This window comes from Bradyrhizobium sp. LTSP857, assembly GCF_000938285.1.
GTDB lineage: Bacteria > Pseudomonadota > Alphaproteobacteria > Rhizobiales > Xanthobacteraceae > Bradyrhizobium.
In genome coordinates this window covers 169,484-226,324 of record NZ_JYMS01000019.1, presented here as the reverse complement: position 1 = coordinate 226,324, position 56,841 = coordinate 169,484, and the positions used below count along the sequence as shown (strand labels likewise).

Here is a 56,841-nt window from a genome sequence, read left to right as displayed (position 1 = left end):
ATGCGATCGGCATGGGGAATCGCGCGCGCCTCGAACAGGCCTTTCAGCTTGACGCCCTGCCACTGACTTTCGCTGAGCAGCGAAACCACGTTGGACATGGCGTGGATGCGACCGATCAGGAGCTCGCGCGCAACATCGATGTCCGAGCCGTGGCGCAGCGTGCGCGTCACGATCGACTGGATCACGGCGAGGATGTTCTTCACCCGATGATTCAGCTCGTCGATGACTGCCGTCAACCGCCGCTCGAAGCCGATGCGCACCTGGATTTCGCGGCTGAGCCTTAAGTTGTTGTAGGCGACGTAACCGAACAGGCCGCACACCATTGCGGTGATGGCGAAACCGATCGCCGCCACGATGATCGCAGTCTGCTCGGCGCGGCGCGCGGAATTGGTCTTCGCGTAATAGCCGAGCTGCCAGTCGCGCCCACCGAAGCTCACGGTTCGCGTCGCAGAGGGCGCCGGCCCGTCCGTCGCGGTCATGCGGGTCGAGACGACGCCCTGATCGTTGGCAATGAGCTCACTACCCTCCTTACGCGGGTCCTTGAGCGCGACCGAGAACAACGACAGATCGTCATTGGTCAGCATCAGCGAGGCGAGCTCGTAGGAAAAAGTGATGAAGCCGACCGGCTCCGTTGCCCCCTCGGGAATGACAGGGGCAGCGACGATGACGCCAATCGGCCCATTCTCGCGCAGGAGCGGAACCGGGTCGGAGGCGACCGACCGCTTCTCGATCCTGGCACGGGCCAGCATCGCACTTCGCACCTGGTCCTGGTTGTAGCTGCGACCGGGCAGCGACTTGGTCTCGTCGCTGCGCGGCTCGAGGTCCATCAACACGTCGATCGGCTGAGTGAGGCTGGCCGGGTCGATCGGCTTGTCATTGTAGTCGCGGATCTGCGATTTCGGGAAGCCGGCCGCCGCGATCGCGGCCTGCGCTGCAACCAGTTCGTTCGGCTGAAGCCGGGCGACCCAGCCAGCCACCACGAAATCGGTCTTGAAGGCGTAGATCGCCGAGCGCAGCGGCTCCAGCATATTGGGCTTCAGCACCGACGGCGCGCGGAACAGGCCTGAGGCGACACGCGCCAGCAGCTCACGTTCGGTCGACCTGTCCTGGACAAGGCTCGCATGAACGTCGATCGCCCGCGCCAGCGCAATCCGGTCCAGCGCCAGCTCCTGGTCGTGGACGCGATAGGCCGCGAGCCCGGAGAGCAAGGCTCCGAGCAGGGCGATAAAGCCGATGATGAAACCCAGCCGGACCACGCGACTACTCAGGCGGAAGCAGGAGGTCGGCAATAAACACGGAGCATATGAACGCCGCTCGAACGGCCATGTGCCGAAACAGGGTGGACCCCAGTGGCGGAGATAATGAAGGAGGAGGCATCTATACGCAACTTGGGTTGCCCAAAAAGCTTAATTCGTCCGGCCGATTGTCAGGCCAGGACAGATTGCTCCGGGCACCGGAGGTAGTTAATCGCCGTGTCCAAAATTTGTTCCGCAGGGCCGGCCTTGCCCCAGAAGTTAACGGCGGACAACGCCTGCGCTATGTCGCCGCGCCCGTCAGCCCGCGCGTTTCAGCCCGCCTTTGGCCTCGATGAAGCCGACGATGCGATCGAGCCCCTCGCTCTTCTTCAGGTTGGTCATGACGAAGGGACGTTCGCCCCGCATCCGCTTGGCATCCGTTTCCATCTTCTCCAGCGACGCCCCGACATGGGGCGCGAGGTCGATCTTGTTGATGATCAGAAGGTCGGACCGGGTGATGCCGGGGCCGCCCTTGGACGGGATCTTGTCGCCGGCCGCCACGTCGATGACGTAGATGGTGAGGTCCGCAAGCTCGGGGGAAAAAGTGGCAGCGAGATTGTCACCACCGGACTCGATCAGCACGAGGTCGAGCCCCGGAAATTTCGCGCGCATGTCGGCCACCGCGGCGAGGTTCATCGAAGCGTCCTCCCGGATCGCTGTGTGCGGGCAGCCGCCGGTCTCGACGCCGGCGATGCGGTCCGGCGTCAGCGAGCCCGAACGCACCAGGAATTCCGCATCCCATTTGGTGTAGATGTCATTGGTGATCGCCGCGATGTCGTAGCGATCGCGCATGGTCTTGCAGAGCAGGTCCATCAGCGCGGTCTTGCCCGATCCGACCGGACCACCGACGCCGACACGCAAGGGGCCGTGAGATTTCGACATGCTCTCTCCTAATGTCGTCCCGGCGAAGGCCGGGACCCATAGCCACCGAACTCAGTCGATGCGACAGGCTGTGGCTGCGTTCTTCCATAACCACACACATCTGTGGTTATGGGTCCCGGCTTTCGCCGGGACGACGGTAAGTTAGATCCCGTACCGCTCACGACCTGAACAGCCGCGTATATTGCGTCTCGTGCCGCAGGCTGGCGAGGTCGGCGCGGAAGGTTGCGCTGCCGAGATCGTCCTGTGTCGCAACCAGTGCACAATGTGCGGTCGTGGCGACGGCAGCCTCCAGCCTCACCAGAACACGCTGGCTGTCGGTCTGGCCGAGCGGAACGAGCCGGCTCGCCGCCGAGATCCAGTTCGAGACCAACGCGTGCAGGAAGGCATGCAGTGTCGGCACCAGCGGCACGCCATGCATCGCCGCGACCACGCCGACGGCAACAGGATAGACCAATGGCGTGCTGCATGCCGCGACCATGGCATCCAGGCCGTCGGCATCCCATGCGGCGCGAGTGATGTCGATGAAAGCGCGCCCCTGCGAGGTGGTCTCGAGCTGCCGCTCGCGCGACGGCACGAAGGCGGCGGCAAGCTCGGCGATCTCGCGCAGAACAGCGTCCTCCCCCGCCTCGGCGGCACGATAGGCATGGACCAGGAAGGTCGCATCGCAAAACCCGGAACCGTCTCCGAGCATCGCATCGAGCCAATCGGCGAGCGTTGCCGTATCGACAATGTCGCCCGCCTCGACCGCCCATTCGATGCCGCTGGAATAGGAGAAGCCGCCGACGGGGAACGCCGGCGACAACCAGGTCATCAGCCGGTACAGCGCCGCCGCCTCGCGCGCGGCGAGGTCGCCGGCACTGGCCAGCTCATTTGTGGTCATGAGCATGGTTGTGGCCGTGATGATGGTCGGGGTGGTCACAATGCTCGTCGTGGTGATGATGATCGTGGCCATGGTCATGCGCCGCATGATCATGACCGTGATGATCATGGTGGCCATGATCGTGGTGATCATGCCCGTGATCGTGATGCGCATGCTCATCGTGGCCATGCGCGTGGCCCGCGTCGGCATAAGCCCCGCCTTCGGGATCGAACGGCGCCTCTATCTCGATCACGCGCGCGCCGAGCCCCTTCACCATGGCCTCGATGACGTGGTCGCGGCGGATGCGCAGGCTCTTGGCCATGATCTGCGTCGGCAGATGACGATTGCCGAGATGCCAGGCGACGCGGATGAGGTGGTGCGGATCGTGACCGCGGATCTCGAGCAGCGGCTCGGGCGCCGCGACCACTTCGACCAGCCGGCCGTCCTCCAGCACCAGCGCATCGCCGCCGCGCAGTGCGACGGCGTTTTCCAGGTCGAGCAGGAATTCGAGCCCCCGCGTCCCCGTCATCGCCATGCGGCGTCGGTGCCGATCGTCGAAATCGAGCACGATCGTATCCGCCGGCGTTTCCGTGAAGCGGTGCTGCCCCTTGACCTGCGTCGCCCGGATCATGCGCTATATCCTCAGAGCTTCTCGACCTTGCCGTCGCTGATGATCTCGATCACCGTCGGCGCCGTCTTCATCTGCGCGGAATATTCACGCCACACCTTCATGTGCGGCGCTTTGCCGTGGGCGTTGAGATCCTCGCGGGTCTCCCAACGCTCGACCACCACATACTGATTGGGGTTGTTGACACTGACATTGCCGTCATAGGAGAGGCAACCTTTCTCCTTCAGCGTCTCGACGGTGCAGGCCTTGTGCCCCTTGATGAAATCGTCCTTGTTTTCCGGCTTCATGGGCGTGGTGGCGATGACATAGATCATGCGGGTTATTCCCTGTTGTTCTTGTTAGCGAACGTCGACCTTCTCGGGCGTGATCACTTCGATCTTCGGCGGTGCCGTAAAGCACTTCACCGCGACGCGGCCGAACGTCTTCATGTGCTCCTGGCCACGATGCGGCACCAGCGCCTCGGCATTCTCCCACTGCTCGACGAACACCATCTTGGTGGGATCGGTGACGCTCTCATGCAAATCATAGGCGATATTGCCGGGCTCCTTGCGCGTCTCCTTGATGCAGGCGGTGGCTGCTGCAATGAATTCGGCGCGCGTCTCGGGCTTGATAGTCAAGGTGGCAACGACGTAGATCACGAGAAATCCTCCCGGCTTTTCTTCTGGGTCAAGATACCGGGCGGGACCTTAGACCAGCCGGGATCGAACGCAAAACCGGAAAAGCCGCCCCGGACATGCGCCGGGAACATGCGTTGAGGCGCTATTTCAGTACATGAAATATCGCTGCGCCATCGGCAGCACCTCGGCGGGCGCGCAAGTGAGCAATTCACCGTCAGCGCGAACCTCATAGGTCTCGGAATCGACCTCGATATTGGGCGTTGCGTCGTTGTGGATCATGCTCTTCTTCGAGATTTTGCCGCGGGTGTTCTGGACCGCATAGAGCTTCTTGTCGATGCCGAGCTTGCGCGCCAGGCCGCCGGTGATCGCGGCCTTCGAGGTGAAGACCACGGAAGATGCCGTGCGCGCCTTGCCGAAGGCGCCGAACATCGGCTGATAGTGCACCGGCTGCGGCGTCGGGATCGAGGCGTTGGGATCGCCCATGGGAGCGGCGACGATCATCCCGCCCTTGACGATGCAGTCCGGCTTGACGCCGAAAAAGGCCGGCGACCACAGCACGAGATCGGCCATCTTGCCCTTCTCGACCGAGCCGATCAGCTTTGACACACCGTGCGCGATCGCAGGATTGATCGTGTATTTGGCGATGTAGCGCTTGACGCGGAAATTATCGTTGTCCTTGCCCTTGTCCTGCGGCAACGACCCGCGCTGCTTCTTCATCTTGTCGGCGGTCTGCCATGTCCGGATGATGACCTCGCCGAGGCGGCCCATCGCCTGGGAGTCCGAGGACATCATCGAGAGCGCGCCGAGATCGTGCAGGATGTCTTCGGCCGCGATGGTCTCCTTGCGGATACGGCTTTCGGCAAACGCCAAATCTTCCGCGATCGAAGGATCGAGGTGGTGACACACCATCAGCATGTCGAGATGCTCGTCGATGGTGTTGCGCGTGAACGGCCGTGTCGGATTGGTCGAGGACGGCAGCACGTTCTTCAGACCGGCAACCTTGATGATATCAGGGGCGTGGCCGCCGCCGGCACCTTCGGTGTGGAAGGCGTGGATGGTGCGGCCCTTGAAGGCCTTGATCGTGTCCTCGACGAAGCCGGATTCGTTCAGCGTGTCGGTGTGGATCATCACCTGGATGTCGTAATCGTCGGCGACCGACAAGCAGTTGTCGATTGCCGCCGGCGTCGTGCCCCAATCCTCATGCAGCTTCAGCGCGCAGGCGCCGCCCTTGATCATCTCGACCAGCGCGGCGGGGCGCGAGGCGTTGCCCTTACCGGAAATGCCGAGATTGACCGGGAAGGCGTCGAACGACTGGATCATCCGCCCCATGTGCCAGGGTCCCGGCGTACAGGTGGTGGCGAAAGTGCCGTGCGACGGACCGGTGCCGCCGCCAAGCATCGAGGTGACGCCAGACATCAGCGCGTGCTCGATCTGCTGCGGACAGATGAAATGGATGTGGCTGTCGAAGCCGCCAGCGGTGAGGATCTTGCCCTCACCCGCGATCACGTCGGTGCCGGGGCCGATGATGATGGTGACGCCCGGCTGGATGTCGGGATTGCCAGCCTTGCCGATCGCCGAAATCATGCCCTCCTTGATCGCGACGTCGGCCTTGACGATGCCCCAGTGATCGACGATCAGCGCATTGGTGATGACGGTGTCCGCCGCGCCCTGCTTGTTGGTCACCTGCGACTGGCCCATGCCGTCGCGGATCACCTTGCCGCCGCCGAACTTCACCTCCTCGCCGTAGATCGTGAAATCCTTCTCGACCTCGATGATGAGATCGGTGTCGGCGAGCCGCACCTTGTCGCCGGTGGTCGGGCCGAACATGTCGGCATAGACGGAACGTTTGATTTTGACGGACATCACTAGCCCCGTTTGCGTTTGAAAGTTTGCATGCTTATGCCTCCCCGACGCCGTCGGACGCACCGCTCTCGCCGTTAGTTAGGGACGCATTGCCGGAAGGGTTCCCTCCCCCCTTGCGGGGGAGGGTTAGGGAGAGGGGTGCCGCTTGCTCCGCAGCCTCGACAATAGAAAGAACAACGCCCTCGAGATTTTTCATCACGTCGTCGTTGGTAAATCGCAGCACGCGATATCCGCGAGATGCGAACCATTGGTCGCGCTGTTCATCGTGGCGGATACGTTCTTCGAAATCGTGGCTCTCGCCATCGAGTTCAACGATAAGCTTGCAGGAATGTGCGACGAAATCCGCAATGTAGTGCCCCATGGGAGTCTGGCGACGAAACGCCAAGCCCGCGAGACGGTCGGCCTTCAGGTAGCGCCATAGCAATGTCTCCGCACGAGTCATCTCGCGCCTCAATCGTTTGGCGCGATGGCGCTGAATCTCGCTGACCTCGTCGTGCGGCATACCCCTCTCCCCAACCCTCCCCCGCAAGGGGGGAGGGAGCCCGACCATTGTGCTCACCTCACTGTGGATCACGCCGCGCGCCTCAACCTGCCCTACAACTTCCCCATCACATCGCCACGAAAACCGTAAATGGTCTTCTTGCCGGCGAGCGCGACTAGCTGGACGTCGCGGGTCTGGCCGGGCTCGAAACGCACGGCAGTGCCGGCGGCGATGTCGAGACGCATGCCGCGGGCTTTCTTGCGGTCGAACTTCAGCGCCGGGTTGGTCTCGAAGAAATGGTAGTGCGAGCCGACCTGGACCGGGCGGTCGCCGGTGTTGGCGACCGTGAGCGTCACGGTCTTGCGGCCCGCGTTGAGCTCGATCTCGCCGTCCTGGATGAAGAGTTCGCCGGGGATCATGTTGGGCTCCTATCGGATCGGCTCGTGCACCGTGACGAGCTTGGTGCCGTCCGGAAAGGTCGCTTCGACCTGGATGTCGTGGATCATCTCGGGGATGCCGGGCATCACCTGATCGCGGGTCAGCACCTGCGCGCCGGACTGCATCAGCTCGGCAACGGTGCGGCCGTCGCGCGCGCCTTCGAGGATAAAATCGGAGATGATTGCGATCGCCTCGGGATGGTTGAGCTTGACGCCGCGATCCAGCCTACGGCGCGCCACGATCGCCGCCATCGAGATCAGAAGCTTGTCCTTTTCGCGGGGAGACAGGTTCATGCGAAATCTCTTCAGTTCACATCATCAATTCAGCCGGTCGTCAATTCAGCCACAATCGCGGCAGCGCCACGCCGGTGCGCGCGAGCACAGCCATCATGTCGGCACGCAAGCGCGCCGCATCTTGGGCACAGAACCGCGCCATTGCAAAGCCATTCCAGGCGGATATCCCGACCTCGCCGGAGAACGAGTCCGCCGCCTCGCGGAGGCGCTCGATCAGCGCCTCATCGCCGGGCACAATCAGGGCGGTGCCGATCGCCGCGCCGCCCTTGGCGACCGCAGATCGCGCGAGCTTTGCACCGATATTCCCATCGAGCCGGACGGTTTCCGCGAAGACCAGCTTGCCGCCACGCCGCAGCCGCCAGCGGTCGACGAACTCGCCCTGCTCCATCCGCTCGCCCATGGCGGCGCGGCCGAACACGACGATTTCACAGAGCAAAAGCGAAGCCGCCTCGTCTAGATCGATGTCGAAGCGGCGCTGCACGCGCGCGCGGTCGAACAGGATCGTCTCCTGCGGCAGCCAGCCGAGATGCGAGCCTGCGGCGACCTTGAGAGCGATGTTGAGCTGAGCCGCCGGACCCGGCGCACGATAGATCTTCTCCGCGGCTGCCGTAGTCAGCGTCAGCCACGCGGCGTCAGTGGCCGCGATCTCGATGTCGAAGCGATCGCCGCCGGCGACACCGCCGGCCGTGTTGACGAACACGCCGGATAGGCCGTGGTCTTCCGGTGACGGAAAGCGCACGCGCAGGGAGCCGGATTCATGCAGGACGCCGCGTCGCGTCACGCCATCACGGGCATGCACGTCGAACCGCACCGCGCCGCGGGCGCGGTTGGCCTCGAACACAGGCGAATCCAGGTCAGACGAATTGGCTGATAGTTCGCTGCGCATCCGTCTCCCCAGCCGGCCGCGGCAGGATTTCCTTTACAGCGCCATCTGGCGGCTGATCTCGCTCGCGTCGAGATTGGTGCGGTCGCAGGTGAATTTGACTGCGCCGCGATCCATCACGGCAAAACTGTCGCCGAGTTCGCAGGCAAAGTCGAGATATTGTTCGACCAGCACGATGGCGATGTTGCCGAGATTGCGCAAGTAAGAGATCGCCCGACCGATGTCCTTGATGATCGACGGCTGGATGCCCTCGGTCGGCTCATCAAGCAGCAGCAGCTTTGGCCGCATCACCAGCGCACGCCCGATCGCGAGCTGCTGCTGCTGGCCGCCGGAGAGATCCCCGCCGCGCCGGCCGAGCATGGATTGCAGCACCGGGAACAGCGAGAACACATCGTCCGGAATGTGCCTGTCCTCACGCTTGAGCGGGCCGAAGCCGGTCTTCAGGTTCTCCTCCACCGTCAGCAGCGGAAAGATCTCACGTCCCTGCGGCACGAAGCCAACGCCCTTGCGGGCCCGCTCATAGGGCTTGAGGCCGGTGATGTCGCTGCCGTCGAACACGATCGCGCCCGACGAGATCGGATATTGCCCGACCATGGCGCGCAACAGTGACGTTTTGCCGACGCCGTTGCGTCCGAGCACGCACGTCACCTTGCCCGGCTCGGCCGAGATCGAGACGCCACGCAGCGCCTGCGCCGCGCCGTAGAACAGGTTGATGTCCTTGACCTCGAGCATGGTTCAGCGCCCCAAATACACTTCGATAACCCGGTCGTTCGACGACACCTGATCGATGGTGCCTTCGGCGAGCACGGTGCCTTCGTGAAGGCAGGTGACCTTGACGCCGAGCTCGCGCACGAACGTCATGTCGTGCTCGACCACCATCACGGTGTGGGTCTTGTTGATTTCCTTGAGCAGCTCCGCCGTGAGATGCGTCTCGACGTCGGTCATGCCGGCAACGGGCTCGTCGACCAGCAGCAGCTTCGGATCCTGCGCCAGCAGCATGCCGATCTCGAGCCATTGCTTCTGGCCGTGGCTGAGGCTGCCGGCAAGACGATTACGGGCGTCGGTGAGACGGATCGTCTCCAGCACCTTGTCGATGCGCTCCGATTCCGGCTTGCTGCCGCGCCAGAACAGCGTGCCCTTGACGCTGTGGTCGACATTGAGCGCAAGCAGCAGGTTGTCCTGCACGGTCTGGCTCTCGAACACGGTCGGCTTCTGGAATTTACGGCCGATGCCGAGCTCGGCGATGCGCGTCTCGTCGAGCCGAGTCAGGTCGGTGACGCCGTCGAACAGCACCGTGCCTTCGTCGGGCTTGGTCTTGCCGGTGATGATGTCCATCATCGTGGTCTTGCCGGCGCCGTTGGGGCCGATGATGGCGCGCATCTCGCCGGGCGCGAGCGTGAGCGACAGATTGTTGATGGCGTGGAAACCGTCGAACGAGACGTGCACGCCGTCGAGATAGAGCAACGCGGAGGTCGCGCGGGTGTCCATGACGTTCATCGCGCTTACTCCGCCATCTTCGGTTCGGTGACGCCGTCTTCCGCCGCAGCGCTCGCGGTGGTCTCTGCAATGCGTCTTTCCTTCGACGATTCCCACCAGGCGTTGAAGGTGCCGATGATGCCCTTCGGCAGCAGCAGTGTCACCAGGATGAACATCGCGCCCAGCATGAACAGCCAGTACGGCGCCAGCATGCCCGAGGTGAAGAACGTCTTGGCGTAGTTGACGACGACGGCCCCTAGCGCCGCGCCGACCAGCGTGCCGCGGCCGCCGACCGCGACCCAGATCACCGCCTCGATCGAATTGCCGGGTGCGAATTCGCTCGGATTGATGATGCCGACCTGCGGCACGTAGAGCGCGCCGGCCACGCCCGCCATGCAGGCCGAGAGCGTGAACACGAACAGCTTGTAGGATTCGACGCGGTACCCGAGGAAGCGGCTTCGCGATTCCGCGTCGCGGATCGCAATCAGGACCTTGCCGAGCTTGGAGGAGACGACGGCCCGACAGATCAGGAAGCTGACGATCAGCCCAAGGCAGCTCAGCGCAAACAGGGCCGCACGTGTCCCCTCGGCCTGCACGTTGAAACCCAGAATATCCTTGAAGTCGGTCAGGCCGTTGTTGCCGCCGAAACCGAAATCGTTGCGGAAGAAGGCGAGCAGCAGCGCATAGGTCATCGCCTGCGTGATGATCGACAAATAGACGCCGGTGACGCGGGAGCGGAAAGCGAGCCAGCCGAAGCAGAATGCCAGAAGCCCGGGCACGACCAGCACCATCAGCGCCGCGAACCAGAACATGTCGAAGCCATACCAGTACCACGGCAGTTTCGGATAGTTCAGGAACACCATGAAGTCCGGCAGGATCGGATTGCCGTAGACGCCGCGGGTGCCGATCTGGCGCATCAGGTACATGCCCATGGCGTAGCCGCCGAGCGCGAAGAACGCGCCGTGGCCGAGCGAGAGGATGCCGCAATAGCCCCAGATCAGGTCGATCGCGAGCGCCAGGATCGCGTAGCAGACATATTTGCCCCAGAGCGCGACAAGGTAGGTCGGCACTTGCAGGAACGAGCCCGCCGGCAGCAGCAGGTTGGAGAGCGGGATCAAAATCCCGCAGGCTGCGACGATGACGAGGAAGATCGTCGCGCCGCGGTCCAGCGATCGCGTCAGCATGTGAGGGGTCATGCTTCCACCGCACGGCCCTTGAGCGCAAACAGTCCGCGCGGCCGCTTTTGAATGAACAGGATGATCAGAACCAGAATGGCGATCTTGCCGAGCACTGCGCCGGCGACCGGTTCCAGGAACTTGTTGGCGATGCCGAGCGTGAAGGCGCCAACCAGTGTGCCCCAGAGATTGCCGACCCCACCGAACACCACGACCATGAAGCTGTCGATGATGTAGCTCTGACCGAGATTGGGGCTGACATTATCGATCTGCGACAACGCCACGCCCGCGATGCCGGCGATGCCCGAACCGAGCCCGAAGGTCAGCGCGTCGACGCGCGAGGTGGCGATGCCCATCGAGGCCGCCATGCGGCGGTTCTGCGTCACCGCGCGCATCTCGAGCCCAAGCGCCGTGTAGCGCAGCATCGCGAGCAGGATCCCAAATACCGCGAGCGTGAAGACAAGGATCCAGAGCCGGTTATAGGTGATAGTGATCTGGCCGACCTCGAACGCGCCGCTCATCCAGGAGGGGTTGCCGACCTCACGGTTGGTCGGGCCGAACATGGTGCGCACGACCTGCTGGAGCACCAGCGACAGGCCCCAGGTCGCGAGCAGCGTTTCCAACGGGCGACCATAGAGGAAGCGGATGATGCTGCGCTCGATCACCACGCCAATGGCGCCGGCGACGAGGAATGCAAGCGGAACGGCGATCAGCAGCGAATAGTCGAACAGGGCAGGATAGCGCGTGCGGATCACCTCCTGCACCACGAAGGTGGTGTAGGCCCCGATCATCACCATCTCGCCATGCGCCATGTTGATGACGCCCATCACGCCAAAGGTGATTGCGAGGCCGATCGCAGCGAGCAACAGCACCGAGCCAAGCGAAAGGCCGTACCAGGCATTCTGCACCGTGGACCAGATCGCCAGCGAGCTCTGGATCGAAGCGATCGCACTGGTCGCGGCCTTCGTCACCGAGGCTGGCTGATCGGCGCCGATGCCGGTCAGCATCGCCAGTGCTTCCTGGTCGCCGCGCGCCTTGATGGTGGCGACGGCCTCGAGCTTCTCAACCTCGGTGGCATCGGACTTGAACAGCAGGATCGCTGCACGTGCGTCGCCGAGAGCGGCCTTGGCCGACTTGTTGGTTTCCTTTGCCAGCGCCGTATTGACGGCCTCAAGCGCCGATTCCTCATGCGACTTGAAGACGGACTGCGCGGCCTGGATGCGGGCCGTGACATCCGGCGACATCAGCGTCAGGCCGCCGACCGCGGCATCAACACTGCGGCGCAAGCGATTGTTGAGACGGACCGCGCTGGCACTGTCGGGAACGCTGGCGACGGGCTGGCCGGTCGCGGCATCGATCGACTTGCCGTCGGCGCCGGTGACGTAAACTTTCTTGCTGTCCGGATCGGCCATCAGACGGCCGTCCTGGAGCGCGCTGATGATGGGATAGGCCAGCGGATTGCCGCTGCTGGCGACCACGCCGATCGCCTCTTCCGTATCGGAATAATCGTCGTTGGCGAATTTGGCGACCGCATCCTCGAACGGACCGGCGAAGGCCGGCAGCGCGAACGCGATCAGAAACAGCGAGAGCAAGAGCGAACAGAGGCGGGCGGATAACTTGGCTGGCACTGTGATTGACCCCGGCAGAAATGGGTGGAGAAGGCGGCGGGATCGCCGCCTTCTCCGATCGCAATTGGCCGTTAGGCCTTGGTCGGGTGCTTTTGGATCAGGAGCCCGAACCGAGGCACTTGTTGGTCTTGACGTTGAAGTTGCCGCACTTCTTGCCGACCCAGTCACCGATCAGATCCTTGGAGCCGTCGAGCTCCTTCGACCAGGCGTCGCCCGCGACAAGACCCGGGGTCTTCCAGACCACGTCGAACTGGCCGTTGCCCTTGATCTCGCCGATGAACACCGGCTTGGTGATGTGGTGGTTCGGCAGCATCTTCGACACGCCGCCGGTCAGGTTCGGCGCCTCGATGCCGGGAAGCGCATCGATCACCTTGTCCGGATCAGTCGACTTCACTTTCTCGACCGCCTTCACCCACATGTTGAAGCCGATCACGTGCGCTTCCATCGGGTCGTTGGTCGTGCGCTTCGGGTTCTTGGTGTAGGCCTGCCAGTCCTTGATGAACTTCTCGTTCGCCGGGGTCTTGATCGACTCGAAGTAGTTCCAGGCGGCGAGATGGCCGAGCAGCGGCTTGGTGTCGATGCCGGCGAGCTCTTCCTCACCCACCGAGAACGCGACCACCGGGATGTCCTTTGCCTTGATACCCTGGTTGCCGAGCTCCTTGTAGAAGGGAACGTTGGCGTCGCCGTTGATGGTCGAGACCACCGCGGTCTTCTTGCCGGCCGAGCCGAACTTCTTGATGTCGGCCACGATCGTCTGCCAGTCGGAGTGACCGAACGGCGTGTAGTTGATCATGATGTCTTCCTGGGCGACACCCTTCGACTTCAGATAGGCTTCCAGGATCTTGTTGGTGGTGCGCGGATAGACGTAGTCGGTGCCCGCGAGCACCCAGCGCTTCACCTTCTCTTCCTTCATCAAATAGTCGACGGCTGGGATCGCCTGCTGGTTCGGCGCCGCACCCGTGTAGAACACGTTACGCTCGCTCTCCTCACCCTCGTACTGCACGGGGTAGAACAGGATGTTGTTCAGCTCCTTGAACACCGGCAGCACCGACTTGCGCGACACCGAGGTCCAGCAGCCGAACACGACCGAGACCTTGTCCTTGGTGATCAACTCACGCGCCTTCTCGGCGAACAGCGGCCAGTTCGAAGCGGGATCGACGACGACAGCCTCGAGCTTCTTGCCGAGCACGCCGCCCTTCTTGTTCTGCTCATCGATCAGGAAGAGGATCGTGTCCTTCAGCGTGGTTTCGCTGATGGCCATGGTGCCGGAGAGAGAATGAAGGACGCCGACCTTGATGGTGTCGTCCGCGGCCTTCGCGCCGGAAATGGAAGCCAGACCGAGCATCAGTCCGGCGGTCGCGGCGAGCACGCCGCGGCGGCTAAATGACGCCGCTATATCGTGAGTGGATTTGTTAAGCATGAGTGTATCATCTCCCTGACGCAGACGTGAAAAAGACGCTGCGAAACGGCCCCACGGCCGCCTGCGATTAACGGAATCGCAAGAACCATGCCATGGCCCGAGTACACACTAAGCCATTGGCTTAATTTGAGAATTTGACCGATATCAAAGTTTCGCCGCAGTTTGATTGCTCAAAAAATGAGCGAATAAAATGTATGCCAATGCGGCATCCGGTTTATTTTCTGAGCAGAAACCCACTTCTGGCTAAAAATCCGGCATAACTATTTTTGCACCGCAATCGACGCCAGGCGCACGCCCGCCTTGAAAGCGCCGCGCCGATGTTCCATATAGCGCTTGAGATCGCTCGCGAATCGGGTGGTCGTTGCGAGCCGCGTGTTCTTAAGCCCTTACGGGCCTCTGGCTTGCCCCATCCCATCAAGCCATCCGACACCCCAAACACGCAGGTGTCTTCTCGACACCCTCTCGCGCGTGCCCCGCCGACTGCGCCGGGCGCTCGTATTTGACATGGAAAGAACCCATCTTTTGACTTCGTTTCAGGATTTCGGCCTCGCCGAACCGATCGCGCGCGCTCTCACCGAAGAGAAGTACGTCACACCCACCCCCATCCAGGCCCAGACCATCCCGCTGGCATTGACCGGCCGCGATGTCGTCGGCATCGCCCAGACCGGAACCGGCAAGACCGCGGCCTTCGCGCTGCCGATCCTGCACCGCCTGCTCGAGAACCGCATCAAGCCGCAGCCGAAGACCTGCCGGGTGCTGGTGCTCTCGCCGACCCGCGAATTGTCCGGCCAGATCCTCGACAGCTTTAACGCCTACGGCCGCCACGTTCGCCTCGCCTCGACACTCGCCATCGGCGGCGTGCCGATGGGGCGCCAGGTCCGCGCGCTCATGCCGGGCGTCGACGTGCTGGTCGCGACCCCCGGCCGCCTGCTCGATCTCGTCCAGAGCAATGGGCTCAAGCTTGGAAGCGTCGAGTTCCTGGTGCTCGACGAAGCCGACCGCATGCTCGACATGGGCTTCATCAACGATATCCGGAAGATCGTCTCTAAGCTGCCGATCAAGCGGCAGACGCTGTTCTTCTCCGCCACGATGCCCAAGGACATCGCCGAGCTCGCGGACGCCATGCTGCGTGATCCCGCCCGCGTTGCCGTCACCCCGGTGTCTTCGACGGCCGAGCGGATCAACCAGCGCATCATTCAGGTCGACTTCTCGGCCAAACCCGCCGTCCTGACCAAGCTCCTGAAAAACGAGCCGATCAACCGCGCGCTGGTTTTCACCCGTACCAAGCACGGCGCCGACAAGGTGGTGAAGACGCTCGAGAGGGCCGGCATCGCCGCCAGCGCCATCCATGGCAACAAGTCGCAGAACCATCGCGAGCGGACGTTGGCGCTGTTCCGCTCCGGTGAAATCCGCACGCTGGTCGCCACCGACATCGCCGCTCGCGGCATCGATGTCGACGGCATCACCCACGTCATCAATTTCGACATACCGAATGTGCCCGAGACCTATGTTCACCGCATCGGCCGCACCGCGCGCGCCGGCGCCGAGGGCACCGCGATCTCGCTGGTCGCAGGCGGCGAGGAGCTCGGCTATCTCCGCGACATCGAGCGGCTGATCAAGGTGGCGCTGCCGCGGGAAGACAACCGCACGGACGCCGGCCGCAACGATGCAGGCCCGCCCCCGTCACAGCAACGGCAGGGCCGGCCGGGCCGCCCGGGCCAGCGCCCGCAAGGCGCAAGGCAAGGTGACGGACGCCGTGCTGACGAAAGGCGTACCGAAGGACGGCATAACGCCGGCAAGCAGGGCGACGGAAGGCCCGGCGAAGGTCGCCACGGTGACGGAAGGCATGTTGACGGACGGCCTGGTGGTGGCCAGAAGGTCTCGAAGGGTGCTCGCCGTCGTCCGTCCGGTGGCAAGCCGCATTCTTCGTCAAACGACCGACCGGAGCAGCGTTCTGCGCATAGCGCCGGCAAGCCTGATGGGATACAAGGCGTGGCCTTTTTACGCCGCGAGAGTCGGCCGATGGGCCAACCGACTCGCAAACCCTATTCGCACTAGCCGTCCACGACCTGGAGAAATTCATGGCTAAGGAAGAGCTGATCCAGTTCGAAGGACTGGTCACCGAAATCCTCCCCGATGCGCGCTACCGCGTGCAGCTCGACGCCGGACACGAGATCGTTGCCTACACCGCCGGCAAGATGAAGAAGAACCGCATCAAGACGCTGGCGGGAGACCGCGTGACGGTGGAGATGTCGCCCTATGACCTCGAAAAGGGCCGGCTGATTTTCCGCCACAAGGACGAACGTCCCAGTGGGGTGGGTGGACCTCCGCGTCCGGGGCAGCGCGGCGGCCAGTTCCGTCGTCGCTAACCGGCCCGTCCGCGCGCAAGTGCGGAACTAAAATGCTGTGCTGCATACTGATCCGCCGCTCAAATCGCGGCGGATCAAAAAAACGTGCGCGTCAGGATTGTTTTGGTGCCTTATTTCCAATAAAATCCGCTAATCGATTTTCGGCCGGACGACATTGGCATCCACCGGTACAGCCGGTTCAGACACGCTGACGACCCTTCCAGAAATTCGATCTAACCTGCCTGCGCGAGCGGGCTCTTACATTGTGTTATCTGAGAAGGAACTACCCCCGTGAGCATGGGAACCGTGAAGTGGTTTAACGCGACCAAGGGCTTTGGCTTCATTCAGCCCGACGAAGGCGGACAGGACGTGTTCGTTCACATCAGCGCCGTCGAGCGCGCCGGCCTTGGCACGCTGCGCGAAGGCCAGAAGATCTCCTACGAGATCGTCGCCGATCGCCGGTCCGGCAAGTCGGCTGCCGACAACCTCCGCGACGCAGGCTGAGCCGGCCGGGCCTCTGGCCCGGAGCAGCGCGAACAGACCAGGGAAAAGGCCGTGCGAGATGCACGGCCTTTTTTCATGCCCAAAAAGCGATGCGCTCAGTAGGTCGTACAGGCCGTATCCGGGCTGTAATAAACGCAGGTCGACTGGCGCGGGCGGGTGTAGGAGACGTCACTCAGCGTAATCGCGTTCTTGAGCACGTAGCCGACCGACGGCGTGTAGGTGTAGCTGACCTCGCTAAAGATCAGATAGGTGCCGGCGATCGCAAGCGTCGTAGGAATCGAGACCGAGGACTTCTGGGTCCGCGGCACCGAGCCTTTGCTCCACTGCACATGCGCCGTCTGCGTCGAATCCACATAGAGCTCGCTGATCGTCGCCGTCACCGGCGTGGCCGAATAGGGCGTCATGATTGCGGTCGATGCCGCGAAGAAATTGGTCATGTCGGTATCGGCGACCGATGTCGACTGTGAGGTGAGATCCGACAGCGTCCGCGCCATCAGCGTCACCTTGCGATCGATCGCCACGCCCGACGAGAACTCGACCGTGCCGAAGAACATCACCAGCATCAGCGGCACGATCACCGCGAACTCGGTCGCCGCAAGACCACTGCCATCGGCCAGGAAATCATGGGCGGAGAGACGCGTCGCCCGCAAGAATTTCGCAATCGCCTGCATTGTTCCGATCCATTGGTCCTAATAGGGCTCGTTCTTGAACGCGGCCGTGGCCACGAGCAGCCGCTTGCTGCACGCAGGGTTGACGATGCTGTAGCCGAGCCCGGTGACGAATTGCGGCCACTGGTAGAACAGCCGGACCACCACGATGTCACCGGCATTGCCCGGGCTGTAGCCCATGCTGCTGTCGAAATTGCAGGCCGCATCGATGTGGTTCGACAGCACGACGGACGAAAAGGACGAGTAGCTCGAGACGTCGACCTGGAGACTGTTGCAGTCGAACAGCGCGGGAATCTGGGCGCAGACGTAAGACTTGAACGTCGCCTGCGTGCAAGGCGTGCTGACGCCGGACACCGCGCAGGCCGTCACCGAACCTGATTGCGCCTGGCCGGTCAGCACCACGCGCGCGGAATTCTGCGTGATGGTCTCGAGCACCTGGCCCGCGAAGAACATGATCGCCGTCTCGATGATGGCGAACAGCAGCCCGAAGAAGATCGGTGCGACCAGTGCGAACTCGACCGCTGCGGAGCCGCGGCGATTGCCGCGAAACCGGCGCAGCGCAGTCCGGAACGTGAACCTCGAAGGTGCAGGCGACGGCATCGCGTGAAACTCCCCTGCGGCAGCAATCATCTGCGCCGATCAGTAGCGGAAACTGATTGTTTAAGTGTTTCAGACAATCCGCGCCGGCCGGACCGCACCGTTAAGCGCGGATTAACCACGCCGGCCCGCGGACGCAGGATATGAATTCTGCGCGCGACAGCTCCTGAGCGGACGGCATGCTCCCACCCGGCAATGCTGCTATTTGGCCTTGCAAGTTGGCCTATTAGTTGGTCTTGGCGGCCCCGCCGCCGCTACTGCTCGCATTGCTGCTCAGCGAACCGGCCTGACCCATCGTGGCATTGAAGTAGCCGTCACTGTCGCCGAGCGTCACGCGGCGCTGGCAGACCGGCATGCAACTATAGGACTCGCGCTCGACCCCGCGATAGACGGTGACGAGCCGGTCGCTCGGACCTTCGACCTGGATCTGACGATCGACCAGGATCTCGCCGCCACGGTCGAGCGCGATGAAGTTGGTGGCGCCGTAGCCTTTCCCGGTCACGACGATCATGCCGCCGGGCTGGAGCGTGACGTCGGCGATCAGGGGATTTCCGACCACGATCGTCGCCACCTTGCCGGGCAGCCGCACGAGCTTGGCCTGGTCGACATTGACGGCGATGGCATCGGCAGTGGGCTCGGCAAGGACCGCTGCCGGCGAAGCCAGAACGGCGGCCGCAGCCAGAAGACAGACACGCGCATGACGGCGCAGGAACTCTTTACGCATACTCTTACCCCGGGACGTACAAGCCGGCAGAAGCGATTCGAAAAGCGGAGCCGGCGCCCGACCCGGCTAACCTGCCCGCAATTCGTGAACGTTCCGCAAATTCGCCGGCTATTGTTTGAACGGATTGGCGTATTGCGGCCCCGGATGCTGTCCTAGTGGCGGAACGGATAGGCGAGCTGGCCCGCGATCTCCTTGGGCATGGTCGCTTCGTCCTTGCCGTAATCCTGCGGCAGCTCACCCTTCGGCATGCGGAAGGTGCCGAACAGCACATCCCAGATCGGGAAGGTGCCGGCAAAATTGGTGTCGCCGCCCTCTTCGAGCGAGGTGTGGTGCCAGCGGTGGAACACCGGCGTCGCCAGCACATATCTGAGCGGCCCGAAGGTCCAGTTCAGGTTGGCGTGCACGAAGGCCGAATGGAAGGTGGTGAACGGGCCGACCCAGATCATGACGTTCGGCGAAATGCCGGCCATCAGCAGCACGACGTCGACGCCGATCGTGCCGAGCATCAGATTCACCGGATGGAAGCGGGCTGCCGAAATCCAGCTGATCTCCTCGGAGGAGTGATGGATCGCGTGATACTTCCAGAACCCGCCGCCGTGAAACAGCCGGTGCAGCCAGTACAGCATGAAATCGGACGCGACCAGGAACAGCAGGCCCTGCATCCAGAGCGGCAATTGCGACAGCGGGCCGTGGCCATTGTCGTAGAAGGCGATCAGTTCGTCGGCATCGTGAATGTTGAAGACGACGCCGGCGGTAACGATCAGAAGGCCGATCCGCATGGTGCGGGCGAACACCGGAACGAAGAACCAGTAGCAGATGTCGGTCACGATCTCCCGCTTGCGCCACCACGACGGGCCGGCATTGCAGGCCCAGAAATGTTCGAGCACCGTGAAGACCACCGCCAGCATGAAGGTGACGGGGATCACCTTCGCGATGGTCTCGCCGAGCATCAGGGCGACTTGCATGGGTAGGCTCGACATCGTCGCCTCTCTTCCAGACTGCTGATCCTGTCTACGCCTACTCCGCGAAATTTAAAGGAGGATGAAGTTGATGGCCCGTTTGGGACTGGAGCGAATTGGGCGAGCCGTCTTAAGGCGAAATTCACTCTGGACAAAAGCATCGCGCCCCGGCCGCGTTTGCGGGGTCGAATTAACTCTACCGAAAGAGCTCGGCTCACATGGTCGTCGTGTCAAGACAGCGCCGAACGAGGCGACCCCACCCCAGATGGAGTTTAGTTCATGAAGAACCTGATTGCGCGTTTCGTGAAGGATGAATCCGGCGCCACCGCCATCGAATACGGTCTGATCGCCGCCGGCATCGCGCTGGCCATCATCACCGTCGTCAACAACCTCGGCACCACGCTGAACGCCAAGTTTGGCTCGATCAGCTCTTCGCTGAAGTAAGCGACCGACAACCGATTGCAAAAGCCCCGGACCTCCGGGGCCTTTGTTTTTCTGGACACGGCGAGTTCCAGTGGCGTTGCCTAAGCACAGAACCAATGCCGCGGTTGCGGCGAGCGAGGCGGAAACGGCGCGAGCCGACGCCTCGGTCTATTGGGTCTGCCTTGCGCTGCTGCTCGCCATGGTCACGCTCGCAACCCGCATCGTCAGCATCTGGTGAGGGCACCGGGTCGCCGGTTCCGAGGCCGCTGCCGCCATTGTCGGTTTGTTTAGCTCTGCCGGCTAGCATGCGCCGACGCCCCGATCCGGTGACAGACCCAGGCCTCAAGACGCAGCCCATGATCCTCGACCTCGCGCGCCTCCTGCTCTTCCCGGCTCTGATCGCGTTCGCCGCGGCCAGCGATCTCTTCACGATGACCATCTCGAACCGCGTTTCGCTGGCGCTGGTTGCAGGCTTCTTCGCGCTTGCCATTGCCGGTGGCATGGCACCTTACGACATGCTGGGCCATGTCGGCGCCGGCGCACTTGTTCTCGCCGTAGCGTTCACCTGCTTTGCGATGGGCTGGGTCGGCGGCGGCGACGCGAAGGTCGCGGCTTCGGTGGCGCTCTGGTTCGGTTTCGCACAGTTGATGAACTTCCTGCTCTACGCCTCGCTGTTCGGCGGGGCGCTGACACTGCTCCTGCTCCAGTTCCGGCAATGGCCGCTGCCCTTCGGGCTCGCCGGCCAAGCCTGGCTCGCGCGACTGCACGCCAAGGAGAGCGGCATTCCCTACGGCATCGCGCTCGGACTGAGCGCACTGATGGTCTACCCGGAGACCGAATGGGTGAAAGCGATCGACCTCGCTCACCTGGCGATGCGCTAAAAGCCCCGCATAAACCCGGCGTTAAGCCGATTTAGATACGCCTCATTAACCATGCTTTGACGAATAGCTGGTCAACTGCCGATTACGGCGGCGGCAACGTCGCGGCGTTTGTTGGGAAAGTGAAGCGTATGAATAGGGCACGCATTGTCGTCCTGACGGTCGCCATCTGCGCCGGCGGCATCGCCGCGTATCTGGCGAGCAGTTCGGACAATTCTGCGCCGCCTCCGGCTCCGGTCGCGCAGCTTCCCACCACCGACGTCCTGGTTGCCAAGAACGACATCGGCCTCGGGCAGACCGTGAAGCCGGAAGACGTGCAGTGGCAGACCTGGCCAACCGCGACCGCCAGCTCCACCTTCATCCGCCGCAGCGAGCGTCCCGAGGGCGCGACCCAGGTCGTCGGCTCGATTGCGCGCGCGCCCTTCATCCAGGGTGAGCCGATCCGCGACCAGAAACTGGTCAAGGCCGATGGCTCCGGCTTCATGGCCGCGATCCTGCCGACCGGCATGCGCGCCATTTCCACCGAAATTTCGCCGGAGACCGGCGCCGGCGGTTTCATCCTGCCGAACGACCGCGTCGACGTGCTGCTCACGCGCCGCCTCAAGAATCCGGACCAGAGCGCGGGCGCCCCGGATGTCGTCACGTCCGAGATCATCCTGGTCAATGTCCGCGTACTGGCCATCGACCAGGCGCCGAAGGAGAAGGACGGCCAGAACACGGTGGTGGGCAAGACCGTCACCCTCGAGCTCAATCCCGCTCAGACCCAGGTGCTGTCCTCGTCCCGCCAGGCCGGAACGCTGTCGCTGGCGCTGCGCAGCATTGCCGACGTCAAGATGAGCGAGATCACGCTCGATGAATCCGCGCAGAAGCGCGACGGCGTTTCGATCATTCGCTACGGCATTCCAAGCCAGGCGGCGAAGGTACGATGAGGACAGTCGATATGAAATGCAGGGCAAATCTCGCGACGATGCGGACCTCAATGGTCCGCGCCCTGTCGTTCTCGACCGCGCTCGCGCTGACGCTCAATCCGGTGCTCACCCCCGTGGTCGCCGCTGACTATCGTCCCGTGGCGCCAGTTGCGGCCGACGGCCAGATGAACGCGCGCTTCCTCTCGCTCGGGATCGGCAAGTCGATCGTGATCGACCTGCCGCGCGACATCAAGGACGTGCTGGTGGCCGATCCCAAGATCGCCAACGCGGTGGTGCGCTCGTCCCAGCGCGCCTACATCATCGGCGCTTCGGTCGGCCAGACCAACATCGTGTTCTTCGATTCCGCCGGCCAACAGATCGCGGCTTATGACATCGCAGTCAAGCGCGACCTCAACGGCGTGCGTGCCGCGCTGAAGCAGATCCTGCCCAATTCCGATATCCAGATCGACGGCCTCGGCGACGGCGTCGTCCTGAGCGGCTCGGCTGCGAACCCGGGCGAAGCACAGCAAGCCAACGATCTGGCCGCGCGCCTCGCCGGCGGCCCTGAAAAGGTGGTGAACTCGATCGTGGTCCGCGGCCGCGACCAGGTCATGCTGAAGGTTACGGTCGCCGAAGTCGCGCGCAACATCGTCAAACAGCTCGGCATCGATCTCACCGCCAACCTCAATTACGGCACGTCGGTGGTGAGCTTCACCAACTCCAACCCGTTCACGGCGCTCGGCCACAATCTCGTGGACGGCAACGCTCTGACCACCAAGTTCGGCGGGACCCCGTCGGTGCAGGCCACCCTGCGCGCGATGGAAACCGCAGGCGTGATCCGGACGCTGGCCGAGCCGAACCTGACCGCGATCTCGGGTGAATCGGCGACGTTCATCGCCGGTGGCGAATTCCCGGTGCCGGCAGGCTATTCTTGCGACCCCACCACGCATGTCTGTACCACCCAGATCAGCTTCAAGAAGTTCGGCATCTCGCTCAATTTCACTCCGGTGGTGCTGAGCGAGGGCAAGATCAGCCTGCGCGTGATGACCGAAGTGTCGGAACTCTCCAACGATAACGCGATCACGCTGTCGCAGGCGGTGACCTCGACCTCGGTGAACTCGCTGACGGTGCCCTCGATCAGGACGCGCCGAGCTGAGACCTCGCTCGAAATTCCCTCCGGCGGCGCAATGGCGATGGCCGGCCTGATCCAGCAGCAGACCAAGCAGGCGGTCAGCGGATTGCCGGGCCTGATGCAGCTCCCGATCCTCGGCTCGCTGTTCCGCAGCCGTGACTTCGTCAACAGCGCGACCGAGCTGGTCGTCATCGTGACGCCCTACATCGTGCGCGCGGTGTCGCAGAAGGACCTGTCGCGCCCGGATGACGGCTTCTCGACGCCCGCGGACCCGCAGGCCGAACTTCTCGGCAACATCAACCGCATCTACGGCGTGCCGGGTAAAACCGAACCGGCAAAGAACTACCGCGGCACCTACGGCTTCATCACCGACTGAAGCGGAACGGGGACTTAGTTATGATTACAAGACCACCCCAGACTCGCAAACGCGCCATCGGCATCGGTGGCGCGCTGGTTGGTATCGCGCTTGCGCTCGGCGGCTGCCAGCATGACGAAGTGGCCACCGCGTCCATTCCCGATGACTACAAGCAGCGTCATCCGATCGCGATCGAGGAGCAAAACCGCTCGATCGTCGTCTTCGTCGGTCATGCCCGCGGCGGCCTGACTGCAGCGCAGCGCGCCGACGTGATGGGCCTCGCGTCGACCTGGCTGCACGAGGGCACCGGCGCCATTCATATCGACGTGCCGTCCGGAACGCCCAATGCGCGTCCGGTGGCGGAATCGATGCGTGAGATCCAGGCGATGCTGGCGGCAGCGGGCGTTCCCCCGCGCGGCGTCATCGCCCGTCCCTACCAGCCGGAAGACAAGCGCTTCCTGCCGCCGATCCGGATGACCTATTCCAAGATCGCCGCGGTCGCTGGCCCCTGCGGCCTGTGGCCTGAGGACATCGGTCCTTCGATGAAGAACAAGAGCTGGTTCGAGAACAAGGACTATTACAATTTCGGCTGCGCCTATCAGCGCAACCTCGCGGCGATGGTCGACAATCCGTCGGACCTCGAGCAGCCGCGGCCCGAAACACCGACCTACACGGCGCGGCGCACCGCCGCCTTCGAGAAGTATCGCAAGGGAACTCCCACGGCGGTCACCTATCCCGAGGCCGAACGGGCCAAACTCAGCGATACCGGCAAATGATCAGCTACGCTCGCCAGACTCAAGAAGAGCCGTCGGAGACCTCTCCGCCGGTCGAGGAGCATATTGCGCCCGCGCCGCGCGTCTCGGTCCAGGCCTTCTGCGAGACCGTGGAGACCGCCGCCGCCGTGCAATCGGCCGGCGAGGATCGCCGTCTCGGCAAGGCCCATCTGAAGATCCAGATGGGCGGCATGGCGGCTGCGATCGAAGCCTACCGCTCGGCGCCGACGCCGAACGTGATCGTGCTCGAGAGTGACACGCGCAACGATCTGTTGGCCGGGCTCGACCAGCTCGCCACCGTCTGTGACGCCGGCACCCGCGTGGTCGTGATCGGCCGCATCAACGACGTCATGCTCTACCGCGAGCTGGTGCGCCGCGGCGTCAGCGACTACGTGCTCGCGCCGGTTGGCGCGATCGACGTCGTGCGCTCGATCTGCAACCTGTTCTCGGCGCCGGAAGCCAAGGCGGTCGGCCGCATCATCGCCGTGGTCGGCGCCAAGGGCGGCGTCGGCGCCTCCACCATTTCCCACAACGTCGCCTGGGCGATCGCGCGGGACCTCGCGATGGACGCGGTGGTTGCCGATCTCGACCTCGCCTTCGGCACCGCCGGCCTCGACTACAACCAGGACCCGCCGCAGGGCATTGCGGACGCCGTGTTCTCGCCCGATCGCGTCGATACCGCCTTCATCGACCGCCTGCTGTCGAAATGCACGGACCACCTCAGCCTGCTGGCGGCACCGGCGACGCTCGACCGGGTCTATGATTTCGGCAGCGATGCCTTCGATTCGGTGTTCGACACGCTGCGCGCGACCATGCCCTGCATCGTGCTCGACATCCCCCATCAATGGTCGGGCTGGACCAAGCGTGCCCTGATCGGTGCCGACGACATCCTGATCGTGGCGGCGCCGGATCTCGCCAATTTGCGCAACGCCAAGAACCTGTTCGATCTGCTGAAGGCCGCCCGTCCCAACGACCGGCCGCCGCTCTACTGCCTGAACCAGGTCGGCGTCCCCAAACGGCCGGAGATCGCCGCAGCCGAATTCGCCAAGGCGATCGAGAGCCAGCCGGTCGTCTCGATCCCGTTCGAGCCGCAGATCTTCGGTTCGGCGGCCAACAACGGCCAGATGATCGCGGAGATCTCCGCGAACCACAAATCGATCGACATGTTCCTCCAGATCGCCCAGCGCCTGACCGGCCGCAGCGAGACCAAGAAACAAAAGTCGTCCCTGCTTTCACCCCTGATTGAGAAATTGCGCGGAAAATAAACCGCCGCATGGAGTCGTTAAGTGTTCGGTAAGCGTAGCGGAACAGACACCGACCCTCGGGCTCCCAAGCCCGGCGCCGTGCCGCCAGAGCCTGCCCCGGCTCCGGCGCCGACGGTGTCGCGCGCGCCGCTCCCGCCGGCCGTCGCATCGCCGCCGCTCGCCCCTGCCCGGCCTGCGCCGGCCATGGAGTCCCGCCGCTCGGACAATTACTACGAGGTCAAGGCGACCATCTTCGGCGCGCTGATCGAGGCCATCGACCTCGCCCAGCTCGCCAAGCTGGATTCCGAATCCGCGCGCGAGGAAATCCGCGACATAGTCAATGAGATCATCGCGATCAAGAACATCGTGATGTCGATCGCAGAGCAGGAAGAGCTGCTCGACGATATCTGCAACGACGTGCTCGGCTATGGTCCACTCGAGCCGCTGCTGGCGCGCGACGACATCGCCGATATCATGGTGAACGGGGCTGGCACCGTCTTCATCGAAGTCAACGGCAAGATCCAGAAAACCGGGATCCGCTTCCGCGATAACCAGCAGCTCCTCAACATCTGCCAGCGCATTGTCAGCCAGGTCGGTCGGCGCGTCGACGAATCCTCGCCGATCTGCGACGCGCGCCTCGCCGACGGCTCCCGCGTCAACGCCATCGTGCCGCCGCTCGCGATCGATGGTCCTGCGCTCACCATCCGCAAATTCAAAAAGGACAAGCTGACGCTGGATCAGCTGGTCAAGTTCGGCGCAATCTCGCCGGAGGGCGCGGAGATCCTCCAGATCATCGGCCGCGTCCGATGCAACGTGCTGATCTCCGGCGGTACCGGCTCGGGCAAGACCACGCTGCTGAACTGCCTGACCAATTATATCGAGCACGACGAGCGCGTCATCACCTGCGAGGACGCCGCGGAACTCCAGCTCCAGCAGCCCCACGTGGTGCGGCTCGAAACTCGCCCGCCCAACATCGAGGGCGAAGGCCAGGTCACAATGCGCGAGCTGGTGCGAAACTGCCTGCGTATGCGGCCCGAACGCATCATCGTCGGCGAAGTCCGCGGACCCGAGGCGTTCGACCTGCTGCAAGCCATGAATACCGGCCACGACGGCTCGATGGGGACGCTGCACGCCAACAATCCCCGCGAAGCGCTGTCGCGCTGCGAATCGATGATCACGATGGGCGGCTTTTCCCTGCCCTCGCGCACCATTCGCGAGATGATCTGCGCCTCGATCGACGTCATCGTCCAGGCCGCGCGCCTGCGCGACGGCTCGCGCCGCATCACCCACATCACCGAGGTGATGGGCATGGAAGGCGACACCATCATCACCCAGGACATCTTCCTCTACGACCTGGTCGGCGAGGACGCCAACGGCAAGATCATCGGCCGGCACCGCTCGACCGGCATCGGCCGTCCGAAATTCTGGGAACGCGCGCGCTATTACGGCGACGAGAAACGCCTTGCCGCTGCGCTCGACGCCGCGGAAGTGGCACCGAATACGTGAGCAGGTCGACGCAGCCATGAATATGCAGGTCCTCGCCCTCGCCTTCCTCGCCACCGCCGCCGTCGGCGGCATGGCCTGGGTCTTCCTCTATCCGCTGCTGTCCGGCGAGCGGAAGGCCGAGAGTCGCCGCGCCTCGGTCTCGCGCGCCGATGCGCCCGCGGCCAAGCAGGCCGAGAAGAGCCAGCGATCACGCCGTGAGCAGGTCGAGACTACGCTCAAGGATCTCGAGGCGAGGCGGGCACAGGAGAAGAGCGTTCCGCTCCACGTGCGCCTGTCGCAGGCGGGGCTCGACTGGACGCCGCAGAAATTCTGGATCGCGTCCGCGGTCGTGGCGGGCGTGTTTTTCTTCGGCGCCCTGTTCGGTGGTGGCGGCTTGCTTGGCGCCGCAGGTCTCGCCTTTGCCGGCGGCTTCGGCCTGCCGCGCTGGGCGCTCGGTTTCCTGAAGACGCGCCGCGAGAACAAGTTCCTCAAAGCACTGCCCGACGCTGTCGACGTGATCGTCCGCGGTATCAAGGCCGGCCTGCCGCTGTTCGAATCGATCAAGGTCGTCGCCGCCGACGCGCCGGAGCCACTGCGCAGCGAGTTCCTGTCTATCATCGAGACGCAGACGATCGGCATGCCGCTCGGCGAGGCCTGCGCGCGGCTCTATGATCGCATGCCGCTGCCGGAAGCCAACTTCTTCGGCATCGTGGTGTCGATCCAGCAGAAGTCCGGCGGTAATCTGTCCGAAGCGCTCGGCAACCTCTCCAAGGTGCTGCGCGACCGCAAGAAGATGAAGGAAAAGATCCAGGCGATGTCGATGGAGGCCAAGGCCTCGGCCGGCATCATCGGCTCGCTGCCGCCGATCGTGATGTTCCTCGTCTATCTCACGACGCCCGGATATATCTCGCTGCTGTGGACCCATCCCACCGGTCAGCTCATGCTGGTCGGCTGCGTCGTCTGGATGTCGATCGGCATCATGGTGATGAAGAAGATGATCAACTTCGATTTCTGATGGTGCCGTATGGTCGATTTACTCGTCACGAAGCTGCACGACGTCCACTTCATGACCATGATGCTGGCGGCCATCGCCGCCAGCGCCACCGTGTATACGCTGGTGATGCCGCTGTTCGCCGGCGAAGGCCTCGCCAAGCGCATGAAGGCGGTGGCGAGCGAGCGTGAGCGCATCCGTCAGCGCGAACGCGAACGCCTCAACAAGAGCGAGAAGGTCTCGCTGCGCCAGACACCAAAGCAACTCGTCTCCAGGGTCGTCGAGGACTTCAACCTCACCAAATGGCTGGCGCAGGAAGCAGCGCGCGACAAGCTCATCATGGCGGGCTATCGCGGCCATGCGCCTTACGTCACGTTCCTGTTCGCCCGCATGGTGGCCCCGCTCGTGCTGTTCATCGGCTCGATCGTCTACGTGTTCCTGATCGCGCATATGGAGAAGTCGATGCCGATCAAGATCGGCATGTGCGTCGGCGCCGCCTATGCCGGCCTCCAGGCGCCGATGCTGTTCCTCAAGAACAGGATCTCCAAGCGCCAGCTCTCGATCAAGCGCGCCTTTCCCGATGCACTCGATCTGCTGCTGATCTGCATCGAATCCGGCATGTCGGTGGAAATGGCGTTCCGCAAAGTCGCAACCGAAATCGTGGGCCAGTCGATCGCGCTGTCGGAAGAGTTCACCCTGACCACCGCCGAGCTGTCCTATTTGCAGGATCGCAAGGTGGCCTATGAGAACCTGGCGAAGCGCACCGGACTCGAAGGCGTCAAATCGGTGTGTCTGGCGCTTCAGCAGGCGGAGCGGTACGGTACTCCGCTCGGCCAATCCTTGCGCGTCATGGCGCAGGAAAACCGCGACATGCGCATGAACGAGGCCGAGAAGAAGGCCGCGGCGCTGCCGCCGAAACTGACGGTGCCGATGATCCTGTTCTTCCTGCCGGTGCTGTTCGTCGTCATTCTCGGGCCGACCGGCATCAAGATCTCCGAGCTGCATTGAGGCAGACGGCGGATCGCAGGCGGTCCGCAGGCGGCTTCAGGATTGGAAGATCGGGTCTGATCAGTCGGGCTGGCTGAGCGAGGCGACCGGCGTCCGCTTCGGCGCACCGCGCGGGGCATCGTTGCGGCTCAGCATGTCCTTGAGATACGCGACATTGGCCGCGGCCTGATCCGGCGGCAAATCCGCCTTCACGATCGTCTCGGCCTCGGTGAAGCGGCCCTGGAGACCGACCACCAAGCCGAGATTCTGCCGCACCCGGGCGTTCGCGCGTGGCGAAGCGTAGGCCTGCCGCAACGCATCCTCGGCCTTGGGCAGATCTCTCGACAACATGTAGGACAGGCCGAGATTGGAGAGCACGCCGGGATCGCCCGGTGCGACCTTCAGCGCGCTTGCATAATAGGAACGTGCCTCGTCGTGGCGGCCCATCTGGTCGAGCGCGGTGCCCTGCACCGAGAGCAGGCGCCAGTCCGGATTGTCGGGCGAATGCGCCTTCGACAGCACGTCAAAAGCCTGCTGGAAGTTGCCGTTGTCGGCGAGCGCGCGGCCGTACTGGGCGAGCAGCGGCTTGTTGCCGGGATTGGCGATGGTCGCCTGTTCGAGCACGGCGGCGGCCTGGGCGCGTTGTCCGTTGGTGCGCAAGGCCTGGCCATAGGCCAGTGCCGCGTCGGCATCCTTGGGATTGGCACGGTAGCGCTCGCCATAGGCTTCGACGGCACGCGCCGGATCGGTCGGGGCGGCCTCCGCCTTCGGGCCGATCGAGCCGGTGACGTCGGAGAGTTTTGACATTGCCGTGCAGCCGCCGAGGCTCGCAGCCACCACCGCGATCAGCGAGGCAGACGCAAGAAGCCGGGCAGGACTGAACCGTTGACGCATGACGCTTTGACTCTCGAGCCGATTGATCGAGCCGAACGCGTCAGCAATAGACTGTTAACCCTAATGGCCGGTTAACGCAGGGCTCCGGCTGCCTTACGCCGGCGTTTCCGGCGGCACCTCACCGCCGAGGGCCAGATCGAGGCCGAGCACACGCGCTTGCCGGTTCAGATCCCGCAACAATTGGAGCCTCTGTCGCTCCTCACCCTGAACATCGACACCCTCGCGCGGCATCCTCGGCCATCTCCGCAGATGGTCGCGATTGATCAGGCGGTTGGCGCGAAGCTCGTCGAGCTGAACCCGATCGATGCCGAGCACATCGCCGGATTGCCCGATCAGTTGATGGAGCAGCGCCCAGATTGCTGCCAGCGCCTCGACGTCAGGATTGGGTCCCGATTTCGCGAACTTGCCGTCGATATCCGCCCAGGCATGGGAGGTGACGAGATAGGTGTAGAGAGCGTCCGCCCAGCTTGGCTCGCCGTCATCGTAGAAGGCGCGGCGCGACAGCAGCCGGCGGGCCAGCGCCAGCACCTGATCCCGCTTCAGCGACGCGCATGAGGCAATCTCGATCACCGACTGGAAGGCGGGATCACGAGAAAAATCGCGTCCCGCCGGAAGCCTGATGAGGCCGTCGGGCAGGTTCGAGTCGAGCGGCTTGAAGCCGCTATTGTTGCGCGGTCGCGAGTAGCGGGCGATCGCGAACCGGTACTCCGGCCGCCCGGCCTCAGACGCTCGACCGAAATGGATGATGTTGAAGCCGGCATCGTCGCCGGCCTGCCCGGTCGAGGACGGACAGGAGAGCACATAGATCGTGCGCCAGAAATCATCGCCGCCACTCCGGGTCGCACGCGGATCGGGGATCGAATAGCGGGCGAGACCCTCGACATGCCGGTGTCCGTGCAGGACCAGATCGACGTTGAGCGAGGTGGCCGCTTCGAGAAATGTCGCGGGCGCGGCGAGATACATCAGCGGCTCGTCCGGAACGCCGAGAAACCGCTTTCCCTCGCCGGTCGCCTGCGGCAGCGGATGATGGTGCATCGCCAGCACGCGCACCAGGTTTTCGGCGGGCTCAGAATAGTCGGCGCGTCCGGCCGAACCAAGACTGCCTGCGAGCTCGATGCTCAGCCGGGCCGAATCCGCGACCAACGCTTTGTAGGCATTCTCATCGATATTGCCGCTGGCAAGAGTCGTCAGGCTTGCGCTGTTGGAGTCCAGCAGCACCAGATCGAGACCGGCCTGGCGGTAATAGACGCTCTTCGAGGTCCGCGGCAGATGCAGATAGTCGTAGGCGTCATGCCGGCCGCCGCGCTGGCTCGGACGCTTGACGTCGTGATTGCCGGCGACCGCCTGGATGTCGGTGAACAGACCGGTCTGCCGGAAGGACGCGATGACCGCGAGCGCTTCGTCGAGCGCGCGCGGTGTCGGATCGTTCACGAGATCGCCTGTGATCAGCAGGATGCGATCGGGCACGTCCGCGAAGTCCGCCATCCTCTCGCGGATCGCGCCGGTGAGGGCCTCGACCGCCGCCAGCAGCCGTCCTGACCCATCCAGATGCAGGTCGGATATCTGCGCAATAACGAACGATCTATCCATTTTGCGCCGCTCATTGCGAATGCTGCGTCGCCCAAACGATTGAGAGAAATGCGTTCGACGAAGAGGTTCCGGCCGGTATCAATCGAGATCGGTATCAACCGGGATGCGAGAGCGTGCCTGCGCTCGATGCGTGCAGAAACGCACAACACAATTTAAAATATTTAGTAATAATGCCACAACCGCAGCGCTAGTAAAGCCCTGCGGCAGCGCCGTCGTGAACGGCAGTTCTCACATCGGATACGAGATGGTCCGTGCGTGGTTTCACCAGCCCGGTCAATATTCGATGGCGAGACGCTTGCGGATTTCGTCAATGCGCTTGTCGAGCGCGTCGAACCGCGCATGAACCGATCGGTCGTGGAGATAGAAGACGTAGCCGCCGGCGAGGAACGCGAAGACCCAGTGGTGATGCTCGACATAGCCAAAGACCGCCTCGATGGCCTGACCAATGAAAGTGACCACGCTCCACACAAATTCCATCGCAATTCCTCCCGGCACGCTTCGTCTTCGGTCACCGGTGCTTTGCGCGCACCTGCTTGGCGACCGCTGTCCGGAACCTAGCATGGCACCTCCAAAGCGAGTAGCGGCTCGCTGAACGGTGACCGCAAGCCGATTGCAGCCATGGCGAAACTCTGCGAAGTCTCCTGCAACCGAATGACCTTGCGGACCCGCCAATGCCTTCCGTCTTCGAGACCTCCTCAACTGCCACGCCCATCACTTTCGTCACCAAATCGAGCTGGGATCAGGTCGCCGAGACGCTGCCGCCGGCGCAGCGCCAGTTCGCCGCCGCGAGCGCCTTTGCCGCCAAGCCGGGCGGCTATCTCGCGCTGCCGGCGCCCGACGGCGCGATCGCGCAGATCCTGTTCGGTCTCGAGGACGACGGCGCCCGGTCGCGTGACCTGTTCCGGCCGGGCGCCCTGCCCGGCCTGCTGCCGCCGGGCACCTATCGCTTTGCCAATGCACCGCACGATGCACGGCTGGCGGCGCTGGCGTTTGCGCTTGGAAGCTACCGCTTCGCCCGTTATCGCAAGGCTGATCGCCCCGACGTCCGGCTGGTGCCGCCGGATGGTGTCGACGCGACCGAGATCAGCCGCATCGCGGATGCCGCCATGCTGGCGCGCGACCTCATCAACACGCCGGCCAACGACATGGGGCCGGAGGAACTCGCCGCGGCCGCGCAGGCGCTCGCCGCCGAATTCGGCGCAAGCTTCACCTGCATCGTCGGCGAGGATCTAAAGGTCAAGAACTTTCCGTTGATCCATGCGGTCGGCATGGCCTCCGACCGCGCGCCACGGCTGATCGACATCGTCTGGGGCGATCCTGCCCATCCCAAGGTGACGCTGGTCGGCAAGGGCGTCTGCTTCGACACCGGCGGGCTCGACCTGAAGCCGTCGAGCGGCATGCTGATCATGAAGAAGGACATGGGCGGCGCCGCCAACGTGCTGGCGCTGGCGCGCATGGTGATGGATGCGAAGCTGAAGGTCCGGCTGCGCGTGCTGATTCCGGCGGTCGAGAATGCGGTCTCCAGCAATGCCTTCCGCCCGCTCGACATCTTCACCTCGCGCAAGGGCATCACAGTCGAGATTGGCAACACCGACGCCGAGGGCCGGCTGGTGCTCGCCGACGCGCTGGCGCTGGCCGACGAGGAGAAGCCGGACCTGCTGATCGACCTGGGCACGCTGACGGGCGCCGCGCGCGTCGCGCTGGGGCCGGATTTACCGCCCTTTTACACCAATGATGAGACCCTGGCGGGAGACGTCGCGCGTTGCGCGGTGAAGGAGAACGATCCGTTGTGGCGCATGCCGCTGTGGCCGCCTTACGATGCGTGGCTGGACTCCAAGACGGCCACCGTCACCAACGCACCGTCCGGCGGATTTGCCGGCTCGATCATTTGCGCGCTGTTCCTGCAGCGCTTCGTCGAGCAAGCGAAGAGCTGGCTGCATGTCGATATCTACGGCTGGACGCCATCGGCGAAGCCGGCGCGACCCGAGGGCGGCGAATGCCAGGCCGCGCGCGCCATCTACGCATTGCTGAGCGAGCGCTATGCATGATCCAAAATACGATCCAAGGCTGACACCGGCGCGGGGCGACCTCGCCGCGAAATATCTCGAAGGCAAGGTGCAAGCCGATCGCTTCGTCACCGGCGAGGAATTCGAGGTGGTCGAGCCGATTGCGCCCATGCGCGAGCAGCCCTCCTCGAACGCGATGCTGATGACGGAAGCGCTGCGCGGTGAGCGGGTCACGATCTACGACCGCAACGGCGAAGGTTGGGCCTGGGGCCAGCTAGCCGGCGATGGCTATGTCGGCTGGCTACCTGATGCAGCGCTGATGAAGCCCCTGGCCGCGCTGACACACAAGGTGAGCGCACTCCGAACATTCGCCTTCCCCGGCCCCACGATCAAGCTGCCGCCGGCCGACACGCTGGTGCTGGGATCGAAACTCGCGGTGGCGCGGGAGGACGGCAGTTTCGCGGTGACGCGCGACGGAACATTTTTGCCGAAGGCGCATCTTACACCGCTCGATCATCGCGAACCGGACTTCGTCGCGGTCGCCGAGCGCTTCGTCGGCACGCCCTATCTGTGGGGCGGCAAGAGCAGCCTCGGCATCGATTGCTCCGGCCTGGTGCAGGTCTCGCTGACGGCCGCAGGCATCGGCTGCCCGCGCGACAGCGACATGCAGCAGGCGGGCCTCGGTCGCGCGCTGGAACAGCACGAGATGGGCAAGCTGCAGCGCGGCGACCTGATCTTCTGGAAGGGCCATGTCGCGATCGTCCGCGACGCCAGCACGATGGTTCATGCCAATGCGCATCACATGGCGACGGTGATCGAGCAGACCGAGCCGGCGATCGCGCGCATCAGGCAGGCCGGCAGCGAGGTCGCTGCGATCAAGCGGCTTTGACGGGACCCTACGTCGCCACCGAACCGTCGCCTGCCGCCTCGATTCGGAACGCTGCTGCAAACAGCGCACGGGTGTAATCGGTCTTCGGTGACTTGAATAGCTCGGCCGCCTGGCCCTCCTCGACCACCTTGCCGCCGCGCATCACGATGAGGTGGCTGGCGAGCGAGGCGACGACGCGCAGATCGTGCGAGATGAACATGTAGGTAAGGTCGCGCCTGCGCTGCAACTCACGCAGCAGGTCGACCATCTGCGCCTGGATCAACATGTCGAGTGCGCTGGTGGGCTCGTCCAGCACGACGAAATCCGGCTCCAGCACCATCGCGCGCGCGATGCTGATGCGCTGGCGCTGACCGCCGGAGAATTCATGCGGATAACGATAGCGGGTGTCCGGCTTCAGCCCGACATCCTCGAGCGCCTTGACGACGCGCGCCTCGCGCTCTTCGCGCGACAGGTTCGGCGGATGCACCGAGAGGCCTTCGCCGACGATGTCGGCAACCGACATGCGCGGGCTGAGCGAGCCGAACGGGTCCTGGAACACGATCTGCATATCGCGTCGATAGGGCCGCATCTCCTTGAAGCGCAGGCCCTGGATGTCTTTCCCCAGGAACACGATCCGCCCGTTCGAGGAGATCAGCCGCATCAGCGCCAGCCCCAGCGTCGTCTTGCCGGACCCGGACTCACCGACGACGCCGAGCGTCTCACCCTTGCGCACGGCAACGCTGACGCCATCGACCGCCTTGATGTGGCCGACCGTCTTGCGCATCAAGCCGCGCTTGATCGGAAACCAGACCTTCAGGTCGCTGGCCGACATCACCACCGGCGCGTCCGGCTGCGGCGGCGCTGGATCTGGCTTCGGCTCCGCCGCAAGCAGGTCGCGCGTATAGGGATGTTTCGGGCTCTTGAAGACCTGCTCGACCGGCCCCTGCTCGACGATCTTGCCACCGTTCATCACACAGACATGGTCGGCGATGCGACGCACGATGCCGAGGTCGTGGGTGATGAAGAGCAGGCTCATGCCGAGCCGCGCGCGAATTTCAGCTAGCAGCGCCAGGATCTGCGCCTGCACGGTGACGTCGAGTGCCGTGGTCGGCTCGTCCGCGATCAACAAGTCAGGCTCGTTGGCAAGCGCCATCGCGATCATCACGCGCTGGCGCTGGCCGCCGGAGAGCTGGTGCGGATAGCTCTTCAGCCGCGTCTCCGGCTCGGGGATACCGACCTGGGTCAGCAGCTCCAGCGTACGCTTGCGCGCCTCGGCATTACTGGTCGGATTGTGCAGCTGGATGATCTCGCCGATCTGCGCCTCGATCGTGTGCAGCGGATTGAGCGAGGTCATCGGCTCCTGGAAGATGATGGAGATGTCGCTGCCGCGAACCCCCCGCATCTGCTGCTCGGACTTGTCGATCAACTCCTGTCCCTTGAAGCGGATGCTCCCCGAGGGGTGCGAGGCATTCGGGTAAGGCAACAGCTTGAGGATCGACAACGCGCTGACCGACTTGCCCGACCCGGACTCGCCGACCAGCGCCACGCACTCGCCGCGCTTGATCTGGAACGAAACGTTATCGACGGCAAGCGTCGTTGCGCCGCCTTGGTGGAAAGCCACCGAGAGGTCGCGGACGGCAAGCAATGGCTGGTTGATCGCGTCCATCTTCTACCTGAACGTCTTGCGCGGATCGAAAGCGTCGCGCACGGCTTCGCCGATGAAGATAAGGAGCGACAGCATGATCGCGACCGAGAAGAAACCGGAGAAACCGAGCCACGGCGCCTGCACGTTGGCCTTGGCCTGCGACAACAGCTCGCCCAGCGACGGCGAGCCCGGCGGCAGACCGAAGCCAAGGAAATCGAGGGCCGTGAGCGTCATCACCGACGAGGAGACGATGAACGGCAGGAACGTCATCGTCGCGACCATGGCATTCGGCAACAGATGCCTGAACATGATGACAGCGTTCGATACGCCGAGCGCCCGCGCCGCCTGGATGTACTCGAAATTGCGGCCGCGCAGGAATTCCGCGCGCACCAGGCCTACCAGCGACACCCAGTGAAACAGCACCATGATGCCGAGCAGGATGAAGAAGCCCGGCGGCAGCACGGCCGATATGATGAGCAGCAGATAGAGATAAGGGATGGCGTTCCATATCTCGATGAAGCGCTGAAACAAAAGATCGATCCAGCCGCCGAAATAGCCCTGCACGCCACCGGCGAGGACACCGATGACGGAAGACACGATCGTGAGGATGAGACCGAACAGCACCGAGATGCGGAAGCCGTAGATCATCCGCGCGACCACGTCGCGGCCCTGGTCGTCGGTGCCGAGCCAGTTGTATTCGAGATCACGGCAACTCTTCAGCCCCTTCTTCTCCACCACCGGCTTGCATTGCGCTTCCGTCAGCATCCAGGTGGGCGGCGACGGGGCCGGCGTCGGCAGATCGAGATTGTGGGTCCCGTAAGAGTAGCGGATCAGCGGCCAGACGATGCTGCCACCCTTGTCCTTGATCAGCTTCTGCAAATAGGGATCGCGGTAATCGGCCGCGGTCTCGAAATCGCCGCCAAAGGTCGTCTCCGAATAGGTGACGAAAGCGGGCCAGTAGAGATGGCCGTCATACTTGATCAGGAACGGCCGGTCGTTGGCGATCAGTTCGGCGCATAGCGACACCACGAACAGGACCATGAAGATCCAGAACGACCAATAGCCGCGCCGGTTCGCCTTGAAATTCTGCCAACGCCGCTTGTTGAGTGGTGATGGCACAAACGGCTTGCGCGTGATCGGCACGGCTTCGCCGAGCGGCGATTTCACGGTGGTCTCGATCGGGGTCGGGGCGGTAATCGTCATCACACCTCCCGCGCCTCGAAATCAATCCGGGGATCGATCCACATATAGGTCAGATCCGAGATCAGATTGACGACGAGCCCCATGAGCGAAAAGATGTAGAGCGTACCGAACACGACGGGATAATCGCGGTTGAGCACGCTCTCGAAACCGAGCAGCCCGAGCCCGTCCAGCGAGAAGATGGTCTCGATCAAGAGCGATCCCGAGAAAAAGGCACTGATGAAGGCGCCAGGGAAGCCCGCAATCACGATCAGCATCGCGTTGCGGAAGATGTGGCCGTAGAGCACCTGATTCTCGCTACAGCCCTTGGCTCGTGCGGTCATGACGTACTGCTTGCGGATCTCGTCCAGGAACGAATTCTTGGTGAGAAATGTCATGGTCGCGAAGGCGCCGAGTGCCAGCGAGATCAGCGGCAGGGTCAGGTGCCAGAAATAGTCGATGATCTTCCAGTACCAGGGAAACTGCGACCAGCCGTCCGACGTCAGTCCGCGCAGCGGGAACCAGTTGAAGAATGAACCGCCGGCAAACAGGATGATCAGCAGGATCGCAAACAGGAAGCCCGGGATGGCGTAACCGAGCACGATCACCGCCGAGGTCCATGTATCGAAGCGTGTGCCGTCCTTGACCGCTTTGCGAATGCCGAGCGGAATCGAGATCAGATAGGTCAGCAGCGTCAGCCAGATGCCAAGCGAGATCGAAACCGGAAGCTTCTCCTTGACGAGCTGGATCACGCTCACCGTGCGGAAATAGCTCATGCCGAAATCGAAGCGCGCGTAATTCCAGACCATCAGCGCGAAACGCTCGGGCGCCGGCTTGTCGAAACCGAACTGCACTTCCAGCTTCTTGATGAACTCGGGATCGAGTCCCTGAGCGCCGCGATATTTCGAGCTGACCGCGTCGCCGCCGGGGCCACCCTGCCCCGGTGCACGCTGCGCGAAATCGCCGCCGCCCGAAATGCGCGAGCTGCCGCCGGTATCGGCGCCGGAGAGCTGTGCGATCACGCGCTCGACCGGGCCGCCGGGCGCGAACTGCACGACGACGAAGGAGATGAAGAGAATTCCGAGCAGGGTCGGAATCATCAAGAGAATACGGCGGGCGATATAGGCGCTCATGTGCTTACTTCGCCTGATCGAGCTGGGCGGTCTTGGCGGGATCGAACCACCACAGGGTTCGCTCGCCGACGCCGCTGGCGTAGTCGCTGATGGCGTAACGCGGCAGGTTCTTGGGATGGCCGAACACGTCCCAATAAGCCAGCCGGTGACTGGTGTTGTACCACTGCGGCACCCAATAGCGGCCGGCGCGGAATACGCGGTCGATCGCCCGGCATGCCACGGTCAGGTCATCGCGCGTCTCGGCCGCCATGGCCTTCTCGACCAGCGCGTCGATCGCCGGATCGGCAACGCCGGCCAGATTGTACGAGCCCTTCGTCGCTGCGGCCTGCGAGGTGAAATAGGTTCGCAGGCTGTCACCCGGCGTCGCCGACATGCTCAGGCGCTGGATGGTGACATCGAAGTCGAACGACTCGACCCGCGCGCGGTATTGGACGGCGTCGACGAGGCGAAGGTTGGCGTCGATCCCGAGCGTGTTCAGATTCTTGAGGAAGGAGGCGTGGTGCGGCTGGAACGACGCTTCGTCGATCAGGAACTCGATGGCAAAGACTTCGCCATTCGGCAACAGCCGCTTGCCATCCTTGGCCGTGAGCTTCGCTTCCTGGAGCAGTTGCTGCGCCTTGCGCAGGAGATTGCGGTCCTGACCCGAACCGTCAGACGCCGGCGGCACGAACGGTTCGCCGAACACCTCGTCCGGAACCTTGCCGCGGAACGGCTCGAGCAGCTTCAACTCCTCGGGCGACGGAGGCCCTTCGGCGACGAGATCCGAATTCTGGAACGGCGAGAACGTGCGCGCATAGGCGCCGTACATGATGGTCTTGTTGGTCCACTCGAAGTCGAACGCGTAGTTGATCGCTTCGCGGACCTTGGGATCCCTGAATTTGTCGCGCCGCGTGTTGAAGAACCAGCCCTGGCCGCCCGACGGCGTTTGATCCGGGACCTGCTCGCGTTTGACGCGGCCGTCCTTGATGGCGGGAAAATCGTAGCGCGTCGCCCAGATGCGCGAGGTGAATTCCTCGCGGAACAGATAGTTCTTGCCGGTAAAACCCTCGAAGGCGACGTCGCGGTCGCGATAGAATTCGTAGCGGACCACGTCGAAATTGTTGCTGCCGCGGCAGACCGGCAGGTCGGCGCCCCACCAGTCCTTGACCCGTTCGAACTCGATGTAGCGGTTGATCTCGAACTTGCCGACCTTGTACGGGCCGGAGCCCAGCGGCGCATCAGTCGACGATTCCTCGAACGGCCGGTTCGCGTAATAGGCCTTCGAAAAAATCGGCAGGCCCGCCGCATAGAGCGGCACGTCACGCGCCCGCTTCTCGGCGAAGGTCACGACAACGGTGGCATCATCGACCGCCTCTGCGCCCTTGACGTCGCGCATCTGCAACTGGATCAGCGGATGACCCTTCTCCTTCAGCACGTTGATGGAGAAGGCAACGTCGTGCGCGGTCAACTTCGAGCCGTCGTGAAACTTTGCCTCGGGCCGTATGGTGAAGCGATAGGCGAGCCTGTCAGGCGATATCTGCACCGACTTGGCGGCAAAGCCATACATGCCATCAGGCTCGTCGCCGGCGTGCGCCATCAGCGAGGCGAACGTCAGATCCATACCCTGCGCGCCCTCGCCCTTCAAAACGAAGGCATTGAGCGAATTGAACGTGAAATAGGACTGGTTATAGGCGCGCACCGACGGGATGAGCGAGAACGTGCCGCCCTTCGGCGCGTCGAGATTGACATAGTCGAAATGGTGGAAGTCGGCGGCATATTTGAGATCACCGAACGCCGAGATGCCATGAATCTCGGCCGGCATCTCCGACGCCGCCGCGCCGCGCAGCCACGCGGCGCCGAGCACGCCGCCAGCACCCAAAGCCAGCACATGCCGGCGTGACAGCTGCGCGATGCGCAAAGGCTTCCTCAAGATCGTTTTCCGATACGCGCCGCTTTTTCAGTGTCGTACCACCACAGCGTCGGCAGTCCGGACCGGCCGTATTTCGGCATCGGCTCGGCATGGCTGAAGCGGTCCCAGCGGGCATAGCGCGCGAACGGATAGGTGAACTGAGGCACCACGTAGAAATTCCACAGCAGCACGCGATCGAGCGCGCGCGTTGCGGCGACGAGACCGGCGCGATCCTTGGCGAAGATCACCTTCTCGATCAGCGCATCCACGGCCGGGTTCTTGATGCCGATGGTGTTGCGCGCACCGGGAACGTCGGCGGTCGCCGAGCTCCAATATTCGCGCTGCTCGTTGCCCGGCGAAAGCGACTCGCCCCATTGATCGATGATCATGTCGAAGTCGAAGCTGCGCAGCCGGTTCTGGTATTGCGCGTCGTCGACCATACGGATCGACGTGCTGACGCCGATCCGCTCCAGTGACGGCTTGTAGAACAGCGCGATGCGCTCGGACGAGGGATCCTGGATCAGGATCTCGACAGTCAGCGGTTTGCCGGACGAATCGGTCAGCTTATGATCGCGGATTTCGAGGCCGGCCTCCTTCAGGAGCTTTGCCGCCTCGCGCAAATTGGCGCGCACCGCTTCCGGATTGCCACCGACAGGATTCTGGTAAGGGGTCGTGAAGACTTCCGGCGGGACTTTGTCTTTGACGGTTTCGAGGATTTGCAATTCCTCGCCCTGAGGCAGACCGGTCGCGGCGAGCTCCGTGCCTTCGAAATAGCTGTTGATCCGCTTGTACTGACCGAAGAACAGCTGCTTGTTCATCTCCTCGAAGTCGAAAGCGTAGTTGAACGCTCGCCGCACCCGCGCATCCCTGAACTGCTCGCGCCTGTTGTTGACCACGAAGGCCTGCATGCGGCCGGAATCGTTGATCGGAAATTCTTCCTTGAGCACCCGCTTCTCGGCAACCGCCGGGAAGTCGTAGGCCGTCGCCCATTGCTTGGCGGAATTCTCCGCAATCCAGTCGGCCTGATCCGCCTTGAACGCTTCCAGCGCGACCTGGTTGTCGCGGAAAAACTCGAAGCGCAGCTCGTCGAAATTGTTCTGGCCGATCTGGCTCGGAACGTTGGCGCCCCAATGGTCCTTGACCCGCTCGAGCTTGACCGAACGTCCCGCCACAAATTCCTTGATCCGATACGGCCCGGACCCCAGCGGAATCTCCAGCGTGGTCGTGCCGACGTCGCGCTTCCGGCCCTGCGCGTCTGTGCCTTCCCACCAATGCTTCGGCAGCACGGTCAACTCGCCGACGATGGTCGGCAATTCCCGGTTGCCCGGCCCGTCGAAGCTGAATTTGACATCCCGCTCGCCCACCTTCTCCGTCTTTACCACGTGACGATAGTAGGACGCATACATCGGACTTTGCTGCTTGAACGTCTCCAGCGAGAAGATGACGTCTTCCGGTGTCACCGGCTTGCCGTCATGCCAGCGGGCTTCCTTGCGCAGGCGATAGATCACCCAGGAAAAATCGTCGGGATGCTGGGCCGATTCGGCAAGTTCGCCGTACTCGGTCGCGACCTCGTCCTGCGCCCGGGTCATCAGCGTTTCGTAGATCATGGCCGCCGCCGGTGCGAGCGCACCCTTGATGCCGGCAACCGCGAGATTGAAATTGTCGAAGGTCCCGATCGAGATCAGGCGCGCGACGCCGCCCTTGGGCGCATCCGGATTGACATAGTCGAAGCGCTTGAAATCGGCCGGATACTTGATGTCGCCGAACAGCGACAAGGCATGGCGCCAGGGTAGCTCACTCGCGGATTGCGCCTGGGCTGCGCCGATGATGGAAACACCGGCTGCGGAACCGATGGCGGGAAGCGCAGCGACGGCGGCGCCGGTGAGCAAGAGATCGCGTCGGGTAATGGCCAAATCAACATCCCAGTCTTGAAGGAGGTTACCCCTTTAAGGGCTCAATATAGGCGAGGTTTCGACCGAATATGTTGCTTTTTCCTCATGTTGGAAGCCCCGCCCGGCGGTTCGCTGCGGCGAAACGCCCCGATAACAACGTCGAGAGGCCTGGATACGGAAACGGCCAGGCTTTTCAGCCTGGCCGCACATCCAAGATCGATGCCGAGGAGCCTTACTTCGCCGCGGTGGGCAGCGGCTTCGGGCTATCAGAGAGGCTGTTCAGGTAAGCGATGACGTCGGCGCGCTCGCTGTCCTTCGGGATGCCGGCGAAGCCCATCGCGGTACCGGGGACAGTGCCCTTAGGATTGGCAATGAACTTGTTGAGCGCCTCGAAATCCCAAGTGCCGCCCTTGCTCTTCATGCCGGCCGAGAAGTTGAAGCCGCCGCGGCCTTCGCCGACGTGGTCGCCGACGACGCCAAAGAGGTTCGGGCCGACGCGGTTCGGGCCGCCCTTTTCGAAGGTGTGACAGGCGCCGCACTTCTTGGCGGCCGCCGCGCCCTTCTCGACGGAGGCGGTCTGGAGCAGCTTTTCGATCGGCTCGGAGGGCGCGGCCGCGGCTGCAGCACCTTCCTTGTCGCCGGCCACTTCCTTCACGGCGATCTCGAAGCCTGGCTTTTCCGGAAATTTCGGCGAGAACAGCGCCTGGGCGGTGAAGCTCGTCACCAGCAGAATAAGACAGGTGCCGAGCACGGCACCAAGAATCTTGTTGAGTTCGAAAGAGTCCATTTCCGGCCAGGCCCCACACCGCAAGAAGGAACAGCGGCCAAGCGGCCGCCAGGACGAGCCTCGGGAGAATCAAACGTTCCTTATTGTTTCCCCGAGTTTTGCCATTGAGATATCGGTTTGCCCGTGCTCTGGCAACCCGTATAAGCGACCCCGCTTTCGGCCCGTCCCCACTCCATTTCTCGACGCGGAAAACGTCCCGTTTCCAGGCCCTTGAACCCAAGCCTTTGAGCTCATGACCGATCCTCGCATCCTGGTGCTGATCCCGGCCCGCATGGCTGCCACCCGCCTGCCCGGCAAGCCGCTTGCCGATATCGCAGGCCTGCCGATGATCGTGCATGTGATGCGCCGCGCCGAAGCCGCCAGCATCGGCCGGGTCGCGGTCGCAACCGACACAGCGGAAATCGCTGCCGTCGTGACCGCCCATGGCGGCGAGGCCGTAATGACCCGCCCGGACCACCCGTCCGGCTCCGACCGCATCCACGAGGCCATGCAGAAGCTCGATCCGGACGGCAGGGCCGAGATCGTGGTCAATCTCCAGGGCGATTTCCCGACGATTGCGCCCGAGAGCCTCCGTGAGGTGCTTCCCCCCTTCGCCGATCCCGCGGTCGACATCGTGACGCTGGCTTCGCAGATCCACACCGAGGAGGAGGACCTCGCGCCCAGCGTCGTGAAGGCCGTCGGCACCCGCATCGGCCCCAGACGGCTGCGGGCGCTCTATTTCACCCGCGCCACCGCCCCTCATGGCGACGGACCGCGCTACCACCATATCGGCGTCTATGCCTACCGCCGCGCCGCGCTGGAGCGGTTCGTGTCCCTGCCGCCCTCGCCCCTGGAACGCCAGGAGAGTCTGGAGCAGCTGCGGGCCGTGGAGGACGGCATGCGGATCGACATCATGATCGTCGACAGCGTGCCGCGCGGCGTCGACACGCCGCCCGACCTCGAAACCGCCCGCAGCATCCTTTCCAAATCCTGAGCCGCTGTTACAAGGCCGATCATGAGCAAGATGAAGATCGCATTCCAGGGCGAGCCCGGAGCCAATTCCCATATCGCCATCGTCGAGGCCTATCCCGACGCCGAACCGCTGCCCTGCGCCACCTTCGAGGACGCGCTGTCGGCGATTTCGTCGGGTGAGGCCGATCTCGGCATGATCCCGATCGAGAATTCGGTCGCCGGCCGCGTCGCCGACATCCATCATCTGCTGCCGGCCTCCGGCCTCTTCATCGTCGGCGAATGGTTTCTGCCGGTCCGGCATCAGCTCATGGCTGTGAAGGGCACCAAGCTGTCCGACATCAAGAGCGTCGAGAGCCATGTGCATGCGCTCGGCCAGTGCCGGCGCATCATCCGCAAGCTTGGCATCAAGGGCATCGTGCACGCCGACACCGCCGGCAGCGCCCGCGACATCTCCGAGCGCAACGACAAGACGGTCGCCGCGATTGCCTCGCGCCTGGCCGCTGAGATCTACGGCCTCGACATCCTGGCCGAGGATATCGAGGACGAGGCGCACAACACCACACGTTTCGTGGTGCTGGCACGCGAGCCGAAATGGGCCGCGCAAGGCTCGGGCCCGCTGGTCACCACTTTTGTTTTCCGGGTGCGCAACCTCCCGGCCGCGCTCTACAAGGCGCTTGGCGGCTTCGCCACCAACGGCGTCAACATGACCAAGCTCGAGAGCTACATGGTCGACGGCAATTTCTTCGCCACGCAGTTTTATGCCGACGTCGATGGCCATCCTGAGGACAAGGGCCTCGCATTCGCGATCGAGGAGCTGAAATTCTTCTCGCGCGAATTCCGCATCGTCGGCGTGTATCCCGGCCATCCGTTCCGGGCGACGATGGAGTAGCGGCTTACGCCGCCTGCTTCGCTAGCCCGAACGCATCCGCCAGCAGCGAATACGACTTCTTCCGCGCGTCGTGGTCATAGACCGCGGTGATCACCATCAGTTCGTCCGGCTTGCTCGCATCAATCAGCGGCTGAAGCTTTTTCTGCACGGTCGCCGGGTTGCCGACGAACAAGCGCGAGCGGTTGCGAGCAATCGAGGTGCGCTCGGAATCCGTATAGGGATAGGCCAGCGCCTCCTCGACGCTCGGCAGCGGCAGATATTGGCCGCGGTCGCGGCGCAGGCGGTTGAGATCGAAAGAACTCGCGAGCCTCTCAGCCTCCTCGTCGGTATCGGCAGCGATCGCGGCGACTGCGAGGATCGCTTGCGGGCTCACGCTCCAGGCCGAGGGCTGGAAGCGGTTGCGGTAATGCACCATCGCGTCGATCGCATCATGAGACGCAAAATGATGCGCGAAGGCGAAGCCCATGCCGACTTGCGCCGCCAATTCCGAGGAATAGTCGCTGGAGCCGAGCAGCCAGATCGGCGGCAGTGGCGTGTCGTCGGGCATCGCGACGACGTTGTTGTAGGGATGGCCCGAGGGGAATTCGCGGGTCTGCCACAGGATCAGTTCGTGCAGCCGCTCGAGGAAATCGTCGCCCTCGCGGCGATCGAGGCGACTTCTGAGAGCGTACGCCGTGGCACCGTCGGTGCCGGGCGCACGGCCAAGTCCGAGATCGATGCGGCCGGGGAACAGCGCCTCCAGCATCTTGAAGCGCTCGGCCACAACCAGCGGCGCGTGGTTGGGCAGCATCACGCCACCGGAGCCGACGCGGATGTGCTTCGTCACGGCTGCGATCTGCCCAATCATTACGTCAGGCGCGGGGCTCGCGACGGAGGCGAGGTTGTGATGCTCGGCGAGCCAGTAACGGACATAGCCGAGCCCATCGACATGGCGCGCCAGATCGATGCTGTTGCGCAGCGCCGCGGCGGGTTTTGTGCCTGACGTGACGACGGAAAGGTCGAGGACTGAGAGCGGGATCATGGCGCGTTAACGTAATGGAGGGCCGCCCGGCGGCAATGGGCAGACTGCGCAGATCTGACGTGTGTGGGCCGGGCGCCGGCTTGGCCGGCCAAGGCGGGACGTTGGGACAAGATTAGGCTCGGCAGCAACAGATTCAAACTGCCCACGAAGATAGGAGATGCCCGAAAGGCTTATAATTCACCTCAGCTATTTGATATATTTACATTATTTCGCCATGCCGAAGTTTCCCACATCCACTTAGCGCAACGCAATAATTCACCTTCACATCCAATAAGTGGGCCATTTCCCACTACCGATGGGCTGTCGAGAAAACCCCCTTTGCCCTATCTTAGCCTCTCCCAAGCTAGAGCCGACCGCCCGAGACTGGAGTAAGTGGTGCCATGACCGATCTGACGAAGCCTGCGGCAGCCGACGGGCAAGACGGGCACCTCTCTTCGAAGCGGCCTGCGATCTCCTTCGAGTTCTTTCCGCCCAAGACCGAGGATATGGAGCGGAATCTCTGGGACACCATCAACCGCTTGGCCCCGCTCGACCCGAAATTCGTCTCGGTGACCTATGGCGCCGGCGGCTCGACCCGTGAGCGCACCCATTCGACCATCTCGCGGATCCTGAAAGAAACCGCGCTGCTGCCGGCCGCGCATCTGACCTGCGTCGGCGCCTCGCGCGGCGAGATCGACGAGATCGTCGACCGCTATCACGAGGTCGGCGTTCGCCACATCGTCGGCCTGCGCGGCGATCCCGCCGGCGGCATCGGCACGCCCTACGCCAGCCACCCCGACGGCTACCAGAGCTCGGCCGATCTCGTCGCGGGAATCAAGAAGCGGCATGCCGACATCGAGGTCTCGGTCTCGGCCTATCCTGAGAAGCATCCCGAAGCGCGCGACTTCGACGACGACATCGACACGCTGAAGGCCAAGGTCGACGCCGGCGCTGCGCGCGCCATCACCCAGGTGTTCTTCGATAACGACCTCTACTTCCGCTATCTCGACCGCGTCCGCGCGCGTGGCATCAACATCCCGATCGTGCCGGGCATCATGCCCATGCACAATTTCAAGCAGGCGAGAGCCTTCGTCACCCGCGCCGGCACATCTGTTCCGAACTGGCTTGCCGAAAAGTTCGAGGGCCTCGACGACGACGCCGAAACCCGCAAGCTCGTGGCCGCCACCGTCGCCGCCGGGCAGGTGCAGAAGCTCGCCAAGCGCGGCGTCGACACCTTCCATTTCTACACCATGAACCGCGCCGATCTCGTATTCGCGATCAGCCATTTGCTCGGCATTCGCGCCAAGAGCGCGCAGAAGGCGGCCTGACCCAAGATGACGATTCCCGTTTCCGCCAAGCGAACTGCCCTGCTCAACGCCGCGCGCGAGCGCATTCTCGTGCTGGACGGCGCCATGGGCACGATGATCCAGAATCTCCAGTTCGACGAAGCCGCCTTCCGTGGCGAGCGCTTCAAGAACTTTCATCGCGACCTGCGCGGCAACAACGACCTGTTGATCCTGACCCAGCCGCAGGCGATCGAGGACATTCACGCCGCCTATTTGCGCGCCGGCGCAGACATCGTCGCGACCAACACTTTCTCGACGACCTCGATCGCGCAAGCCGATTACGATCTCGCCGACATCGTCTACGACATGGCGCGCGAAGGCGCCCGTCTCGCAGGCAATGCCGCGCGACGTGTCGAAGCCGAAGACGGTAAGCCGCGCTTCGTCGCCGGCGCCCTCGGACCGACCAACCGCACCGCCTCGATCTCGCCTGATGTGGCCAATCCCGGCTACCGTGCCGTCACCTTCGACGATCTGCGTGAATCCTATGGCGAGCAGATTCGTGGCCTGCTCGACGGCGGCGTCGACATTCTTCTGGTCGAGACCATTTTCGACACGCTGAACGCCAAGGCGGCGCTCTATGCGATCGCCGAGATCACCGAACAACGCGGCATCGACGTGCCCGTGATGGTGTCGGGCACCATCACCGACAAATCCGGCCGCCTGCTCTCCGGCCAGTTGCCAGAAGCGTTCTGGCACTCGGTGCAGCACGCCAAGCCTGTCACCATCGGCTTCAACTGCGCGCTCGGCGCGGAAGATCTGCGCGCGCACATCGCTGATATCGGCCGCGTCGCCGATACGCTCGTTTGCGCCTATCCGAATGCCGGCCTGCCCAACGAGTTCGGCCAGTATGACGAGACGCCAGAGTATATGGCGCGGCTGGTCGGCGAGTTCGCGAGCGCGGGCCTCGTCAACATCGTCGGCGGCTGCTGCGGCACCACGCCGGACCATATCGCCGCGATTGCCGCAGCCGTCGCTCCGCACAAGCCGCGCATCGTGCCGGAGATCGAGCCTCACTTAAGGCTCTCCGGTCTCGAGCCCTTCATTCTGACAGACGCGATCCCGTTCGTGAATGTCGGCGAGCGCACCAACGTCACGGGATCGGCGCGCTTCCGCAAGCTGGTCACGGCTGGCGACTACACGGCAGCGCTGCAAGTCGCACGCGACCAGGTCGAGAACGGCGCGCAGATCATCGACGTCAACATGGACGAGGGCCTGCTCGACTCCGAAGCGGCGATGGTGACCTTCCTCAACCTCGTCGCCGCCGAGCCCGACATCGCCCGCGTGCCCGTGATGGTCGACAGCTCGAAATTCTCGGTGATCGAGGCCGGCCTGAAATGCGTGCAGGGCAAGCCGGTCGTCAACTCGATCTCGATGAAAGAGGGCGAGGAGAAGTTCATCCACGAAGCGCAGATCGCGCGGCGCCATGGTGCGGCTGTCGTGGTGATGGCGTTCGACGAGGTCGGCCAGGCCGACACCTTCAAACGCAAGACCGAGATCTGCAAGCGCGCCTACGACATCCTGGTCGACCGCGTCGGCCTCCCGCCGGAAGACATCATCTTCGATCCGAATATCTTCGCGATCGCGACCGGCATCGAGGAGCACAACAATTACGGCGTCGACTTCATCGAGGCGACGCGCTGGATCCGCAAGAACCTGCCGGGCGCGCACATCTCGGGCGGCGTGTCGAACTTGTCGTTCTCGTTCCGCGGCAACGAGCCGGTGCGCGAGGCCATGCACTCGGTGTTCCTGTATCACGCCATCAAGGCCGGCATGGACATGGGCATCGTCAATGCCGGGCAGATGATCGTCTATGACGACATCGATCCTGAATTGCGCCAGGTGTGCGAGGACGTCGTCCTCAATCGCGATCCGGGCGCATCCGAACGGCTGCTGGCGCTCGCGGAGAAATTCCGCGGCAACAAGACCCAGACCAAAGAAGCCGATCTCGCCTGGCGCGAATGGCCGGTGGCGAAGCGGCTGTCCCACGCGCTCGTGCATGGCATCACCGAGTTCATCGAAGTCGACACCGAGGAGGCCCGCAAGGAATCGAAGCGTCCGCTCGACGTCATCGAGGGGCCGCTGATGGCCGGCATGAACGTGGTCGGCGATCTCTTCGGCGACGGCAAGATGTTCTTGCCGCAGGTCGTCAAATCCGCGCGCGTGATGAAGCAGGCGGTGGCCTGGCTGATGCCGTTCATGGAGGAGGAGAAGGCGCGCAATCTCGCCAACGGCATCGGCACGGAAGGCTCCAGCTCCGCCGGCAAGATCGTGCTCGCCACCGTCAAGGGCGACGTCCACGACATCGGCAAGAACATCGTTGGCATCGTGCTTCAGTGCAATAATTTCGAGGTGATCGACCTCGGCGTGATGGTGCCGGCCGCAAAGATCGTCGAGACCGTGAAGGCAGTGAAGGCCGACATCGTGGGTCTGTCCGGTCTGATCACGCCCTCGCTCGACGAGATGGCATTCTTCGCCAGCGAATTGCAGCGCGAAGGCCTGAAGCTGCCGCTGCTGATCGGCGGCGCCACCACGAGCCGCGTGCATACCGCGGTCAAGATCGACCCGAGCTATCGCGCCGGACCCGTGGTGCATGTCAACGACGCCAGCCGCGCCGTCGGCGTTGCGTCGTCGCTGCTGTCGCCCGAGAGGCGCGAGGCCTATGCCGCTGACGTGCGCGCCGAATACGCAAAGATCTCCGACGCGCATTTCCGCGCACAGGCCGACAAGAAGCGACTGAAGCTGTCGGTTGCGCGCGCCAACCGCGTGCCGGTCGATTTCGCGGCGAACAAGCCTGTGAAGCCGACCTTCCTCGGCACCAGGAGCTTTGACGCATACGACCTCGCCGAGCTCGTGCCCTATATCGACTGGACGCCGTTCTTCCAGACCTGGGAGCTCGCTGGCCGCTTCCCCGCCATTCTCGACGATGCCAAGGTCGGCGAGGTCGCGCGCTCGCTCTACGACGATGCGCGCAAGATGCTCGACCTGATCGTCAAGGAAAAATGGTTCCGGGCGCGCGCGACGATCGGCTTCTGGCCGGCAAACGCACAAGGCGACGACATCGTGCTCTATGCCGATGAGAGCCGCACCAAGACCATCGCGACGCTGCACACGCTGCGCCAGCAGCTCGAAAAGCGCGAGGGCCGTTTCAACGCGGCGCTCTCCGACTTCATCGCGCCGGTGGACACCGGCGTACCCGACTATATCGGCAGCTTCGTCGTCACCGCGGGAATCGGTGAGGATGTGATTGCCGACCGCTTCAAGATGGCGAATGACGACTATTCCTCGATCCTGTGCAAAGCGCTCGCCGACCGCCTCGCAGAAGCTTTTGCGGAGCGCATGCATGCCCGCGTGCGCCGCGAGTTCTGGGCCTATGCGCCGGACGAGACGCTGTCGACCGACGATCTGATCCTCGAAAAATACCAGGGCATCCGCCCCGCGCCCGGCTACCCCGCGCAGCCCGATCACACCGAGAAGGCGACGCTGTTCGAGTTGCTCGACGCGGAAGCCACCGCCGGCGTGAAGCTGACAGAGAGCTTTGCGATGTGGCCGGGCAGTTCAGTGTCCGGGCTCTATCTTGCGAACCCCGCGAGCTATTATTTCGGCGTCGGCAAGATCGAGCGCGACCAGGTCGAGGACTATGCCGCGCGCAAGGGCATGACGGTCGCCGAGACCGAGCGCTGGCTCGCGCCGGTGCTGAACTACATCCCGGCGCGAGAGGCCGCGAGCGACAAGGCATTCGCGGCAACGCCGGCGAATGACGAGACCTCGAAGGACCTCGCCTCGCATCCGCCAGGCTGCAACTGCGCGGTGCATCTCGTCTGGCAGAAGAAGCGCGCAGGCGCGGGCTAGGCCTCCCTGCACTCAAAAAGCGAAAAACAACCCCATGCACAGTAGGCGTGGGGTTGAAACGCTTGAGGAATCTCGCCCGAAGCGAGGTTGCTTGCTCCGTCGGGCAAAACACCTGTATCAATGCATGATCGCCAGCCGCGCCCGCTTGGTCCTCTCCGCCTCGGGCTCGCGCTTCCGCTTTCACTCCCCATATGACGGATTTTTAAGTAGCGCTCGCACGCGAATCAGCGGCCCATTGCAATACGAGGCCAGCGGAGACGAGCCGTGTCGCGCCATCACACCCTGCCGCCGATCGTGTATACGCCGGCGCCTCCCAAGCCGAAGGAGACCCGGCGACGTCGCGGCGTCGGATCGACGCAGGGCACCTCCGCTGCCGACGAAGCTGACGAGACCGAGGAAAGCGGCGCGCCCGCCCAGCCGACCTTCGCCCGTGGCGCCGGCCAGGCCGCCCAAGGTGCGCCGCCATTCAAAGCCGCCGAGCAGCACATCCCTCCAACCACCGGCAAGCTGAGCTCCGACACACTGAAGACGATGCTCGAGGTTCAGGAACAGGCCAGCGCAGAAAGCGGCAAGGACAAGCTGTAATCCCGTAGCCCGCATGAGCGAAGCGACATGCGGGGCCAATTGTCCCGGATATCGCTGCGCTCATCCGGGCTACTGGACTCCGGCCGCTCTCACCCCTTCGGCGGCGCAGCGGCTGCACGATCTCATTTTTCGCGGCGCGTTGCGCCCCCACAAGTCCCCACATGCCGTGAACGCAACGCGCGCTCGCCGCGACCAATGGCGGTCGCCACCGAAGAGCAGGGAATCGGATGCTGGACCCCCAACAATTGATGTGGACGCAGATTGCCGCCGGCATCGCGGTGCTGCTGTTTGGATTGATGCTGTTCAGCCTGGTCCGCATGCGGGGCCGGATGCAGGCCGCGCGGAGCTGGGACAAGGTGGAGGGCATCATCACGGTCTCCCGGGTCGACCAGCCGGCGGCGCACGCCTCGGACGATCAGAACGACGCCAAGCCCATCATCCGCTATCGTTATCAGGCCGGCGGCCAGGAGCTGGAAAGCGACAATATCTTTGTCGGCGGCCCTGCCATCACGACGAGGGTATTGGCCGCAAAACTGACCGGACGATATCCGGTCGGGGCGCATGTCGACGTGCATTTCGATCCGAAGCAACCGACCGAGGCGCTGCTTGAACCTGCCGCGGCGCAGAACGTCGCGGCGCTGGTGGCGTTCACCATCGTATTCGGTTTCATTGCCGCCACCCTGACCGCGCATTCGCTCGCGGGTCACGTGCTCTACGCCGACAATGGCGTTCCGCTGTTCGCGTTCGCGCTGCCGATCATCGTGCTCGTGGGCGGCGTGTTCTGCGTCGCAGAGTATGTCAGGGCGCGCCGGCTGGCGAGCGCCAGCCTGCGCTGGCCGACCGCGTCGGGCAGGGTCACCCAATGCGACGTGATCGAGGAGATCATCGAGGAGAAGAGCGATCATGACGACAAGCCGACGACCAGCAAGCTCCAACATCGCTATCAGGTCGCCCTGCGCTATGCCTACAGGGTCGGCAAGCGCGACTTCATCGGCACCGAAGTCGATTGGGGCGGCACCATGATCTCCGGGTTGCGCGAGGTCGCCGCAGAGGCCGCGGCGAAATATCGTCCCGGGCAGAACGTCAAAGTCTATTACGATCCAGACCAGCCGGGACAAGCCGTGCTGGAGCCTGCGAGCCGGGAAGGCGCGCTGGGGCCTCTGATCGGTGCCGCGGTCTGCGCGATCGTCGGCGGCGTCTTTTTGACAATCCTGATCAAGATCGGGTTTGCGTAGCGGCGTTTGGTGGCTCACCCCTTCGGTGGCGCCAGCGGCTGCACGATCTCCTTGAACGGCGCCAGCGCCTCGCAGCGTTCAGCATGCGCCGACAGCGCCGGATAGCGCGCGGTGTCGAACAGCTGCGGATGCGCCTCACGGGTGAAGCGGACCACGCAGGCGACAGCGACGTCGGCGTGGCCGATGCGGTCGCCGAGCCAGTACGACGCCGACACCTTGGCACGCTCGGCTTCGAGCACGCTCAAGACGTCGCCGATCTGCGCCTGGCAACGCTCGACCCACAGCGCGAGCTGCTCCTTCCGCAGCACGCGCTCATAGAGCAGGCTCACCGCCTTGTCGCCGAGTCCGGAGGCGAGCGCACAAATGCGCAAATGGCGTCGCCGCTCGACGCCGCTGCGCGGCAGCAGCGCCTTCTCCGCGCCTACGAGTTCGTCGAGATAATCGAGGATGATGGTGCTCTCGATCAGCGCTTCGCCATCGTCGAGCACCAAGGTCGGCACCCGGCGAAGCGGATTATACGGCGCGATCTTGTCGGCATCGCCGAAGGTCGACCATGGCTTGTGCTCGAAAGCGAGCCCGTAGAGCCGGAGCGCAATCGCAACGCGGCGGACGAAGGGGGAATCATATTGGCCGATCAGGAACATGGTTCTCGCTCTTCTCTATCGTTGGACAAGGCAGGGCCGACCAGTTTCCACGACAAGATCGCCGCCGCGCAAGAAAGATCTTGGACATGGAGCATTGCGCCGGATGCAACGACGCCGGGACAGCGTCTCCCGGATGCGCTATCAAGGTGAGTATCATGACCGCGACAACAGACATCACGCGCGAGCGGATTGCGTCGACCGAGGCGGTGATCCGCCCCCATATCAGGCGCACGCCGCTGCTCGCGGCCAACCTCGCCGATTTTGGGCTGCCGTCCGCGCCCGTCACGTTCAAGCTCGAAATGTTGCAGCATTCCGGATCGTTCAAGGCGCGGGGCGCCTTCGCGAACCTGCTGTTGCGGAAAGTGCCGGAGGCCGGAATCGTCGCGGCGTCCGGCGGCAATCACGGCGCAGCGGTCGCTTATGCCGCACAACAACTCGGTATCCCCGCCACGATTTTCGTGCCCGAGATCACCTCGCCGGCCAAGGCCGAGCGTATCAGGGGTTACGGCGCGCAGCTGATGATCGGAGGCGCCCGCTACGCCGATGCGCTCGCCGCGAGCGAAACCCATGTCGCGCGGACCGGCGCGCTTGCCGTCCATGCCTATGACCAGGCCGAGACCTTGCTCGGTCAAGGCAGCGTCGGAATGGAGCTGGAGCAGGACGCGCCCGGCATCGACACGCTGCTGGTCGCGGTCGGCGGCGGCGGCCTGATCGGCGGCATTGCGGCGTGGTACCGAGGCCAGACGCGCATCGTGGCGGTCGAGCCGGAGCAATCGCCAACGCTGCACGCCGCCTTCGCGGCGGGCGCGCCGACCGATGCGCCCGCAGGCGGCATTGCCGCCGACAGTCTCGCTCCGCGCCGCGTCGGACAATTGATGTTTCCGATCGCGCGAGCCCATGTCGAGAGAACAGTCCTGGTCACCGACGATGCGATCCAGCAAGCCCAGGCGGCATTGTGGTCGAGCTTGCGCCTGGTGGCTGAGCCCGGTGGCGCAGCCGCATTTGCCGCCTTGCTCTCAGGCCGCTATCGTCCCTCTCCCGGCGAACGGGTCGCGGTGCTGGTCTGCGGCGCCAACACCATTGCGGTGAATTTCAACAGCTAGGGAAGCGTCGCATGATCAGGTATCGCCGACTCATCCTGACGTTGATCCTGCTGCCCCTGACCAACCACGGTGCCCACGCGCAGGATCGCCCGATCGGCTTTTCGACGCCGTCGAAAAACATCGCCTGTCAGTTTTTTACCGACAACGGTCAGGGCGCGCTCCGCTGCGACATCATGAACATGGAGACGCGTCCTCCCCGCCCCGCCAATTGCGAGCTTGAGTACGGCCACGCCTTCGAGATGAGCGCAAAGGGCAGCGCGGGCCGCAGTTGCGTCGGTGACACCATCATGGACCCGTCACTGCCGGTGCTCGTCTATGGCGAGGTGTGGCAGCGCGCGGGATTCACCTGCCGGTCGGAGCAGACGGGGCTGACGTGCTTCAACGCCATGCAGCATGGGTTTTCGCTGGCGCGGGCGGAGCAGAAGGTGTTCTGAGGACGTGCTGACGTAGCCCGCATGAGCGAAGCGACATGCGGGGAGAGTGGCTCCCGCATATCGCTTCGCTCATGCGGGCTACGAGACCTGAATCGCGATGGAGAGCGTGCGATCCCCAACGGCAACAGCCAGGCGTTTTTGCATCGATGCCGCCTCAACTCCACCTTGCCGAACAGAATCGCGCGTGGTTCATTCCGTGGAACCGGGGGCACGGCATGACTCGATGGAAGCTTGGGAAGGCATCGATCGGCGTGGCACTTACGGCGCTCGCGCTAAATAGCGGCGCTCTTGCCGCCGATCTGCCGGTGAAGGCGCCGCCAAAGCCGGTCGACTTCAATCCGTTCTGGGCCGAAGCCGACTATCTCGCCTGGAGCGTGACGGGCGACAAGCTGCCGGCGCTGGTGACGACGAGCCCGGTTGGCACACCGCTGGGCTTGGCCGGTGTGCTCGGCCAGCCCACGACGACGGTGCTGTTCGGCAATTCCAGCGTGAACAACGACTGGCGTTCGGGCGGGCGCATCACCGCCGGCTATTGGTTCGATCCGCAACGCAGCCGCGGCCTCGAAGCCTCGTTCTTCGGGCTGGAGAACCTCTCGACCGGATTTGCGACCGATACCAACGCCAATCCGATCCTGGCGCGGCCCCTCACCAACGCACTGACGGGATTTCCCGACGCCCTGTTTGCGGGATTTCCGGGGCTCGCCACCGGCAGCGTCAACGCCAGCGAAACCTCGCACCTGCTCGGCGCCGGCGCGCTCCATCGCTGGGATCTCGGCGCGTGGAGCGGACAGCGCGTCAGCGCGCTCATAGGCTATCGCTATCTGCGGTCGTCCGACACGCTGACGATCTCGGACACCGCGACTATTCCTGGCTTTGGCACCTTCAGTCCCACCGACAATTTCAAGGCGTCGAGCAATTTCCACGGCCTCGATCTCGGCCTCACCGGCGACTGGCGCAATGGCCCATGGTCGCTGGAGTGGCGCGGCAAGGTCGCGCTCGGTGCCAACCTCAACAGCGCCGACATTTCGGGCTCGACCATTTCGACCGTGGCTGGCGTCACCACGACGGCTCCGGGCGGATTCCTCGCGCTGTCCAGCAATAGCGGTCATTTCTCGCAAACCAAATTCGCCGTGGTGCCGGAGCTGTCGTTGAAGGCGGGTTATCAGGTTGCGCCCGGCTGGCGGCTGATCGCCGGCTACGACGTGATGTACTGGACCGGCGTGCAGCGCGCCGGCGGACTGATCGACACCACCGTCAATCCGAACCTCACGCCACCGCCCGCCGGCGGCGGGCCGAACCGCCCCGCGCCGGTGTTCAACACGACGAACCTGGTGGCGCAGGGTTTCAGCTTCGGCGTGCGGTATAATTATTGAGGACGTGTAGCCCGGATGGAGCGAAGCGTAATCCGGGATTCCGGCGGCGGATGAGAAAGTCCCGGATTGCGCTTCGCTCCATCCGGGCTACGGATCACCGCCTATCACTCGATGATCGGCACATGCCTCGCCGCCGTGCGCGGCGCGATGCCGTCGAGGCGCGGATCGTCGGCGACCTCGATCTGGCGGCGGAAGGGGCAGAAGCCCGAGCGCTGGTAGAACGCGACTGCCAACGGATGGTCGAAGGTGCAGGTGTGCAGCCAGACGCGGCGTACGTCGCTTGACCATGCGCGCTCCAGCGCGCGGTTCATCAGGAAACGCGCGGCACCCGTTCCGATCAGCCCCGCGGTGACGCCGAAATAAACCAGCTCGCACTGGCCGGCTTCGCGAAAATCCAGCTCCAGCAGGCCTTCATCGCGGCCGTCCGCGACCAGTGCATAGACCTCTATTCCCGGTGCGTGGATGATCGCAGCAAGCTCCGCGTCGTTCATGCGCATTCGCGAAAACCACAGCCACTCCTCGCCGACGCGGCGATGGAGATCGCGATACCAGTCGAGCGCGGGCGCGTCGACCTTGCGCAGGGTCCATGCGCCGGGCGGATCGTCACGTCGCGAGGGGCGCGCCGTCATTTCGAGA

General features: G+C 63.7%; 56 protein-coding genes (2 of these 56 only partly in view). 24 read left to right on the top strand and 32 right to left on the bottom strand.

What is annotated here, in order from left to right:
• From UP06_RS10835 to urtA, 16 genes are all read right to left on the bottom strand, one after another.
• On the bottom strand, positions 1–1,256 hold the 5' portion of the coding sequence (locus UP06_RS10835) for a CHASE domain-containing protein (RefSeq protein ID WP_045002524.1). Its footprint begins 400 nt before the window's first position; only the first 1,256 of its 1,656 coding nucleotides appear in the window; the start codon lies at positions 1,254–1,256; the stop codon falls past the left edge of the window.
• Between the two features lie 297 nt (positions 1,257–1,553).
• Positions 1,554–2,177, bottom strand: coding sequence for an urease accessory protein UreG (gene ureG, locus UP06_RS10830; protein WP_045002523.1), 624 nt, complete (start codon positions 2,175–2,177; stop codon positions 1,554–1,556).
• 157 nt (positions 2,178–2,334) lie between these two features.
• Positions 2,335–3,063 (bottom strand): urease accessory protein UreF, encoded by a 729-nt coding sequence (locus UP06_RS10825; protein WP_082081331.1) that lies wholly within the window; start codon positions 3,061–3,063, stop codon positions 2,335–2,337.
• Complete coding sequence (gene ureE, locus UP06_RS10820) at positions 3,044–3,667, bottom strand: urease accessory protein UreE (protein ID WP_045002522.1); 624 nt, start codon at positions 3,665–3,667, stop codon at positions 3,044–3,046. The genes UP06_RS10825 and ureE overlap by 20 nt, the downstream gene beginning before the upstream one ends.
• Before the next feature lie 11 nt (positions 3,668–3,678).
• Positions 3,679–3,978, bottom strand: a complete 300-nt coding sequence (locus UP06_RS10815) for a putative quinol monooxygenase (protein WP_045002521.1) — start codon at positions 3,976–3,978, stop codon at positions 3,679–3,681.
• Between the two features lie 24 nt (positions 3,979–4,002).
• Positions 4,003–4,302 (bottom strand): putative quinol monooxygenase, encoded by a 300-nt coding sequence (locus tag UP06_RS10810; protein WP_045002520.1) that lies wholly within the window; start codon positions 4,300–4,302, stop codon positions 4,003–4,005.
• Positions 4,303–4,428: 126 nt separating this feature from the next.
• A complete protein-coding gene (ureC, locus tag UP06_RS10805; RefSeq protein ID WP_045002519.1) occupies positions 4,429–6,144 on the bottom strand; it encodes an urease subunit alpha in 1,716 nt (571 codons plus the stop codon).
• Between the two features lie 34 nt (positions 6,145–6,178).
• Positions 6,179–6,646: an endonuclease domain-containing protein gene (locus tag UP06_RS10800; protein ID WP_045002624.1), complete on the bottom strand. Its 468-nt coding sequence runs from the start codon at positions 6,644–6,646 to the stop codon at positions 6,179–6,181.
• Between the two features lie 92 nt (positions 6,647–6,738).
• The gene (locus UP06_RS10795; protein WP_045002518.1) at positions 6,739–7,044 is read right to left on the bottom strand and encodes an urease subunit beta; all 306 of its coding nucleotides are present in this window, start codon (positions 7,042–7,044) and stop codon (positions 6,739–6,741) included.
• Between the two features lie 9 nt (positions 7,045–7,053).
• A complete protein-coding gene (locus tag UP06_RS10790; protein ID WP_007605424.1) occupies positions 7,054–7,356 on the bottom strand; it encodes an urease subunit gamma in 303 nt (100 codons plus the stop codon).
• A 40-nt stretch (positions 7,357–7,396) separates the two neighbouring features.
• Positions 7,397–8,242, bottom strand: a complete 846-nt coding sequence (locus UP06_RS10785; RefSeq protein WP_045002517.1) for an urease accessory protein UreD — start codon at positions 8,240–8,242, stop codon at positions 7,397–7,399.
• A 33-nt stretch (positions 8,243–8,275) separates the two neighbouring features.
• On the bottom strand, positions 8,276–8,971 hold the full coding sequence (gene urtE / locus UP06_RS10780) for an urea ABC transporter ATP-binding subunit UrtE (protein ID WP_045002516.1): 696 nt from the start codon (positions 8,969–8,971) through the stop codon (positions 8,276–8,278).
• A 3-nt stretch (positions 8,972–8,974) separates the two neighbouring features.
• Positions 8,975–9,736, bottom strand: a complete 762-nt coding sequence (gene urtD, locus UP06_RS10775; protein WP_045002515.1) for an urea ABC transporter ATP-binding protein UrtD — start codon at positions 9,734–9,736, stop codon at positions 8,975–8,977.
• A 5-nt stretch (positions 9,737–9,741) separates the two neighbouring features.
• Entirely contained in the window at positions 9,742–10,911 is a 1,170-nt protein-coding gene (gene urtC / locus UP06_RS10770; protein ID WP_045002514.1) for an urea ABC transporter permease subunit UrtC, read from the bottom strand.
• A complete protein-coding gene (urtB, locus tag UP06_RS10765; RefSeq protein ID WP_045002512.1) occupies positions 10,908–12,518 on the bottom strand; it encodes an urea ABC transporter permease subunit UrtB in 1,611 nt (536 codons plus the stop codon). The genes urtC and urtB overlap by 4 nt, the downstream gene beginning before the upstream one ends.
• Before the next feature lie 97 nt (positions 12,519–12,615).
• A complete protein-coding gene (gene urtA / locus UP06_RS10760) occupies positions 12,616–13,938 on the bottom strand; it encodes an urea ABC transporter substrate-binding protein (protein ID WP_045002511.1) in 1,323 nt (440 codons plus the stop codon).
• A 504-nt stretch (positions 13,939–14,442) separates the two neighbouring features.
• Here urtA and UP06_RS10755 point away from each other — a divergent pair.
• The 3 genes from UP06_RS10755 (at position 14,443) to UP06_RS10745 (ending at position 16,790) form a co-directional block, all read left to right on the top strand.
• The gene (locus tag UP06_RS10755; protein ID WP_045002510.1) at positions 14,443–15,996 is read left to right on the top strand and encodes a DEAD/DEAH box helicase; all 1,554 of its coding nucleotides are present in this window, start codon (positions 14,443–14,445) and stop codon (positions 15,994–15,996) included.
• 23 nt (positions 15,997–16,019) lie between these two features.
• Positions 16,020–16,307, top strand: a complete 288-nt coding sequence (gene infA / locus UP06_RS10750; protein ID WP_008131890.1) for a translation initiation factor IF-1 — start codon at positions 16,020–16,022, stop codon at positions 16,305–16,307.
• Between the two features lie 270 nt (positions 16,308–16,577).
• Positions 16,578–16,790 (top strand): cold-shock protein, encoded by a 213-nt coding sequence (locus tag UP06_RS10745; RefSeq protein WP_045002509.1) that lies wholly within the window; start codon positions 16,578–16,580, stop codon positions 16,788–16,790.
• 95 nt (positions 16,791–16,885) lie between these two features.
• Here the strand turns inward: UP06_RS10745 and UP06_RS10740 are convergent, their stop codons facing one another.
• The 4 genes from UP06_RS10740 to UP06_RS10725 form a co-directional block, all read right to left on the bottom strand.
• Entirely contained in the window at positions 16,886–17,461 is a 576-nt protein-coding gene (locus UP06_RS10740; RefSeq protein ID WP_045002508.1) for a TadE/TadG family type IV pilus assembly protein, read from the bottom strand.
• A gap of 18 nt (positions 17,462–17,479) precedes the next feature.
• Positions 17,480–18,058 carry a TadE/TadG family type IV pilus assembly protein gene (locus UP06_RS10735; protein WP_045002623.1) on the bottom strand — a complete coding sequence of 193 codons (579 nt, stop codon included), beginning with the start codon at positions 18,056–18,058 and terminating at the stop codon, positions 17,480–17,482.
• A 223-nt stretch (positions 18,059–18,281) separates the two neighbouring features.
• Entirely contained in the window at positions 18,282–18,779 is a 498-nt protein-coding gene (locus UP06_RS10730; RefSeq protein WP_045002507.1) for a pilus assembly protein N-terminal domain-containing protein, read from the bottom strand.
• Positions 18,780–18,931: 152 nt separating this feature from the next.
• On the bottom strand, positions 18,932–19,759 hold the full coding sequence (locus UP06_RS10725) for a sterol desaturase family protein (RefSeq protein WP_045002506.1): 828 nt from the start codon (positions 19,757–19,759) through the stop codon (positions 18,932–18,934).
• A 258-nt stretch (positions 19,760–20,017) separates the two neighbouring features.
• Between UP06_RS10725 and UP06_RS10720 the strand changes: the two genes are divergently transcribed.
• The 10 genes from UP06_RS10720 to UP06_RS10680 all read left to right on the top strand — a co-directional run bounded on the left by UP06_RS10720 (position 20,018) and on the right by UP06_RS10680 (position 28,935).
• Positions 20,018–20,182 carry a Flp family type IVb pilin gene (locus UP06_RS10720; RefSeq protein ID WP_045002505.1) on the top strand — a complete coding sequence of 55 codons (165 nt, stop codon included), beginning with the start codon at positions 20,018–20,020 and terminating at the stop codon, positions 20,180–20,182.
• 76 nt (positions 20,183–20,258) lie between these two features.
• The gene (locus UP06_RS41455; RefSeq protein ID WP_197087186.1) at positions 20,259–20,399 is read left to right on the top strand and encodes a hypothetical protein; all 141 of its coding nucleotides are present in this window, start codon (positions 20,259–20,261) and stop codon (positions 20,397–20,399) included.
• 118 nt (positions 20,400–20,517) lie between these two features.
• Positions 20,518–21,042, top strand: coding sequence for an A24 family peptidase (locus tag UP06_RS10715; RefSeq protein ID WP_045002622.1), 525 nt, complete (start codon positions 20,518–20,520; stop codon positions 21,040–21,042).
• A gap of 128 nt (positions 21,043–21,170) precedes the next feature.
• Positions 21,171–21,968, top strand: coding sequence for a Flp pilus assembly protein CpaB (cpaB, locus tag UP06_RS10710; protein ID WP_045002621.1), 798 nt, complete (start codon positions 21,171–21,173; stop codon positions 21,966–21,968).
• An 11-nt stretch (positions 21,969–21,979) separates the two neighbouring features.
• Positions 21,980–23,455, top strand: coding sequence for a type II and III secretion system protein family protein (locus UP06_RS10705; RefSeq protein ID WP_045002620.1), 1,476 nt, complete (start codon positions 21,980–21,982; stop codon positions 23,453–23,455).
• A 20-nt stretch (positions 23,456–23,475) separates the two neighbouring features.
• Positions 23,476–24,210, top strand: coding sequence for a CpaD family pilus assembly protein (locus tag UP06_RS10700; RefSeq protein ID WP_045002504.1), 735 nt, complete (start codon positions 23,476–23,478; stop codon positions 24,208–24,210).
• Positions 24,207–25,472, top strand: coding sequence for a CpaE/TadZ family protein (locus tag UP06_RS10695; RefSeq protein ID WP_045002503.1), 1,266 nt, complete (start codon positions 24,207–24,209; stop codon positions 25,470–25,472). Before UP06_RS10700 ends, UP06_RS10695 begins: the two co-directional genes overlap by 4 nt.
• Positions 25,473–25,493: 21 nt before the next feature.
• On the top strand, positions 25,494–26,957 hold the full coding sequence (locus UP06_RS10690) for a TadA family conjugal transfer-associated ATPase (protein ID WP_050031598.1): 1,464 nt from the start codon (positions 25,494–25,496) through the stop codon (positions 26,955–26,957).
• A 16-nt stretch (positions 26,958–26,973) separates the two neighbouring features.
• The gene (locus UP06_RS10685; RefSeq protein WP_045002501.1) at positions 26,974–27,951 is read left to right on the top strand and encodes a type II secretion system F family protein; all 978 of its coding nucleotides are present in this window, start codon (positions 26,974–26,976) and stop codon (positions 27,949–27,951) included.
• Between the two features lie 9 nt (positions 27,952–27,960).
• Entirely contained in the window at positions 27,961–28,935 is a 975-nt protein-coding gene (locus tag UP06_RS10680) for a type II secretion system F family protein (RefSeq protein ID WP_045002500.1), read from the top strand.
• A 60-nt stretch (positions 28,936–28,995) separates the two neighbouring features.
• Here UP06_RS10680 and UP06_RS10675 read toward each other — a convergent pair whose 3' ends face one another.
• The 3 genes from UP06_RS10675 to UP06_RS10665 all read right to left on the bottom strand — a co-directional run bounded on the left by UP06_RS10675 (position 28,996) and on the right by UP06_RS10665 (position 31,875).
• Positions 28,996–29,808 (bottom strand): tetratricopeptide repeat protein, encoded by an 813-nt coding sequence (locus tag UP06_RS10675; protein ID WP_045002499.1) that lies wholly within the window; start codon positions 29,806–29,808, stop codon positions 28,996–28,998.
• Positions 29,809–29,901: 93 nt separating this feature from the next.
• Positions 29,902–31,398, bottom strand: coding sequence for a metallophosphoesterase family protein (locus UP06_RS10670; RefSeq protein ID WP_045002498.1), 1,497 nt, complete (start codon positions 31,396–31,398; stop codon positions 29,902–29,904).
• A gap of 273 nt (positions 31,399–31,671) precedes the next feature.
• Positions 31,672–31,875, bottom strand: a complete 204-nt coding sequence (locus tag UP06_RS10665) for a hypothetical protein (protein ID WP_045002497.1) — start codon at positions 31,873–31,875, stop codon at positions 31,672–31,674.
• A 194-nt stretch (positions 31,876–32,069) separates the two neighbouring features.
• On the opposite strand from UP06_RS10665, the gene UP06_RS10660 reads away from it, so the two are divergent.
• Positions 32,070–33,446, top strand: a complete 1,377-nt coding sequence (locus tag UP06_RS10660) for a leucyl aminopeptidase family protein (protein ID WP_045002496.1) — start codon at positions 32,070–32,072, stop codon at positions 33,444–33,446.
• Positions 33,439–34,293 carry a C40 family peptidase gene (locus UP06_RS10655; protein WP_045002495.1) on the top strand — a complete coding sequence of 285 codons (855 nt, stop codon included), beginning with the start codon at positions 33,439–33,441 and terminating at the stop codon, positions 34,291–34,293. The genes UP06_RS10660 and UP06_RS10655 overlap by 8 nt, the downstream gene beginning before the upstream one ends.
• 7 nt (positions 34,294–34,300) lie before the next feature.
• On the opposite strand, the gene UP06_RS10650 is transcribed toward UP06_RS10655, so the two are convergent.
• The 6 genes from UP06_RS10650 to UP06_RS10625 all read right to left on the bottom strand — a co-directional run bounded on the left by UP06_RS10650 (position 34,301) and on the right by UP06_RS10625 (position 42,796).
• Entirely contained in the window at positions 34,301–35,938 is a 1,638-nt protein-coding gene (locus UP06_RS10650; protein ID WP_045002494.1) for an ABC transporter ATP-binding protein, read from the bottom strand.
• A 3-nt stretch (positions 35,939–35,941) separates the two neighbouring features.
• Positions 35,942–37,120, bottom strand: a complete 1,179-nt coding sequence (locus tag UP06_RS10645; RefSeq protein ID WP_045002493.1) for an ABC transporter permease — start codon at positions 37,118–37,120, stop codon at positions 35,942–35,944.
• Positions 37,120–38,229 carry a microcin C ABC transporter permease YejB gene (locus UP06_RS10640; RefSeq protein WP_045002492.1) on the bottom strand — a complete coding sequence of 370 codons (1,110 nt, stop codon included), beginning with the start codon at positions 38,227–38,229 and terminating at the stop codon, positions 37,120–37,122. The genes UP06_RS10645 and UP06_RS10640 overlap by 1 nt, the downstream gene beginning before the upstream one ends.
• A 4-nt stretch (positions 38,230–38,233) precedes the next feature.
• Positions 38,234–40,120 (bottom strand): extracellular solute-binding protein, encoded by a 1,887-nt coding sequence (locus UP06_RS10635; protein ID WP_045002619.1) that lies wholly within the window; start codon positions 40,118–40,120, stop codon positions 38,234–38,236.
• Between the two features lie 14 nt (positions 40,121–40,134).
• Positions 40,135–42,030, bottom strand: a complete 1,896-nt coding sequence (locus tag UP06_RS10630; protein WP_045002491.1) for an ABC transporter substrate-binding protein — start codon at positions 42,028–42,030, stop codon at positions 40,135–40,137.
• 211 nt (positions 42,031–42,241) lie between these two features.
• The gene (locus UP06_RS10625; protein ID WP_045002490.1) at positions 42,242–42,796 is read right to left on the bottom strand and encodes a c-type cytochrome; all 555 of its coding nucleotides are present in this window, start codon (positions 42,794–42,796) and stop codon (positions 42,242–42,244) included.
• Between the two features lie 232 nt (positions 42,797–43,028).
• Here UP06_RS10625 and UP06_RS10620 point away from each other — a divergent pair, with 232 nt between their 5' ends.
• Together UP06_RS10620 and UP06_RS10615 are read left to right on the top strand one after the other, a co-directional pair.
• A complete protein-coding gene (locus UP06_RS10620; protein ID WP_045002489.1) occupies positions 43,029–43,769 on the top strand; it encodes a 3-deoxy-manno-octulosonate cytidylyltransferase in 741 nt (246 codons plus the stop codon).
• A gap of 21 nt (positions 43,770–43,790) precedes the next feature.
• Positions 43,791–44,636, top strand: a complete 846-nt coding sequence (locus UP06_RS10615) for a prephenate dehydratase (RefSeq protein ID WP_045002488.1) — start codon at positions 43,791–43,793, stop codon at positions 44,634–44,636.
• Positions 44,637–44,640: 4 nt separating this feature from the next.
• Here UP06_RS10615 and UP06_RS10610 read toward each other — a convergent pair whose 3' ends face one another.
• Entirely contained in the window at positions 44,641–45,657 is a 1,017-nt protein-coding gene (locus UP06_RS10610) for an LLM class flavin-dependent oxidoreductase (protein ID WP_045002487.1), read from the bottom strand.
• A gap of 380 nt (positions 45,658–46,037) precedes the next feature.
• Here UP06_RS10610 and metF point away from each other — a divergent pair, with 380 nt between their 5' ends.
• From metF to UP06_RS10590, 4 genes are all read left to right on the top strand, one after another.
• Positions 46,038–46,964 (top strand): methylenetetrahydrofolate reductase [NAD(P)H], encoded by a 927-nt coding sequence (gene metF, locus UP06_RS10605; RefSeq protein WP_045002486.1) that lies wholly within the window; start codon positions 46,038–46,040, stop codon positions 46,962–46,964.
• Between the two features lie 6 nt (positions 46,965–46,970).
• On the top strand, positions 46,971–50,831 hold the full coding sequence (gene metH / locus UP06_RS10600; protein WP_045002485.1) for a methionine synthase: 3,861 nt from the start codon (positions 46,971–46,973) through the stop codon (positions 50,829–50,831).
• A 264-nt stretch (positions 50,832–51,095) separates the two neighbouring features.
• Complete coding sequence (locus UP06_RS10595) at positions 51,096–51,416, top strand: hypothetical protein (protein WP_045002484.1); 321 nt, start codon at positions 51,096–51,098, stop codon at positions 51,414–51,416.
• A 227-nt stretch (positions 51,417–51,643) separates the two neighbouring features.
• Complete coding sequence (locus UP06_RS10590) at positions 51,644–52,651, top strand: DUF3592 domain-containing protein (protein WP_045002483.1); 1,008 nt, start codon at positions 51,644–51,646, stop codon at positions 52,649–52,651.
• A 14-nt stretch (positions 52,652–52,665) separates the two neighbouring features.
• Here the strand turns inward: UP06_RS10590 and UP06_RS10585 are convergent, their stop codons facing one another.
• Positions 52,666–53,295, bottom strand: a complete 630-nt coding sequence (locus UP06_RS10585; RefSeq protein ID WP_045002482.1) for a glutathione S-transferase family protein — start codon at positions 53,293–53,295, stop codon at positions 52,666–52,668.
• A 155-nt stretch (positions 53,296–53,450) separates the two neighbouring features.
• On the opposite strand from UP06_RS10585, the gene UP06_RS10580 reads away from it, so the two are divergent.
• From UP06_RS10580 to UP06_RS10570, 3 genes are all read left to right on the top strand, one after another.
• Positions 53,451–54,398, top strand: coding sequence for a threonine/serine dehydratase (locus UP06_RS10580; RefSeq protein ID WP_045002481.1), 948 nt, complete (start codon positions 53,451–53,453; stop codon positions 54,396–54,398).
• A gap of 11 nt (positions 54,399–54,409) precedes the next feature.
• Positions 54,410–54,832, top strand: a complete 423-nt coding sequence (locus UP06_RS10575) for a DUF6636 domain-containing protein (RefSeq protein ID WP_045002480.1) — start codon at positions 54,410–54,412, stop codon at positions 54,830–54,832.
• 215 nt (positions 54,833–55,047) lie between these two features.
• Complete coding sequence (locus tag UP06_RS10570) at positions 55,048–56,205, top strand: BBP7 family outer membrane beta-barrel protein (RefSeq protein ID WP_045002479.1); 1,158 nt, start codon at positions 55,048–55,050, stop codon at positions 56,203–56,205.
• A 104-nt stretch (positions 56,206–56,309) separates the two neighbouring features.
• Here the strand turns inward: UP06_RS10570 and UP06_RS10565 are convergent, their stop codons facing one another.
• Positions 56,310–56,841, bottom strand: partial view of a GNAT family N-acetyltransferase gene (locus UP06_RS10565; RefSeq protein ID WP_045002478.1) — the 3' portion only. It continues 62 nt past the right edge of the window; only the last 532 of its 594 coding nucleotides appear in the window; its start codon lies off the right edge, out of view; the stop codon is at positions 56,310–56,312.

Excerpts from the sequence above, each read along its gene's own strand:
- ureG (WP_045002523.1), bottom strand. The coding sequence starts at position 2,177 with ATGTCGAAATCTCACGGCCCCTTGCGTGTCGGCGTCGGTGGTCCGGTC.
- UP06_RS10825 (WP_082081331.1), bottom strand. The coding sequence starts at position 3,063 with ATGCTCATGACCACAAATGAGCTGGCCAGTGCCGGCGACCTCGCCGCG.
- ureE (WP_045002522.1), bottom strand. The coding sequence starts at position 3,667 with ATGATCCGGGCGACGCAGGTCAAGGGGCAGCACCGCTTCACGGAAACG.
- UP06_RS10815 (WP_045002521.1), bottom strand. The coding sequence starts at position 3,978 with ATGATCTATGTCATCGCCACCACGCCCATGAAGCCGGAAAACAAGGAC.
- ureC (WP_045002519.1), bottom strand. The coding sequence starts at position 6,144 with ATGTCCGTCAAAATCAAACGTTCCGTCTATGCCGACATGTTCGGCCCG.
- UP06_RS10800 (WP_045002624.1), bottom strand. The coding sequence starts at position 6,646 with ATGCCGCACGACGAGGTCAGCGAGATTCAGCGCCATCGCGCCAAACGA.
- UP06_RS10795 (WP_045002518.1), bottom strand. The coding sequence starts at position 7,044 with ATGATCCCCGGCGAACTCTTCATCCAGGACGGCGAGATCGAGCTCAAC.
- UP06_RS10790 (WP_007605424.1), bottom strand. The coding sequence starts at position 7,356 with ATGAACCTGTCTCCCCGCGAAAAGGACAAGCTTCTGATCTCGATGGCG.
- UP06_RS10785 (WP_045002517.1), bottom strand. The coding sequence starts at position 8,242 with ATGCGCAGCGAACTATCAGCCAATTCGTCTGACCTGGATTCGCCTGTG.
- urtE (WP_045002516.1), bottom strand. The coding sequence starts at position 8,971 with ATGCTCGAGGTCAAGGACATCAACCTGTTCTACGGCGCGGCGCAGGCG.
- urtD (WP_045002515.1), bottom strand. The coding sequence starts at position 9,736 with ATGAACGTCATGGACACCCGCGCGACCTCCGCGTTGCTCTATCTCGAC.
- urtC (WP_045002514.1), bottom strand. The coding sequence starts at position 10,911 with ATGACCCCTCACATGCTGACGCGATCGCTGGACCGCGGCGCGACGATC.
- urtA (WP_045002511.1), bottom strand. The coding sequence starts at position 13,938 with ATGCTTAACAAATCCACTCACGATATAGCGGCGTCATTTAGCCGCCGC.
- UP06_RS10755 (WP_045002510.1), top strand. The coding sequence starts at position 14,443 with ATGGAAAGAACCCATCTTTTGACTTCGTTTCAGGATTTCGGCCTCGCC.
- infA (WP_008131890.1), top strand. The coding sequence starts at position 16,020 with ATGGCTAAGGAAGAGCTGATCCAGTTCGAAGGACTGGTCACCGAAATC.
- UP06_RS10740 (WP_045002508.1), bottom strand. The coding sequence starts at position 17,461 with ATGCAGGCGATTGCGAAATTCTTGCGGGCGACGCGTCTCTCCGCCCAT.
- UP06_RS10735 (WP_045002623.1), bottom strand. The coding sequence starts at position 18,058 with ATGCCGTCGCCTGCACCTTCGAGGTTCACGTTCCGGACTGCGCTGCGC.
- UP06_RS10730 (WP_045002507.1), bottom strand. The coding sequence starts at position 18,779 with ATGCGTAAAGAGTTCCTGCGCCGTCATGCGCGTGTCTGTCTTCTGGCT.
- UP06_RS10725 (WP_045002506.1), bottom strand. The coding sequence starts at position 19,759 with ATGTCGAGCCTACCCATGCAAGTCGCCCTGATGCTCGGCGAGACCATC.
- UP06_RS10720 (WP_045002505.1), top strand. The coding sequence starts at position 20,018 with ATGAAGAACCTGATTGCGCGTTTCGTGAAGGATGAATCCGGCGCCACC.
- UP06_RS10715 (WP_045002622.1), top strand. The coding sequence starts at position 20,518 with ATGATCCTCGACCTCGCGCGCCTCCTGCTCTTCCCGGCTCTGATCGCG.
- cpaB (WP_045002621.1), top strand. The coding sequence starts at position 21,171 with ATGAATAGGGCACGCATTGTCGTCCTGACGGTCGCCATCTGCGCCGGC.
- UP06_RS10705 (WP_045002620.1), top strand. The coding sequence starts at position 21,980 with ATGAAATGCAGGGCAAATCTCGCGACGATGCGGACCTCAATGGTCCGC.
- UP06_RS10700 (WP_045002504.1), top strand. The coding sequence starts at position 23,476 with ATGATTACAAGACCACCCCAGACTCGCAAACGCGCCATCGGCATCGGT.
- UP06_RS10695 (WP_045002503.1), top strand. The coding sequence starts at position 24,207 with ATGATCAGCTACGCTCGCCAGACTCAAGAAGAGCCGTCGGAGACCTCT.
- UP06_RS10685 (WP_045002501.1), top strand. The coding sequence starts at position 26,974 with ATGAATATGCAGGTCCTCGCCCTCGCCTTCCTCGCCACCGCCGCCGTC.
- UP06_RS10680 (WP_045002500.1), top strand. The coding sequence starts at position 27,961 with ATGGTCGATTTACTCGTCACGAAGCTGCACGACGTCCACTTCATGACC.
- UP06_RS10675 (WP_045002499.1), bottom strand. The coding sequence starts at position 29,808 with ATGCGTCAACGGTTCAGTCCTGCCCGGCTTCTTGCGTCTGCCTCGCTG.
- UP06_RS10670 (WP_045002498.1), bottom strand. The coding sequence starts at position 31,398 with ATGGATAGATCGTTCGTTATTGCGCAGATATCCGACCTGCATCTGGAT.
- UP06_RS10665 (WP_045002497.1), bottom strand. The coding sequence starts at position 31,875 with ATGGAATTTGTGTGGAGCGTGGTCACTTTCATTGGTCAGGCCATCGAG.
- UP06_RS10660 (WP_045002496.1), top strand. The coding sequence starts at position 32,070 with ATGCCTTCCGTCTTCGAGACCTCCTCAACTGCCACGCCCATCACTTTC.
- UP06_RS10655 (WP_045002495.1), top strand. The coding sequence starts at position 33,439 with ATGCATGATCCAAAATACGATCCAAGGCTGACACCGGCGCGGGGCGAC.
- UP06_RS10650 (WP_045002494.1), bottom strand. The coding sequence starts at position 35,938 with ATGGACGCGATCAACCAGCCATTGCTTGCCGTCCGCGACCTCTCGGTG.
- UP06_RS10645 (WP_045002493.1), bottom strand. The coding sequence starts at position 37,120 with ATGACGATTACCGCCCCGACCCCGATCGAGACCACCGTGAAATCGCCG.
- UP06_RS10640 (WP_045002492.1), bottom strand. The coding sequence starts at position 38,229 with ATGAGCGCCTATATCGCCCGCCGTATTCTCTTGATGATTCCGACCCTG.
- UP06_RS10625 (WP_045002490.1), bottom strand. The coding sequence starts at position 42,796 with ATGGACTCTTTCGAACTCAACAAGATTCTTGGTGCCGTGCTCGGCACC.
- UP06_RS10620 (WP_045002489.1), top strand. The coding sequence starts at position 43,029 with ATGACCGATCCTCGCATCCTGGTGCTGATCCCGGCCCGCATGGCTGCC.
- UP06_RS10615 (WP_045002488.1), top strand. The coding sequence starts at position 43,791 with ATGAGCAAGATGAAGATCGCATTCCAGGGCGAGCCCGGAGCCAATTCC.
- UP06_RS10610 (WP_045002487.1), bottom strand. The coding sequence starts at position 45,657 with ATGATCCCGCTCTCAGTCCTCGACCTTTCCGTCGTCACGTCAGGCACA.
- metF (WP_045002486.1), top strand. The coding sequence starts at position 46,038 with ATGACCGATCTGACGAAGCCTGCGGCAGCCGACGGGCAAGACGGGCAC.
- metH (WP_045002485.1), top strand. The coding sequence starts at position 46,971 with ATGACGATTCCCGTTTCCGCCAAGCGAACTGCCCTGCTCAACGCCGCG.
- UP06_RS10590 (WP_045002483.1), top strand. The coding sequence starts at position 51,644 with ATGCTGGACCCCCAACAATTGATGTGGACGCAGATTGCCGCCGGCATC.
- UP06_RS10585 (WP_045002482.1), bottom strand. The coding sequence starts at position 53,295 with ATGTTCCTGATCGGCCAATATGATTCCCCCTTCGTCCGCCGCGTTGCG.
- UP06_RS10580 (WP_045002481.1), top strand. The coding sequence starts at position 53,451 with ATGACCGCGACAACAGACATCACGCGCGAGCGGATTGCGTCGACCGAG.
- UP06_RS10575 (WP_045002480.1), top strand. The coding sequence starts at position 54,410 with ATGATCAGGTATCGCCGACTCATCCTGACGTTGATCCTGCTGCCCCTG.
- UP06_RS10570 (WP_045002479.1), top strand. The coding sequence starts at position 55,048 with ATGACTCGATGGAAGCTTGGGAAGGCATCGATCGGCGTGGCACTTACG.